The organism is Bacteriovorax sp. HI3 (assembly GCF_059738875.1).
In genome coordinates this window covers 173,015-230,685 of record NZ_AP026946.1, presented here as the reverse complement: position 1 = coordinate 230,685, position 57,671 = coordinate 173,015, and the positions used below count along the sequence as shown (strand labels likewise).

General features: G+C 40.8%; 53 protein-coding genes (2 of these 53 running past the window's edge). 19 read left to right on the top strand and 34 right to left on the bottom strand.

What is annotated here, in order from left to right; genetic code table 11:
* The 3 genes from AC6JA8_RS01065 to AC6JA8_RS01055 all read right to left on the bottom strand — a co-directional run.
* Positions 1 to 1,801, bottom strand: partial view of a hypothetical protein gene (locus AC6JA8_RS01065; RefSeq protein ID WP_497975380.1) — the 5' portion only. The gene continues 482 nt to the left of window position 1, outside the view; only the first 1,801 of its 2,283 coding nucleotides appear in the window; the start codon lies at positions 1,799 to 1,801; its stop codon lies beyond the left edge, outside the window.
* Positions 1,798 to 2,118, bottom strand: a complete 321-nt coding sequence (locus AC6JA8_RS01060; RefSeq protein WP_102242012.1) for a helix-turn-helix domain-containing protein — start codon at positions 2,116 to 2,118, stop codon at positions 1,798 to 1,800. The genes AC6JA8_RS01065 and AC6JA8_RS01060 overlap by 4 nt, the downstream gene beginning before the upstream one ends.
* 61 nt (positions 2,119 to 2,179) lie before the next feature.
* The gene (locus AC6JA8_RS01055) at positions 2,180 to 3,421 is read right to left on the bottom strand and encodes a chloride channel protein (RefSeq protein ID WP_497975379.1); all 1,242 of its coding nucleotides are present in this window, start codon (positions 3,419 to 3,421) and stop codon (positions 2,180 to 2,182) included.
* Positions 3,422 to 3,537: 116 nt separating this feature from the next.
* On the opposite strand from AC6JA8_RS01055, the gene AC6JA8_RS01050 reads away from it, so the two are divergent.
* On the top strand, positions 3,538 to 4,506 hold the full coding sequence (locus AC6JA8_RS01050; protein ID WP_497975378.1) for a lysylphosphatidylglycerol synthase transmembrane domain-containing protein: 969 nt from the start codon (positions 3,538 to 3,540) through the stop codon (positions 4,504 to 4,506).
* Here the strand turns inward: AC6JA8_RS01050 and AC6JA8_RS01045 are convergent.
* The 3 genes from AC6JA8_RS01045 to glmU all read right to left on the bottom strand — a co-directional run bounded on the left by AC6JA8_RS01045 (position 4,472) and on the right by glmU (position 10,096).
* Complete coding sequence (locus tag AC6JA8_RS01045; protein WP_497975377.1) at positions 4,472 to 6,745, bottom strand: ATP-dependent helicase; 2,274 nt, start codon at positions 6,743 to 6,745, stop codon at positions 4,472 to 4,474. The two genes, AC6JA8_RS01050 and AC6JA8_RS01045, sit on opposite strands and share 35 nt — an antisense overlap.
* A 27-nt stretch (positions 6,746 to 6,772) precedes the next feature.
* On the bottom strand, positions 6,773 to 8,599 hold the full coding sequence (glmS, locus tag AC6JA8_RS01040; protein ID WP_497975376.1) for a glutamine--fructose-6-phosphate transaminase (isomerizing): 1,827 nt from the start codon (positions 8,597 to 8,599) through the stop codon (positions 6,773 to 6,775).
* A 96-nt stretch (positions 8,600 to 8,695) separates the two neighbouring features.
* Positions 8,696 to 10,096: a bifunctional UDP-N-acetylglucosamine diphosphorylase/glucosamine-1-phosphate N-acetyltransferase GlmU gene (gene glmU / locus AC6JA8_RS01035; RefSeq protein WP_497975375.1), complete on the bottom strand. Its 1,401-nt coding sequence runs from the start codon at positions 10,094 to 10,096 to the stop codon at positions 8,696 to 8,698.
* Between the two features lie 197 nt (positions 10,097 to 10,293).
* On the opposite strand from glmU, the gene lon reads away from it, so the two are divergent.
* The 3 genes from lon (at position 10,294) to AC6JA8_RS01020 (ending at position 13,585) form a co-directional block, all read left to right on the top strand.
* Positions 10,294 to 12,708: an endopeptidase La gene (lon, locus tag AC6JA8_RS01030; RefSeq protein ID WP_497975374.1), complete on the top strand. Its 2,415-nt coding sequence runs from the start codon at positions 10,294 to 10,296 to the stop codon at positions 12,706 to 12,708.
* A gap of 121 nt (positions 12,709 to 12,829) precedes the next feature.
* On the top strand, positions 12,830 to 13,237 hold the full coding sequence (locus AC6JA8_RS01025; protein WP_497975373.1) for a response regulator: 408 nt from the start codon (positions 12,830 to 12,832) through the stop codon (positions 13,235 to 13,237).
* Positions 13,238 to 13,246: 9 nt separating this feature from the next.
* The gene (locus AC6JA8_RS01020) at positions 13,247 to 13,585 is read left to right on the top strand and encodes a hypothetical protein (protein WP_102242005.1); all 339 of its coding nucleotides are present in this window, start codon (positions 13,247 to 13,249) and stop codon (positions 13,583 to 13,585) included.
* 59 nt (positions 13,586 to 13,644) lie between these two features.
* Here the strand turns inward: AC6JA8_RS01020 and AC6JA8_RS01015 are convergent, their stop codons facing one another.
* The 14 genes from AC6JA8_RS01015 to AC6JA8_RS00950 form a co-directional block, all read right to left on the bottom strand.
* The gene (locus tag AC6JA8_RS01015; RefSeq protein WP_102242004.1) at positions 13,645 to 13,830 is read right to left on the bottom strand and encodes a hypothetical protein; all 186 of its coding nucleotides are present in this window, start codon (positions 13,828 to 13,830) and stop codon (positions 13,645 to 13,647) included.
* Between the two features lie 244 nt (positions 13,831 to 14,074).
* Complete coding sequence (locus AC6JA8_RS01010) at positions 14,075 to 14,257, bottom strand: hypothetical protein (protein ID WP_102242003.1); 183 nt, start codon at positions 14,255 to 14,257, stop codon at positions 14,075 to 14,077.
* 364 nt (positions 14,258 to 14,621) lie between these two features.
* Positions 14,622 to 14,912, bottom strand: a complete 291-nt coding sequence (locus tag AC6JA8_RS01005; RefSeq protein ID WP_102242002.1) for a hypothetical protein — start codon at positions 14,910 to 14,912, stop codon at positions 14,622 to 14,624.
* 38 nt (positions 14,913 to 14,950) lie between these two features.
* Positions 14,951 to 16,579 (bottom strand): DUF6531 domain-containing protein, encoded by a 1,629-nt coding sequence (locus AC6JA8_RS01000; protein ID WP_497975372.1) that lies wholly within the window; start codon positions 16,577 to 16,579, stop codon positions 14,951 to 14,953.
* A 62-nt stretch (positions 16,580 to 16,641) separates the two neighbouring features.
* The gene (locus AC6JA8_RS00995) at positions 16,642 to 17,532 is read right to left on the bottom strand and encodes a type II secretion system F family protein (RefSeq protein WP_497975371.1); all 891 of its coding nucleotides are present in this window, start codon (positions 17,530 to 17,532) and stop codon (positions 16,642 to 16,644) included.
* Positions 17,533 to 17,539: 7 nt separating this feature from the next.
* Entirely contained in the window at positions 17,540 to 19,786 is a 2,247-nt protein-coding gene (locus AC6JA8_RS00990; protein WP_497975370.1) for an ATPase, T2SS/T4P/T4SS family, read from the bottom strand.
* Positions 19,786 to 21,279: a secretin GspD/PilQ domain-containing protein gene (locus AC6JA8_RS00985; RefSeq protein ID WP_497975369.1), complete on the bottom strand. Its 1,494-nt coding sequence runs from the start codon at positions 21,277 to 21,279 to the stop codon at positions 19,786 to 19,788. Before AC6JA8_RS00985 ends, AC6JA8_RS00990 begins: the two co-directional genes overlap by 1 nt.
* Positions 21,269 to 22,093 carry a Flp pilus assembly protein CpaB gene (cpaB, locus tag AC6JA8_RS00980; RefSeq protein WP_497975368.1) on the bottom strand — a complete coding sequence of 275 codons (825 nt, stop codon included), beginning with the start codon at positions 22,091 to 22,093 and terminating at the stop codon, positions 21,269 to 21,271. The genes AC6JA8_RS00985 and cpaB overlap by 11 nt, the downstream gene beginning before the upstream one ends.
* Before the next feature lie 93 nt (positions 22,094 to 22,186).
* Complete coding sequence (locus AC6JA8_RS00975) at positions 22,187 to 22,714, bottom strand: hypothetical protein (protein WP_497975367.1); 528 nt, start codon at positions 22,712 to 22,714, stop codon at positions 22,187 to 22,189.
* A gap of 1 nt (position 22,715) precedes the next feature.
* Positions 22,716 to 23,252 (bottom strand): hypothetical protein, encoded by a 537-nt coding sequence (locus AC6JA8_RS00970; protein ID WP_497975366.1) that lies wholly within the window; start codon positions 23,250 to 23,252, stop codon positions 22,716 to 22,718.
* Positions 23,239 to 23,574, bottom strand: a complete 336-nt coding sequence (locus tag AC6JA8_RS00965) for a Flp family type IVb pilin (protein WP_497975365.1) — start codon at positions 23,572 to 23,574, stop codon at positions 23,239 to 23,241. Before AC6JA8_RS00965 ends, AC6JA8_RS00970 begins: the two co-directional genes overlap by 14 nt.
* The gene (locus AC6JA8_RS00960) at positions 23,544 to 24,053 is read right to left on the bottom strand and encodes an A24 family peptidase (protein WP_497975364.1); all 510 of its coding nucleotides are present in this window, start codon (positions 24,051 to 24,053) and stop codon (positions 23,544 to 23,546) included. The genes AC6JA8_RS00965 and AC6JA8_RS00960 overlap by 31 nt, the downstream gene beginning before the upstream one ends.
* Positions 24,054 to 24,055: 2 nt before the next feature.
* Positions 24,056 to 24,277 carry a hypothetical protein gene (locus tag AC6JA8_RS00955; protein WP_497975363.1) on the bottom strand — a complete coding sequence of 74 codons (222 nt, stop codon included), beginning with the start codon at positions 24,275 to 24,277 and terminating at the stop codon, positions 24,056 to 24,058.
* Between the two features lie 114 nt (positions 24,278 to 24,391).
* Positions 24,392 to 24,583: a Flp family type IVb pilin gene (locus AC6JA8_RS00950; RefSeq protein WP_497975362.1), complete on the bottom strand. Its 192-nt coding sequence runs from the start codon at positions 24,581 to 24,583 to the stop codon at positions 24,392 to 24,394.
* Between the two features lie 446 nt (positions 24,584 to 25,029).
* Between AC6JA8_RS00950 and AC6JA8_RS00945 the strand changes: the two genes are divergently transcribed.
* Positions 25,030 to 25,566: a hypothetical protein gene (locus tag AC6JA8_RS00945; protein ID WP_102241990.1), complete on the top strand. Its 537-nt coding sequence runs from the start codon at positions 25,030 to 25,032 to the stop codon at positions 25,564 to 25,566.
* Positions 25,567 to 25,577: 11 nt separating this feature from the next.
* On the opposite strand, the gene AC6JA8_RS00940 is transcribed toward AC6JA8_RS00945, so the two are convergent.
* The 3 genes from AC6JA8_RS00940 to AC6JA8_RS00930 form a co-directional block, all read right to left on the bottom strand.
* The gene (locus AC6JA8_RS00940; RefSeq protein WP_497975361.1) at positions 25,578 to 26,573 is read right to left on the bottom strand and encodes an SDR family oxidoreductase; all 996 of its coding nucleotides are present in this window, start codon (positions 26,571 to 26,573) and stop codon (positions 25,578 to 25,580) included.
* Positions 26,574 to 26,647: 74 nt separating this feature from the next.
* Positions 26,648 to 27,484 (bottom strand): flagellin N-terminal helical domain-containing protein, encoded by an 837-nt coding sequence (locus tag AC6JA8_RS00935; protein ID WP_497975360.1) that lies wholly within the window; start codon positions 27,482 to 27,484, stop codon positions 26,648 to 26,650.
* A 203-nt stretch (positions 27,485 to 27,687) separates the two neighbouring features.
* Positions 27,688 to 28,536, bottom strand: a complete 849-nt coding sequence (locus AC6JA8_RS00930) for a flagellin N-terminal helical domain-containing protein (protein WP_102241987.1) — start codon at positions 28,534 to 28,536, stop codon at positions 27,688 to 27,690.
* 248 nt (positions 28,537 to 28,784) lie between these two features.
* Between AC6JA8_RS00930 and AC6JA8_RS00925 the strand changes: the two genes are divergently transcribed.
* Positions 28,785 to 29,837: a GNAT family N-acetyltransferase gene (locus tag AC6JA8_RS00925; RefSeq protein WP_497975359.1), complete on the top strand. Its 1,053-nt coding sequence runs from the start codon at positions 28,785 to 28,787 to the stop codon at positions 29,835 to 29,837.
* On the opposite strand, the gene AC6JA8_RS00920 is transcribed toward AC6JA8_RS00925, so the two are convergent.
* From AC6JA8_RS00920 to AC6JA8_RS00900, 5 genes are all read right to left on the bottom strand, one after another.
* Positions 29,834 to 31,549 carry a spermidine synthase gene (locus tag AC6JA8_RS00920; RefSeq protein ID WP_497975358.1) on the bottom strand — a complete coding sequence of 572 codons (1,716 nt, stop codon included), beginning with the start codon at positions 31,547 to 31,549 and terminating at the stop codon, positions 29,834 to 29,836. The two genes, AC6JA8_RS00925 and AC6JA8_RS00920, sit on opposite strands and share 4 nt — an antisense overlap.
* The gene (locus AC6JA8_RS00915) at positions 31,546 to 32,616 is read right to left on the bottom strand and encodes an S-adenosylmethionine decarboxylase (protein ID WP_497975357.1); all 1,071 of its coding nucleotides are present in this window, start codon (positions 32,614 to 32,616) and stop codon (positions 31,546 to 31,548) included. Before AC6JA8_RS00915 ends, AC6JA8_RS00920 begins: the two co-directional genes overlap by 4 nt.
* Positions 32,617 to 32,624: 8 nt before the next feature.
* Positions 32,625 to 33,746 (bottom strand): hypothetical protein, encoded by a 1,122-nt coding sequence (locus AC6JA8_RS00910; RefSeq protein ID WP_497975356.1) that lies wholly within the window; start codon positions 33,744 to 33,746, stop codon positions 32,625 to 32,627.
* Positions 33,730 to 37,785 carry a hypothetical protein gene (locus AC6JA8_RS00905; protein WP_497975355.1) on the bottom strand — a complete coding sequence of 1,352 codons (4,056 nt, stop codon included), beginning with the start codon at positions 37,783 to 37,785 and terminating at the stop codon, positions 33,730 to 33,732. Before AC6JA8_RS00905 ends, AC6JA8_RS00910 begins: the two co-directional genes overlap by 17 nt.
* 171 nt (positions 37,786 to 37,956) lie before the next feature.
* On the bottom strand, positions 37,957 to 39,672 hold the full coding sequence (locus AC6JA8_RS00900) for an ABC1 kinase family protein (RefSeq protein WP_497975354.1): 1,716 nt from the start codon (positions 39,670 to 39,672) through the stop codon (positions 37,957 to 37,959).
* 64 nt (positions 39,673 to 39,736) lie between these two features.
* On the opposite strand from AC6JA8_RS00900, the gene AC6JA8_RS00895 reads away from it, so the two are divergent.
* From AC6JA8_RS00895 to AC6JA8_RS00870, 6 genes are read left to right on the top strand one after another with little or no spacing between them, the layout of a single operon-like run.
* Positions 39,737 to 40,237 carry a hypothetical protein gene (locus AC6JA8_RS00895; RefSeq protein ID WP_497975353.1) on the top strand — a complete coding sequence of 167 codons (501 nt, stop codon included), beginning with the start codon at positions 39,737 to 39,739 and terminating at the stop codon, positions 40,235 to 40,237.
* 17 nt (positions 40,238 to 40,254) lie between these two features.
* Complete coding sequence (locus AC6JA8_RS00890; protein ID WP_133566639.1) at positions 40,255 to 40,545, top strand: hypothetical protein; 291 nt, start codon at positions 40,255 to 40,257, stop codon at positions 40,543 to 40,545.
* A 10-nt stretch (positions 40,546 to 40,555) separates the two neighbouring features.
* A complete protein-coding gene (gene greA / locus AC6JA8_RS00885; protein WP_497975352.1) occupies positions 40,556 to 41,032 on the top strand; it encodes a transcription elongation factor GreA in 477 nt (158 codons plus the stop codon).
* Entirely contained in the window at positions 41,007 to 43,148 is a 2,142-nt protein-coding gene (locus tag AC6JA8_RS00880) for an ATP-dependent DNA helicase RecG (protein WP_497975351.1), read from the top strand. The genes greA and AC6JA8_RS00880 overlap by 26 nt, the downstream gene beginning before the upstream one ends.
* Positions 43,149 to 43,205: 57 nt before the next feature.
* Positions 43,206 to 44,021 (top strand): hypothetical protein, encoded by an 816-nt coding sequence (locus tag AC6JA8_RS00875; RefSeq protein ID WP_497975350.1) that lies wholly within the window; start codon positions 43,206 to 43,208, stop codon positions 44,019 to 44,021.
* Entirely contained in the window at positions 44,018 to 44,497 is a 480-nt protein-coding gene (locus tag AC6JA8_RS00870) for a hypothetical protein (RefSeq protein ID WP_497975349.1), read from the top strand. Before AC6JA8_RS00875 ends, AC6JA8_RS00870 begins: the two co-directional genes overlap by 4 nt.
* A gap of 72 nt (positions 44,498 to 44,569) precedes the next feature.
* On the opposite strand, the gene AC6JA8_RS00865 is transcribed toward AC6JA8_RS00870, so the two are convergent.
* On the bottom strand, positions 44,570 to 44,791 hold the full coding sequence (locus AC6JA8_RS00865; RefSeq protein WP_497975348.1) for a hypothetical protein: 222 nt from the start codon (positions 44,789 to 44,791) through the stop codon (positions 44,570 to 44,572).
* 234 nt (positions 44,792 to 45,025) lie between these two features.
* Between AC6JA8_RS00865 and AC6JA8_RS00860 the strand changes: the two genes are divergently transcribed.
* Together AC6JA8_RS00860 and AC6JA8_RS00855 are read left to right on the top strand one after the other, a co-directional pair.
* Entirely contained in the window at positions 45,026 to 45,466 is a 441-nt protein-coding gene (locus AC6JA8_RS00860) for an FHA domain-containing protein (protein ID WP_497975347.1), read from the top strand.
* Positions 45,459 to 46,355 carry an alpha/beta fold hydrolase gene (locus AC6JA8_RS00855; RefSeq protein ID WP_497975346.1) on the top strand — a complete coding sequence of 299 codons (897 nt, stop codon included), beginning with the start codon at positions 45,459 to 45,461 and terminating at the stop codon, positions 46,353 to 46,355. Before AC6JA8_RS00860 ends, AC6JA8_RS00855 begins: the two co-directional genes overlap by 8 nt.
* Here the strand turns inward: AC6JA8_RS00855 and AC6JA8_RS00850 are convergent.
* Positions 46,352 to 47,593, bottom strand: coding sequence for a TIGR04552 family protein (locus tag AC6JA8_RS00850; protein WP_497975345.1), 1,242 nt, complete (start codon positions 47,591 to 47,593; stop codon positions 46,352 to 46,354). The genes AC6JA8_RS00855 and AC6JA8_RS00850 overlap by 4 nt on opposite strands.
* 45 nt (positions 47,594 to 47,638) lie before the next feature.
* On the opposite strand from AC6JA8_RS00850, the gene AC6JA8_RS00845 reads away from it, so the two are divergent.
* The 3 genes from AC6JA8_RS00845 to AC6JA8_RS00835 all read left to right on the top strand — a co-directional run bounded on the left by AC6JA8_RS00845 (position 47,639) and on the right by AC6JA8_RS00835 (position 50,056).
* Positions 47,639 to 48,142, top strand: a complete 504-nt coding sequence (locus AC6JA8_RS00845; RefSeq protein WP_497975344.1) for a phosphatidylglycerophosphatase A family protein — start codon at positions 47,639 to 47,641, stop codon at positions 48,140 to 48,142.
* 230 nt (positions 48,143 to 48,372) lie between these two features.
* Positions 48,373 to 49,488: a recombinase RecA gene (gene recA, locus AC6JA8_RS00840; protein WP_497975343.1), complete on the top strand. Its 1,116-nt coding sequence runs from the start codon at positions 48,373 to 48,375 to the stop codon at positions 49,486 to 49,488.
* A 76-nt stretch (positions 49,489 to 49,564) separates the two neighbouring features.
* Complete coding sequence (locus AC6JA8_RS00835) at positions 49,565 to 50,056, top strand: regulatory protein RecX (protein WP_497975342.1); 492 nt, start codon at positions 49,565 to 49,567, stop codon at positions 50,054 to 50,056.
* On the opposite strand, the gene AC6JA8_RS00830 is transcribed toward AC6JA8_RS00835, so the two are convergent.
* From AC6JA8_RS00830 to AC6JA8_RS00820, 3 genes are all read right to left on the bottom strand, one after another.
* Complete coding sequence (locus AC6JA8_RS00830; RefSeq protein ID WP_497975341.1) at positions 50,048 to 51,031, bottom strand: hypothetical protein; 984 nt, start codon at positions 51,029 to 51,031, stop codon at positions 50,048 to 50,050. The genes AC6JA8_RS00835 and AC6JA8_RS00830 overlap by 9 nt on opposite strands.
* 10 nt (positions 51,032 to 51,041) lie before the next feature.
* A complete protein-coding gene (locus AC6JA8_RS00825; protein ID WP_497975340.1) occupies positions 51,042 to 51,890 on the bottom strand; it encodes a TIGR02147 family protein in 849 nt (282 codons plus the stop codon).
* A 63-nt stretch (positions 51,891 to 51,953) separates the two neighbouring features.
* Positions 51,954 to 52,433 carry a hypothetical protein gene (locus tag AC6JA8_RS00820; RefSeq protein WP_497975339.1) on the bottom strand — a complete coding sequence of 160 codons (480 nt, stop codon included), beginning with the start codon at positions 52,431 to 52,433 and terminating at the stop codon, positions 51,954 to 51,956.
* A gap of 276 nt (positions 52,434 to 52,709) precedes the next feature.
* Between AC6JA8_RS00820 and alaS the strand changes: the two genes are divergently transcribed.
* Both alaS and AC6JA8_RS00810 read left to right on the top strand, forming a co-directional pair.
* The gene (gene alaS, locus AC6JA8_RS00815) at positions 52,710 to 55,334 is read left to right on the top strand and encodes an alanine--tRNA ligase (RefSeq protein ID WP_497975338.1); all 2,625 of its coding nucleotides are present in this window, start codon (positions 52,710 to 52,712) and stop codon (positions 55,332 to 55,334) included.
* Between the two features lie 3 nt (positions 55,335 to 55,337).
* Positions 55,338 to 57,071, top strand: coding sequence for an ABC transporter substrate-binding protein (locus tag AC6JA8_RS00810; RefSeq protein WP_497975337.1), 1,734 nt, complete (start codon positions 55,338 to 55,340; stop codon positions 57,069 to 57,071).
* Positions 57,072 to 57,074: 3 nt separating this feature from the next.
* Here AC6JA8_RS00810 and AC6JA8_RS00805 read toward each other — a convergent pair whose 3' ends face one another.
* Positions 57,075 to 57,671 carry the 3' portion of a hypothetical protein gene (locus AC6JA8_RS00805; protein ID WP_497975336.1) on the bottom strand. 225 nt of this gene lie beyond the right edge of the window, so only the last 597 of its 822 coding nucleotides appear in the window; its start codon lies off the right edge, out of view; the stop codon is at positions 57,075 to 57,077.

The window sequence follows — 57,671 nt, the reverse complement described above, 5'->3', positions numbered from 1 at the left end:
GGTTGATGTACTCAGAGATATTAAGTTTTTTAATTTCTCCATTTCTTGCGTTTACATCAAGATTGACATCATAAGTAGGGGCCTTGGCCGCTTTATAGATCGTCGCACTTCCATTTACACTCCCACTGAAAGTTCCAGAGAAGTTTTCAATGAATGGAGGAAGGAAAGGTTTGAATGATGACAGGTTTAAATCTGTAATTCCCAGAGCAAATGTCGACTCGCTAGATTTCACTCCAAGTTTCATTGTTTGAGTAAGCTTGCCAGAACCTTTTGAGAACTTGAAAGTCATCCCATCAATAGCAATTGCTTGTGAACTTACAACGATCTTTCCTTTTCCAGAGAAATCTTCTCCTCCGACACTGATATTAGACCATGCTACGTTTACGTTAGCCGGTGGAAGTCCAGGAGCAGGTTTCCCCTCTGCCGCTGCTTTAGCGCGTGCTTTTTCTGCCTCTGCTTCAGCTTTGGCCACTTCAGCTGGATCTTTTTTACTCCACAATTTTGCCTGAATTAACTTTTCAGGAATCTTCATTCTTGAAGCCGTTACTTTAATATCAAATGGCTTTAGCGCTTTTAGATCAAACTTCTGATTAGGGTCAAACTCTCCGTTGATGATTGTTTCAACTAGACCACTTAGCACATCAGTCTTTACATTAATGGCGATGTCTTTTTGCTTGAAAGAACCGTTAACAGTTGTTGTCGCAACAATTCCTTCTTTTGAGTAACCAATTCCCGGAGAAATCTGGAATCCCAGGTCGGCATCAATCTTTTTCTCTTCTGTATAAATGACTCCGCCTTTTGCTGTTAATTTAGCCTTTGAAAGGTCGATTGCGTGATCAAGCCCCATAATAAGACCAATATCTTTTAAAATGATATCTACATTGATATTTGAAATCTCAATCTGTTTAGTCATTTTAAAATCAGCTGCGATTTTATTTTGTGTTTCAAAAGACGTTTGAATATTCCCCGAAATCTCTCCATCTTTTTTTAGAAGAAGATTTAGGTTTGTTGTAATTTCTGGAAACTTCCACTCCAGGCCGGTTTTAGCGATGTTATTCACCTTAACAAGAACCATTGAGCTCACTGAACCGTTTTTTACCAGATCAGCAATATTAATTTCTCCAATAGCGATAGTGCTGAATGAAACCACAGATTGATCTGCCATAACGAATTTTGCATCTGAAGCAATTTCAAAAGCAGTTGAAGATTCAAAGTTTAATCCTTTGACTAAAAAGCGCGAGATCCCAACTTGCCCGCTTGAATTGCTTCTTAAAGCATACTTTACGGCCACATCAGTCAACTTAACGTTGATCTTGCTCTTTCCAAAAATGCCAATCGCTTTTTCTTGTGCTGCCGCTTGCTCTTCTGGAGTTTTTTGTTCTTTTGCTTCGTCCTTCTTCTCGCCCATTGCATAAGTCCAGTTATTTCCAACCGGGAACTCTGCATAGTTCATTAAAGGTTTATCCATTTGGATCTCAATGACTCCACCGTTTGTCAGGATGGCCCAGATTGGAACTTTCACAATCAGTTCATCTACCGCCATCATTTCTACTGGCGCACCTTCAGGATTTTTAGTATTAAGAGCGAACTTGTGAAGTTCAACTTTAAAGTTTAAACCCCAACCGATCTTCACGCTTTCAAGAGAAGTCGTGGCGTTCGGGAAAACCTTCCCAGTTTGTTCGATAGCGATCTTTCTAATTTCTTCCGGGTTTAGTTTTGTCGAAGCGTAATACACGACTCCACCAACCAGAACTAAAAAGACAGCGACGATAATTCCAATAATTTTTAATTTACGGTTCACAGGTCCCTCGTTGGTCTATAATCACGTTTAATATTCTTTTTTGTTTGTTTCTTTTCGAGTTTGTAAGCGATGGCCAGAAGCTCTCTCAACGGTTCAATCATAGGGTGAGCTTCATTAAAACTATAAAGTCTCGAACGCCCCACTACACGTGAAAGCAAAAAGCCTGCTTCTTCAAATCTCTCTAATTGTTTTTTGATCGGATCAAGAGCGGTCTCATACATTTGAGCAATAGCTGATGCGTGCAACTCTTCGTTTGCATAAAGAGCAAGCATAACTTTTTCTGCAGATTTGTTACCGAGTAATCCTTCTAACATCATGCAAACGATTATCGACTAAAGAGAAGTCTATATCAACTAGATTTTAGTTGAATTAAAATGCTCAAATATTCTTCTCAACGCGTGCGCGCTGCGAATGATAAATGCCACTTTTCCCTGAGAATAAGTAACTCGCAACAACAGCTAGAGCTGCGTAGACACCAATGCCTGGACCAAAGAGTTCAAACGCAAGAATGACACCTGCAATCGGAGTATTGGCAGCACCTGCGAAGACTGAAACAAAACCAAGAGCAGCAAGAATCGGATAATCCAAAGGAAGAATATATGAAAGAGAATTTCCTAATGTCGCTCCAATATAAAAAAGAGACATGACTTCACCACCTTTAAAACCTGATCCAACTGATAGGGCCGTCATAAAGGTCTTTCCCAGAAAATCCCAAGGGTACATATGTTGAGTGAAACTTGCGCGAATCACCTCTTCACCTAAGCTGTGATAACGATCAGAGCCAATCGCAAAGTAAGCAACAACAAGCAACACTCCACCAACGACTGGATGAAATAAATTATTGGAGATTTTTTCCTTAAGAAGGTCTTTCACTGCATGAAGCATCCAGCTAAAAAATTTGGCAGCATAACCAAAAATAACACCGGCAATAACGGCACTTAAAATCCCGGGGATAGACACTTGTGGGACATCCATAAAAAAGTAATGTGGATGTGTCACCCCTAAGAGAATCGCTGTGTAATAACCAGAGATGGCCGCAATCAAACAAGGAAGTAGAGCATCGTAAATCATCGTTCCAATAAAAAGAACTTCAAATCCAAAAATGGCACCCGCGATAGGTGTTCCAAAAATTGAAGAGAAACCAGCGCTCATCCCCATCATTAAAATGAGTCTGCGATTTTTAAAAAAACGATCGAGGTATTTAGCAAACTGGTCACTGATACCACCACCCATTTGCACAGCAGCTCCTTCACGTCCAACAGAAGCTCCGAAAAGATGAGAGATAACCCCGCCCGCAAAAATCATTGGCACCATTCGAAAAGGGATGGTTTTTTTTGGCTCATGAATTTCATCGATAATAAGATTATTGCCTTTCTCAACTTCGCTGCCATATTTTTTATAAAACCAAGCAACTAAGAAACCAATCAATGGCAGGAATACGATAATCCAGGAATGAGCACGGCGAAACGAGATGGCCCAATCAATAGAGTGAAGAAAAAGTGTTGAGGACACACCGGCCAAGGCCCCAATAACAGCACCAAGCGAGCACCAAACCACCATTTTTTTAAGCATTGAAGGTTCGAAGGCATCGAGGTTTTTTAAGTGGCTTAGATCTTTCATGTCGTTGATTTCACTGGGTATAAAAGTCGTATTGTTGCCATACTAAACCCATAACTCCCTCGTGTAAAGTTTACAGCTCGAAAGCCTTTTCCTAGGTTTTTCCTTATAGTACGTCCATGAGTGAACAAACGAGAAAGCTCTATCATTCATCACTGCTTCTCTTATCGTTAGTCCTATTATTAGGGCTGGGGCTTTATATACAAAAAAACAGCTCTGTCTTTGTTTATCTCCAATCACTGCGTCCTGATTACATTTTTCTGCTTCTAGCAACTCACGCTCTGGATTTCTATTTAGTAGGAATCATCCAAAAACTTCCATTGAGCAAACACAACATCACTTTAAAATTTAAAGAGTGGTACGGTCTGTGTGTCACAGCAGAACTTTTCAACATGCTTCTTCCGGCAAAAGGTGGAACCGGTATTCGCATGCTGTATTTAAAAGATAATAAGGGACTGGCCATCAGAGAGTTTCTCTCAATGAGTTTTGCCGTTGTCATGATTGGTTTTACTTTTTTAGGATCAGTCGGGCTTTTATACTCCCACTTCTTCTTAAAAAAGAATCAGGCCATGTCAGTGCTTTTAGAATCAGTGTTTCTTGCTCTCGCGGTCTCTGGTATAGCACTTCTCTTTTTCACTGAAACAGCTGGGAAAATCTTTAAGTTTAAACGCCGTTACTCGCCTAAGCTTTACCTAAAAGACTTTAAACTTACTGCTCTGACAACTCTGGCGTGGATTGGTGTTTTTCTTCTCTACCCTATCAAAGTTTACCTGGCCTTCACGGCCATTGGAATTGAAATTAATTTCATTGATAGTTTCGAAATCAGCATGATTCTTTTAATCATCTCACTCTTTCAGGTCCTTCCCGGAAATATGGGAGTCAAAGAAATCGTGACTGCTTATATTGGGAAACAATATGGGATTGAATTTGAAGCAGCACTACTGGCAAGTCTTATCGACCGCGTGATCATGCTGCTATTTTTATTTCCAATGGGATTTTACTTTTACTGGCAGCTCTTCCTGGAAGCAAGTCTGCCGAAAGCTTTCAGAGTTATTAAGCTAAAACAATCGGCGCAAACTTCACCATAAACTTCTTGCGGTTACCATCGGTGAATTTAATCTGCACTTTCTCTTCAGCTCCAGCTCCTTCCGAACTCTCCACTAATCCCGCACCATAAAGTGAATGAACGACTTTTGATCCCTTAGGGAATTTTGGCTGGTGGTACGTTTTTGGTGGCTGTTGAGCAGCTGTTTCTTTAACCTGATAAACCACTTCATCGCTGTCGTAATAAGACTCTTGAGACTGATCATAAGGATCGTAGTTTCCGCTTGAGAATGAATTATCATAGCGGTCTTCTTGATGCCCTTTAAGTTTCTTCCAACTGTAGAGTTTTTCCGGGATCTCATCAATAAAGCGCGAAGGCCCATTGAACTTCACCTGGCCAAAAAGCATACGCCCCTGAGCAAAAGTGATATAAAGCTTAATCATCGCTCGAGTCATCGCTACGTAGAAAAGCCTGCGCTCTTCTTCCATGGCAATCTCACCGCTATCCACACTTCTATAACTTGGGAAAACGTTTTCTTCTGCTCCAACCACAAAGGCATGAGTAAACTCCAACCCCTTTGCTCCGTGGACAGTCATAAGAGAAATTTCCCCATCAATGGCCTTAGCCCCTTCATCAAACTCAGTGTTAGAATCCAAAGTAATAGTTTCTAAGAAACCAGAAAGAGTCGGCACTTCCGCCGAGTCTTCAAACTGAGTAATGGCGTTTAATAATTCGTCCAGGTTTTCCAAGCGGGCCAGGGTTTCATAATCCTTGTTGGCCTTTAAGAAAGCATAATAACCAGATTCATGAAGAGCTTTCTCATAAATCGTTGAAGGTTTGACTTTATTCTGGTCTAAAACGCGAAGCTCGTTAATTAACGTTACAAATTCTGAAAGCGAAGACTTAATCTTTGCTGAGAGTTTAATATGAGCGAACTCGCCGGCGTGATCGACGATCTTTTCGATGATATCCCAAAGTGAAGTGTTATTGTTCACAGCCTCTACTTCGAGCTTGCGTAGCGATGTTGCTCCTACTCCTCTGGCCGGAACGTTGATAATACGGCTTAGAGCGAGAGAGTCTTTTGAGTTAATGATCAAACGAAGATAAGAAAGCATATCTTTGATTTCTTTTCTTTCGTAGAACTTTACCCCACCGACAACGCGGTAGTTGATTTTAGATTTTCTAAGAGCATCTTCAATCTGGCGGGCCTGAGCATTTGAGCGGTAGAAAACCGCCATCTCTTTATAAGGCACTCCTGCGCGGTAAAGTTTTGCTGATTCATTGGCAATAAATTCAGCTTCATCTTTATCGTTAAAACACTCGACGATTTCAATGGCATCCCCTTCCGGGTTATCCGTCCACATATGCTTGCCCTTTCTCATGGTGTTTTTTTCAATTACACATGAAGCAGCTTCAATGATGGTTTTACTTGAACGATAGTTCTGCTCTAGTTTTAAAACTTTTACATCCGGCCAGACTTTTTCAAAATCCAGAATGTTTCTGATGTCAGCTCCACGCCAAGAATAGATCGACTGATCTTCATCTCCTACCACGCATATATTTCTGCGTTTTCCACAAAGCATTTTGATTAATTCAAACTGCGCGCGGTTGGTATCTTGATACTCATCTACTAAAACGTAGACAAAACGATTCTGGTAGCGGCTTAAGACTTCAGGGAATTTCTCAAAGAGCTGAATCACAGCAGTGATCAGTCCTCCGAAATCCAGAGCATTGGCACGGTGAAGTTCTGATTCGTATTCTTCAAAGTAGCCGAAGAATTCATCAGACGCATCAGCTCCGCCTCCATCCTGCATCACTCGTCCAGGGTAGTAGCCGTTATTTTTAAGCGAATCAATATAAGTCAGGATGTCGTATGGGTTGATCTCTTTAGTTGAAATCCCACGGCGCTCTAAAAGCGATTTAGCAATCGCCTTTGATTCACCTTCATCATAGATCGTAAAATTGCGGGAAAGGCCCAGGTAGTTGGCCTCTGATCTTAAAAGCTTGGCGCAGAAAGCGTGGAAAGTTGTGATCTGAAGAGCACCTACATCCATCGACACTTCATGGGCGATACGCTCGCGCATTTCGCGGGCCGCTTTATTGGAAAACGTAAGCGCTAACAACTGGTGCGCGCTTACATTTTTTTCTTCTAATAAGTATGAGATTCGGGTGACAAGGGTTTTGGTTTTTCCAGAACCTGCACCGGCCAGGATCATAACCGGGCCGTCTGTGTTTAAGACGGCCTGTTTTTGAACGGGATTTAGACTATCTAGTTTTATCATCCCATAAAAGTATCATAGGAAAATCGCTTATTCTACGGTTACTGACTTCGCTAAGTTTCTTGGCTTATCAATATCAGTCCCTTTGAATTTCGCCATGTAGTAAGCAAGAAGTTGATTCACCACGTTTACGTAAAGTGGTGATAATTCTTCCAGACCGTCGAAATCAAGAGGTATATAAAAATCGCTTAGTCCCATTAGCTCTTCGTTGCCACGAGGTCCAATTCCTACGATGATTCCTTTTCTCGCCTTAATTTCGTGAACATTCGATACTGTTTTTTCGAATAATTCAGGTCCAACAAGAGCGATGTTTACCATTTCTTCATCGATAAGCGCGATTGGTCCGTGTTTTAACTCTCCAGCTGCGTATCCTTCAGCGTGAACGTAAGCAATTTCTTTTAGCTTCAACGCACCTTCAAGAGCGATTGGGAAGTAAGCTCCGCGACCTGTGTAGAAGAATCCTTTTTTGTTATAGATTGATTCTGCTACTGCTTTAATTTCATCTGACTTTAAAAGAAGTTTATCAATTCTTTCTGCAAGAAGAGCAAACTTACCAGTAAGTTTTACTTTTTTCCCTTCGTCTTTTAAGTCCCCGGCCATTGCCGCCGACATTAATCGCCCTGTAAGAGCTTGCTGAGTGAAAGCTTTTGTTGAAGCTACACCAATTTCAACTCCTGCGCGGATAAGAAGGTTGTCATCACAATCTCTATAAAGAGTTGAACCATCAACGTTAACAATCGACATTGTTTTTACGCCGGCCTTTTTACAGATTGATTGAGCGGCAAGAGTATCTGCCGTTTCTCCAGATTGAGAAACGAAGATCCCTACGTCACCTTTTTTAAGAATTGGGTTTTTGTAACGGAATTCACTCGCTAGTTCCACAGTTGAAGGAATTCTGTTGATTCCTTCAAGGAAGTCGCGAACAACAAGGCCAGCGTAAGCTGCTGTACCACAGGCCGAAAGATAAATTCTCTCAGGATTGTATGCTGCTACTTTTTCTAGTGATTCTTTTCCTTCTCCAGCAAAGTAATACTGAGTCAGGTTTCTGATAAGACCTGGTTGCTCATGGATTTCTTTAAGCATGAAGTGTTCGTATTCACCTTTTTCAGAAACTTCAACAGACATGTCCTGTTTCTTAGAAAGGTATCTTGTCGTTTTCGTCAGGTCTAATTCATAGAAGTTTGCGATGTTTTTGTTTTCGCCTGAAAGGTGAACAAGAACTTCATCTTCCGGGAAGTATAAAGAGTGAACCATTCCAGCAAGAGCGTATGGATCTGAAGACACTAGTGCTTCAGATGTCACTTCGTTTACACCGCAAACAAGAGGAGCCCCTCTTTTTACAGCGAAGATCTCACCAGTTTTTGGGTAAAGAACGACGAAAGCAGAGTTACCAACAACTTTTTTAAAAGATGTGGCAATCGCTTCTTTAATCGGCATGTCTTGTTTTAAGTGATAAGTCACAAGCTCAAGAAACGACTCAGAGTCTGTTTCTGATTTAAACTTCACTCCGTGTGCTGCTAATTCTTTTTTAATTTCGTTCGCGTTTTCAACAATCCCGTTGTGGATGATTGAAAGGACTTCGTTATTGTGTGGATGAGCGTTTACATCCGTTACACCACCGTGAGTGGCCCAACGAGTGTGACCGATACACGCGCGAGCGATGGTATCTTTTCCAACCAGCTCAGCTTTTAAGTTATCAAGCTTTCCGGCCTTTTTATAAAACTGCATTTTATTGTTTTGATCAATGAAGCTTACACCAGCTGAATCGTATCCACGATATTCAAGGCGCTTTAATCCTTCGATAACGATCTCAACAGATTTTTGAGAAGGTCCAAAATAACCGACAATTCCACACATAGGTATACCTCTTAAGAGTGATTTTTAAGCTGGATAAGAATAGCACTAATTCATTGAATTGTGTTTAAGGTTTTTACAGTATTACCTTTTTACACACTACTTCTTTTCTTTGACTTTAATGAATCTTTTGGCCATGCCCTCTTTAGTCGTCTGCTGGCCGCGCGAAATCGCAAAAGACCCATCCGGCATATTCTTGGTGACAGTCGTCGCTGAAGCTACGAAGCATTCATCTCCAATCTCAACCGGAGCAACCGTCTGTGAATCTGATCCAATGAAGCAGTTTTTCCCGATTCTTGTTATATGTTTGTTGGCCCCATCATAGTTACAAGTAATGAAACCACATCCAATATTGGTCTCTTCCCCGATGAAGGCATCCCCGACGTAACTCAGGTGGGAAACCTTAACGCCGCGATCAAGTACTGCTTTTTTAATCTCTACGAAATTTCCGATTTTTGCTTCCGGCCCGATATCTGAGCCTGGTCTTAAGCGGGCAAACGGTCCGGCGTGTGCTTTCGTATGTAGCTTGGCATCCTCAAGGAGTGTGTAGGCCAGAACCTTGGCGTTGTCCGCCACTTCAGAGTTCCTGATTTGTGCCCCCATTTCAATCACTACGTTTTTCCCGATTTTGGTTTTACCGGTAATATATGTATTCGGGTACACCACTGTCCCAGCCCCGATTTCCACTTCGTCATCAATATAAGTGTGGTTTGAATCAATAAAGCGCACACCTCCTTCACGAAGATCAGCGATTTTTTGTTTTCTTAAGACAGTCTCAACAAACTCCAGTTGCTCCAGGTTATTTACACCTAAGAAGATATGCCCCTGAGGAAAACAAAGTGCCTTGACGTTAAAGCCGTCTTTAAAAACGTCTGTCAGGTAGAACTCACCTGACTTATTATTCGAATCTACATTTTTTAGGTGCTCAAGAACATAGGATGTCTTTAGAAGATAGAGTCCAGAGTTCACTTCTGTGATTTTTCTTTGCTCATCCGTTGCATCTTTTTCTTCTACAATATGAAAGCCTTTTGTCCCTCTGATGATACGCCCGTATCCCTTGGGATTTGACTCGGTAAAAGTAGCAGCTACGCCATCGCATCCCTCTTGCTTTAAAAGCTCTAACATTTGGGTTAATTCTTTTTCAGAAACCACTGGAGTGTCAGCGCAAATGACCAGCGTGTAATCAAATTGGTGTGTATTAGAAGAGGAATTAAAATACGCACGAAGAGCATCGGCCGTACCTAATTGTCTTTCTTGAACTGCGAATTTTACTTCTGGGTAACGAGATGAAATATAGCTTTGAACTAGCTCTTTCTGGTGACCAATCACAGCTGTCTGAGTACCAGTTAAATTATTCCGACTAAAAAACTTTTGTAATTCGCGAATGGGAAAATCCACGAGTTTTTTATCTAAACATGGCGCTAGTGGCTTTGGTGCATCTAATTTCAAACGCTTTCCTTCACCCGCTGCAAGAATAACTGCCCCTACGGTCATTTTCATTCGTATCTCCCTATGTAACCACTCAAGTATTTCGTCTATTTTTCATTTAATACAATGATAATCGCTCTCAAGTATAACCAAAAAAAATGAATAAATATTCACAAAATCTTAAAATATTTTAAAGAGTTTATTCCATATCCCGATTTGGATAACTGAATGCAAATGATTTTGCAGATAGGCCAATTTGGAGGATATGTATGGTAACTAATTATGAGGGTGACAACATCGAACTAAAAGATCATCTCCCTCTCCTGCCGATTAGAGACATCGTAGTATACCCATTTATGATACTACCGTTTTTCGTTGGAAGAGAATCTTCAATTCAGGCCGTTGACCACGCGCTGACAAAGACTGACCGATTAATTCTTCTTTCAAGTCAAAAAGACATGAAAGCGGAAGCACCTGCTCCGGATGAAATTTACGAAGTAGGAACAATCGCGATGATCATGAGAATGAGAAAGCTTCCTGACGGAAGAATCAAAATTCTAGTTCAAGGTCTTTCTAAGGCCCGCATTACAGCATTCACTCAAGAAGCTCCTTACTTCATGTGTAAATTAATGAAGGTTGAGGATGTAAAACTTGAAGAGAACAATGTTGCTGCCAACGCTCTAATGAGAAATATCCGCGAGCAACTTGAAAAAGTTATCAATATGGGGAAAGTGCTTTCTCCAGATATCCTGATGATCCTTGAAGACATCAAAGACCCAGGAAGACTTGCAGACCTTGTGGCTTCAAACCTGAATCTTCATGTGGCAGAAGCACAAACTATCCTTGAGATCCTTGATCCAATGGAAAGACTGCACAGAATCAACGATATCTTGGCGCGCGAGCTGGAAATCCTGGCAATGCAAAACAAGATCAAGTCGACAGCAAAAGAAGAAATCACAAAGAACCAAAAAGAATACTTCCTTAGAGAGCAAATCAAAGCTATCAAGTCTGAGCTTGGTGACGAAGCTCAAAAGGAAGGAGATGATGAGTTTGCTGAAATCAGAAACAAGATCGCCAAAGCGAAAATGCCTGAAGAAGCAGAAAAAGAATCGCTTAAGCAGATTGCTCGTCTGGAAAAAATGCACCCAGATTCATCAGAAGCTTCTATCCTTAGAAGCTACCTGGAGTGGATGTGCGATCTTCCATGGTCTAAGACTAGTGAAGAAAAGATTGACCTGGATGCTGCTCTAGAGATCTTAAACGAAGACCACTTCGATCTATTTAAAGTAAAAGAAAGAATTTTAGAATACCTTGCTGTTAGACAGCTAAAGGGACCAGGAATGAAAGGACCTATCCTTTGTTTCTCTGGACCTCCAGGTGTAGGTAAAACATCTCTTGGTAAATCTATCGCTAAAGCATGTGGACGCGAATTCGTTCGCATCTCTCTTGGTGGTGTAAAAGATGAAGCTGAGATCCGCGGGCACAGAAGAACGTACGTGGGAGCAATGCCAGGACGTTTCATTCAGGCCATGAAACAAGCAAAAACAAACAACCCGGTTATCCTTCTCGATGAGATCGATAAACTAGGTGGCGATTTCAAAGGTGACCCATCAGCGGCACTTCTTGAAGTTCTTGATCCGGAACAAAACATGAACTTCCGCGATCACTACCTGAACGTAGCTTTTGACCTTTCAAATGTTATGTTCATTGCCACGTCTAACTTCTTAGAGCAGATCCCTGCTCCATTAAGAGACCGTATGGAAATCATCAATCTTTCTGGATATACACAGGAAGAAAAAGTGGCGATCTCGAAAAAATACATCATTCCTAAACAAATGGATGAAAACGGAATCACTGACGAGCACATCAACTTTACAGATGAAGGTGTCGCAAGTGTTATCAAGGGTTATACGTCAGAAGCTGGTCTTCGTAACCTTGAAAGAAAAATCGGAGCGATCTGTAGAAAAGTAGCAATGAAAATTGCTAAGGGTGAAGCTGAGCAAACTCACATCATGAGCGAGACAGTTTTCAAACTTCTAGGGCCTCCTGTCTTTACAAAAGACGATGAAAAAGAAACAGATGAAATCGGAGTGTCAACAGGTCTTGCCTGGACAGCTCACGGTGGTGAAGTTCTTTACATCGAGACAACTAAGATGAAAGGAAGAGGTTTAACTCTTACGGGTCAGCTTGGTGACGTCATGAAAGAATCTGCTCAAGCTGCTATCGGATATATCAGAAGCCAGGCCTTTGAACTTGGAATTGAAGACGATATTTTCGAAAAGAATGAACTGCATATCCACCTTCCGGCAGGAGCGACTCCGAAGGATGGTCCAAGTGCAGGGATCACGCTGGCAACAGCGATCGTTTCTCTACTGACGGGTACACCGGTAAGTAAAGACGTGGCGATGACTGGTGAGATTACCCTAACAGGTAAAGTTCTTCCAATCGGTGGTCTAAAAGAAAAGGCCCTGGCCGCAATGAGAATGAACGTTAAGACGATCATCATTCCATGGAAAAACAAAAAAGACCTGGAAGACATCCCGGCCGAATACAGAGAAAAACTAAACTTCGTACCAGTGAAGTCATTTGATGAAGTTCTGGACGTTGCTCTGGTGGGATGGAAAGAAAAGAAAAAGAAGAAAGTGTATTCAAGAAAAGAAACTCTGCCGCCTGCAGCAGCCTAGTTTCCGACAAATTTAGTATGACTAAAAAGAGAAACCAACAGTATTGTTGGTTTTTCTTTTTTTAGATCACCCTTTTGCGATATCATAAACATAGAAGAAACATTTAATTTTGGATCATTCTATGAAACCACCTCGCAATCATGACAAGCTCAAAATCCTTATTGTGGACGACTCCGACTTCAATCGCAAGAATATGGTCGAGATTCTGACTTACGAAGGATTCAACGTTATCGGACAGGCAGGATCTGCGGAAGAGGCCATCCAGATTGCCCACTCTGCCAAACCGAACCTGATTTTTATCGATATCGTTATGCCAGAGATCTCTGGTCTTGAACTAACAAAACATCTTCAGGAAAAAAGCTCGGGAGAAAAATTCATTATCATGATGTCTTCTCTTAATATTGAAAGCATCGTTATTGAATCAATCTCAAACGGTGCCAGCGATTTCCTACAAAAGCCATTTGAAAGAGACGACCTGATTAAGGCCGTTGAAAAAGTTGAACGCCTGGTTGAAAAAGATAATAGATAAGGGACTATCATGTTTATCATTCGTTTTATTTTTTATTTCACTCTAAGTTTTGCCATTATGTGCATTCCGATTGGCGGAGGAAGACAAGTTTTCGACAAACTCTACAGCATGGTGACTCCTTATGCCCGAGATGCTGCCAAGGTCACAAAACAGAAGTTTTCATCTACCAAGAGATATTCAAAAAAACTTTACTCTAACTCTGAACCTTCTCTGGAAGAAGACCAGGTAAAATCTAAAATGGCCGCGGTCAAAAAGAAAAAGTCGATCATCAAAGAAAATGGACCTGCTGATGATACGTACAGTGATGAAGAACAAGAAAGATTAAGACGCGCTCTGAGCGACGAATAAGAAAAAGAAAGGCCCACTATTCAGTGGGCCCCTCTTTATATCAATAATGTCTTTTGTAATTATTTTGAAATTGTCTTGATTGCTTCTTTTTTCGCTTCTTCAGTAGAAGTGTCCACTACAACTTTTGCATCTCTCTTATTAGATTGGTTAGAGTAGATACATTCACCTTTTTTGTCTTCACCAACTTCACCTGACATTGCTCTTAAAGAAAAGAAAAGTAGAGATGAGATAATTAGTGCTTTCATATAATTCCCCTTTTTGGTTTTTAAGCTTTCTTGCTTTGGTAGTTGCACTAACAATGCCAACTTTGTGCTCTTGATCTTTTGATGAGTTAGAAGAAATTGCTCAGCTATTTACGTCCAAACTTTAGACAGGCATGGAAAATATTTACACAGTTTTTTGTTATTTCAGGGCATTAAAAAACCCCGCATTCGCGGGGTTCTTAAAAAGGAGTGTGAGAAAAATGTATGCAGAAATGAGTATTAAAATCTATTTTGAAACGGCCTTTGATTCTGGCTTCTTGTCTTCTGAAGAAGTGGCCACTACTTCTTTTGCATCTCTCTTATTTGATTGGTTAGAGTAGATACATTCACCTTTTTTATCTTCTCCAACTTCAGCTGAAAAAGCGTTAAGTGAAACTATAGTAAGAGATAGGATGATTAGTGCTTTCATAAAATTCCCCTGGTTTTGTTTGTATTTTAAGTTGCAGGCTCCATGCCAAGTTTTGGCATCTGCAATATTAAAAACTTAGGGATTTCCCTCTGAAAAAGTGTTTAAACTTTAAACAGCACTGTGTGAAAGATATACATATATTGATTTAAGACGCTATTTTGACCTTTATAGAAGTGTTGCCTCTTCATCAGCATAGTTTTAGGCAATAGTGCATACAAGCCCTATAAAAGGCCCAAGGAAGCGTCAGAAGTGATCAATTGTGGAAAGTGCCCATGAGACAGGCAGAGGTTATGAAAACCGCCTGTTAACCAGGCGGTCCATTTTTAATTATCTAAGTGTATGTCGAAGAGAGGAAAAACAGCGACTATTTTGTTGTACCAGTCGTTCCTGTAGTACCGTCTTTTCCTGAAGCAGCATCAGTTTTAGAAACATTTAGACTTGAGTTGTTGTTTTCAAGACAGTTTGTTGCTACTGAAGTTTCCTGAAGCATACATTTTACTTTGTTGCTTTCATTGAAAACAAACTTCTGTCCTTCTTTTGAAATTCCGTCGCACTCTTGTTTTGTCTTACACTCTGCCGGTGATGATGATGAACATGCACCAAAAGCTGTTCCTGTAAGTACTGTAGACATCGCGATCACTAATAAAAATTTCATACACTCTCTCCCTTCGATTGGCCTTCAGGCCTGGTCCATTACATATTTAAGTTAACACCTGCAGGTTTAACAATGCTTAGAAGTGACTGGAATGCTTGTGTCACTTGAAGAGCCATTTTTGCGCCCGCTTTTGATTCAACTTTCTTGATTTCACCGTAGTTATCGTATGCTACGTTGATGATTCCCACGTTCTCCATTTCAATCTCAACAGGTTTCCCAAGTGAGTTGTATTTGAAAGAAAGTGTTCTTCTCGTCTTAGCATCGTCCTTTTCCTGGTCGATCATTTTTGTGATCTTTCCAGAGCGATCGTAAATCAGAAGAACTGATTTGCCTGCACTGTTAACAGCTTTTGCCAGGTTTCCGATCTTGTCGTACTGGAAGTTTGTCCAGCCGTCATTGTTTACAACTCTTGTGATCTTGTTGATCTTGTCGTCATAAGCAAGTTCAACATACTCTCCACGAGTTGATGTTTTCTTTGTAAGAAGTCCTTTCGCATTGTATTCGAAAGTTGTTACGTCTTTTCCACGAGTGATTTTAAGTGGAAGAGAACAACACTCAGAGTAGATCGTCTCAGTTTTGATTCCATCTACATCAGTCGCAATTCTGTATGTGTATTGCTGACCATCTGGTTTTGTCTTAATTTCATACTCGTAACGGCTTGAAGACTCTGGTCCTTCTACTGGTTTTTTTGTTACTGTCGTCCAGTAGTGGAAATCCGGATTCTTCGGGTTGTTTTCGTACTTGTACTTAGTAGACTCCCCGTTTCTTTCGATAACTTCAGTTGCAAACGAGTTCTTGTCGTACTTCACTTGCATCTTCGTTGTATCAATATACGTGATACCTGTTAAGTTATGGTTGCTGTCATAATCATACTTATAAGTGTTACCTGCTACGTCTGTACTTGTAGAAAGGTTACCTTTTGTATCGTAAGCGTAAGTCGCTTTTTTATCTCCAGTGAAAGCTGCAGATTTAATTTTCCCATCCGGGTACCACTCGAAAAGGATTTGTTTTGCTTGCGTATCTTTAATCGCAAACAGCTGCTCTCCCTTGTATTCGAATGAAATACTATATCCGTTTTTATCCGAGATTTTTGTCAACTTACCTGCGTTGTCGAAGTAATCAACTTTTCCGTCAGATCCTGTTCTCTTGTATCCCGTCTTCTCCTTCACCATTGTCTGGATTCCACGGTCATTCGAGTAAAGCATTGTTCCGTCGGCCAGGACAGTTTCAATGTTGTATTTCTTCGAGTAGAACTGGCGAAGCTCAGAGTCGCTGTTCAAACGCTTCATCAGCGACTGAACCATAACGTCACTTACCGGCTCTTTTTTCTTCATAGCTTCGATAATTTTCTTAGAAGCAATCTCTACATTGATCGCTTCTTTCGGAACGAAACGAGTCTGTGCTCCCGATCCGTTTTCCATAACTACGACTGATCCGTCTGCAGAAACCATTAGCTTTGTTTCATAGAGAGATCCCCATCCGAAACCAAACCAGCCATTGTCTGTTGACTTAGAGTTATATGTTCTCGTCACCTCTAGGTCATGGTCTCCACCAGGAGCGATGATATCAGTGTAGGTGATATAAAAGTTTCCGTTTTTTAAGTTAACACCACCAAACGCCATCATCGGCATTAGAGAGAGTGCTATCAGCGATTTTTTTAAACTCATAATTCACAGTCCTTTGTTAGAAAAAAATACAGTTAATTATTCGGTATAATTGAACATTTTCTTTAGATCTTAATTTTTACAATTTTCATTATAACGTAAATACCTGCTATATCGAAGATTAAGGCCACAAATAAAAATACTAGACCCAGTGGAGTCGTAAATAACGGAGTCATTGACTTGGGATCTTGTAGGAAATAGACGAATCCCAGAAGGTACGGCATTGCCCCGATGGTCATTCCCTGGAACATCCCCTGTGCAGTGTAAGTGTCAACTTTTTGTTGCAGTCTTACCCTTTCGCGGATTACATCAACAATCGTATCAAAAACCTCCGAAAGATTACCCCCGGTTTCCCTTAGAATATTCACGGCAGACACGAACATATCGTTATCTTCCAAGGGCACGCGTTTAGCGAGGTTTTCAAAACACTCTTCTAACGGCATCCCGATTCTATTTTGTTGAAGAAGCACATTGAACTCTTGAGAAATCGGGGCGGGCATTTCTTCAACGATCATCCCGATCGCCTGTGGAACCGAAAGACCGGCACGAATCCCATTGGAAAGAAGTTGAAGGGCATCCACCATTTGCAGTGAATAGGCCTTAATTCTTTTTTCCACCATGTAATCAATAATCCATCTCGGGGCCTTAAAACCAATAAAGGCCATGATCCCACCGAGAATAGCTCCCAAAATCCAGCTGGCAAAAAAGCCAATGAATAAAAAGATAAAACAACCAACTCCCACCGAAGAGGCCAAAAGCAGGTACGTCAATCTGTCTTGGGGGATTTCAATAAAAAGGAATTCCAGTTTCTCTGTAATATACGTGCGCGTCCCATAGGTCTGGCGCTCGATCCAGTCGAAGATATTGATTGAGTACTTGTAACTTAGAGCGAAGACCATCATCCCCACCACAAAGATGAGTCCGTTTCGGCCAACCATATCTAAGAAAAAACTCATGCCCTACCTATTTCTTTACCGGTGGTTTTGCCGCTCCAGCTGGTGCAGCTCCTCCACTCGTTGGAGGTTTCGGCGCACCTCCAGCTGCCGGTGCCGCCGCAGGAGCCGCTGCTGCTGGCGCTGCTTGAGGTGGACGGTTGCTGAAGATCCCTCTTGGTACGTTGTAACCTTTTCTCTCCAGGACCTCGATAAACTTAGGAATGAATCCTGTGGCCTGGAACTCTCCGAGAATTTTTCCGTTCTTATCAATTTCTTTTTGAATGAATAAGAAAATATCCTGAAGGATAACAGTATCTCCCTGCATCCCCGCGATCTCGGTGATATACATAACTCGTCTCGATCCATCATCAAGACGTGACTGTTGAATAATCATGTGAACTGCATTGGCGATCATTTCTTTAATTGCACGAGGAGAAATAGATGTACCAGCGTATTGAACAAGTGTTTCCAGACGTCCAATACACTCACGTGGATTGTTCGAGTGGACAGTTGTCATTGAACCGTCGTGACCTGTACCCATCGCTTGCAACATATCCAGAGTTTCACCACCACGACACTCACCAACGACAATTCTATCTGGACGCATACGCAGAGTCTGTTTTACCAGACAGCGAATATCAATCGCCCCATCTCCTTCCAGTGAAGGTGGACGTGTTTCAAGTCGAACAATATGCTCTTGAGGGAAGTTCAATTCCGCCGAGTCCTCACATGTAATGATACGTTCATTTGATTGAATGAACCCACCAAGAACGTTGATCAATGTCGTTTTCCCGGAACCAGTACCACCAGAAACGATGATGTTTCTATGGGCCTCTACTGCAATACGAAGAAAGTCTGCCATGTTCTCTGTCATTGACCCAAACTTAACCAGGTCTTTGTATGTCAAACGTTTCTCTGGGAACTTACGAATCGTAATAGAGCATCCATCGATGGCCGAAGGAGGAATGATGGCGTGAACACGCGATCCATCCTTTAAACGGGCATCAACGTAAGGTGTTTTTTCATCAATACGACGGCCAATAGGTGCAACAATTCTTTCGATAACGTTTAGTACCTGGCGGTCGTTAGTGAAAGTGATCTCAGAGAGCTTAATCTTTCCGCCCTGCTCGTAATAAATTTTATAAGGTCCAACAACCATGACCTCAGAAATACTCTTATCGCGAAGAAGATCTTCCAGTGGCCCAAGCCCTAGAGCTTCATCGAGAATTTCTTTTACGATCTGGTTCATATCTTCGCGGGTATTTAAAATACCCTTCGTGTCTTCTTTTCCTAAGAGTTCAACAACAACTTTTTTTGTCTGCTCTTTTAAAATGATCTGAGCTTTTGGATCATTGTCGTCTGCTTTCTTTAAATCCATCTCTTCAACAAGAGCACGGTGAATGCGCGACTTTAAATCTGTCCAAGGGCTCTTCCCACCTTTAGTGGCCCCACCACCTTCAGCTCCGGCCTCACCACCCGCTGGGGCAGCTTTTTTCTGACCGACATCAGAAGGCTTGTTTAATTTTTCAAGTGCTCTAAGAATACTTTTTTCATTGAGACGTCTAACAGTATCGACGACACCTTTAGCGAAGTTACTGTTTCTCGCGACTAACATAACCGGCTTTTTCTGGTTAAGAGCGAGTGTACAGTTTTGGTCATCGCGAGGGATAATGCTAAAGGCAGGCTTTCCTAATGTCTTGGCAATTACATCGTTAGTAACCGGGTGACCTTGCTGGGCCTGGTTAATTACAAACTGGATCATGTCTTTAGGAAACATCATCGTCACCAGGTCAGAGTACAATCTCTTTGTCTGGTTAAGTGCAAGAATGTCCGGTGTCACCACCACAAATATGAGTGTTGAGAACTCCAGCGCTTTAATCGCAAGCGGAGTCAGTTCATTTCCAGCATCGATGATAGTAATAGGATAAATGTTTGTTACGGCCTTAAGAGTTCTACCTAAAGCTTCAACTTCAATTCCCTCTGCGGCCGTCGGGTCGTTAGGCATCCCGATGTAAAAAACGTTTTGATTCATATTAACGAACTGCTGGATCGAATTCGGGTCAATCGCCCCTTTGAAATCCGCCAGTTCTTTTAAATTCTTTTTCCCCTTCATCCCGGTGATGAAGTCCTGGTCTCCGCTTGCCTTTTGATCGAAATCTAAAAGAAGCGTTTTAACTTTTCCTTCAATCGCGTAAGCAAAGGCTAAGTTCGCCGCAACCTGCGACTTACCAAGTCCTCCTTTACCCCCGATGATTGAAATTATGTGTCCGGCCACTATCTGCTCCTTTTCCTGAACTTTCTTTCTACTTCCTGTGCTCCTGTAGAAGCTGACTCAATAATTTCTGGAGTCACGAAAATGACGAACTGAGAGCGGTTAGTAGAATATTTTTTAGACTTTAAGAATGAAAACAGTGCTGAACCATTTTCAATCGTTTCCTGCACAGGCGGGTCTCTGTCATAATCTGTTGTAAATTTATTTTGTACAACACCCCCGACTACGGCCGATTCCTGTGACTTCACAATGATTTGCGTATTAACAGTGTTATCCAATTCTGTCGGAACAGAATCCCCTGTTGTCGCCTTGACCGAAATAACCATTTTCAAGTTGATTTTCTCTTCTTGAAGCATGTTCGGTGTAATTCTCAATTCGAATCCTGAGACTGCAGTCCCACTCTTTAAGTTGTCGCCAGTCCCAATCGCATAAGGAATTTTTGATGTTTTATTAATCGCACCTTCGACATTGTCTTTAACAATGATAACCCCTGACTGAACAACGCGCGCGTGCCCCGCACTCTTGGCCGAGTTTAGTTTTGGGAAAAGATTTGAAATCGTTGCGGCCAGTGTTCCCTGTGATGAAGTTGCAACTCCACCGCTTCCAGTTTTCCCAACTTGAATTGACCCTCCACCATTACCGATCGTCGGCGTCCAACTAAAACCAAACGTCTTGTCATAGGCCTTTGTTAATTCCACGAACTGTGCCGTAATCTTAAAAAGTTTTGCCAGTGGCTCTGGTTTTGGTTTCGTATTGATCGTTAAGAGGTTTTCAAACGGAGGTTTTTTAGTCGTCTGAACTGCATCTGTTCTTCTTGCCAGGTTTTGAATCTGATCCGGAAGATACGCGCGGGCAATTTGCTCGGCCTTGTTACTTTCTTCCTGCGAATTAACCACTCCTTCAATCCAGAAAGTTCCGTTGACTACGCGAACAGTAACGTCGCGAAGTGTACTCTTTTGCATCTCATCCTGCATTTTTTTAGCAATAACGAGTTGAGTTTGTGGAGAAAGTTCAACTAAACGAAGAACATCAGGATATTTTTCGAGGATAACAACAACTTTACCAATATCACTTGGAACTACAATCTGACCGCCGACAAAAACGGCGTCTCCTTTAATACCAATTTCCAGACCTTCAACATCACCCAAAAGTTCTTTTAACTGAACAACAACTTTAGACTGATCAGATGCCGTTACTTTTAAAAGATAACGGGCCTTGATATCTCCGGCCAGATCGCGAACTGTAAGGGTCGTATCCCCTGCCTTAATCCCGGTTAAAAGAATCTGCTTTTTTTGCGGAACGAGCTGGTATGAAACTAAATTTTCGTTGGCGATTTTAATAACTGAATTTGGAACGAAATCAAGCGTGATGATTTTTTCTAAACCAACAATAACTTCGACTTCTTTCAAAGACTCATTAGGGTCCCCATCCTGAGAAAATACAGGAAGTGCGATTAGTATCCATGAAAAAAGAATAATAAAAAATTTATTGAGCATTTTTAGACTCTTTTAAATATTTCTCAGAGAAGAAACCTTTAGCTTCAGAAGCATCTTCTCCAAGTACATCGTAAATTTGTGTTGCTCTTAATCTCACCGGCTCTTTATCCGCATTGTTTCTCAGAGACAGCGATAATGTACCGCTACCATAGGCCTGCATGAATGCAAGTTTCTGAACATCGTACGGATCAAGTTCAAGCGTGATCGTATTGTAAGTCGTGTATGTATTTAAGTTCATCGTACGGATAACTTTCGGAGTCTCCACCCCGTACATTGGAATTGAGTTGGTCATACTCATCCCCGTAGAAAGAACAAGAACGTCCTGAAGGAATGTTCTCGTTTTTTGTAAATCTTTTCTCGCCCCTTGAGAAATATCAATCGCTGCCAGGACATCTACGCGGTCTCCTGGTTTAATCAATCTTCCTACGGCATCTTTCTCAGTGATGTTAATTGCAACGGCACGTTTACCAACTGAAACCTGGCGTGAAAGACCCGTTTTAATTCCGGGATAAGTTACACGTGGTTTTGTGATCTGTTCCCCTTTGATAATAGGAACAGTCGCGATTGTGTTTTCTAATTCTTTAATTGTTTTGAAATGTCCTGGTGCCAGGAAGTTTGCTGGAACAGTTTTAACTTCAACTTTTGAGTCATCGATCAAATCGAGTTCTTGAATATCATTTTTTGCAACAACAACAGAACTTTGAATACCGTATTCTTTAATCATCTCGCTTTTTTGATCTTCGAGATATGTCCAAACCATCATCATCGCAAAAGCTGCGATTGCAATGGCCAAAGTGAGGGCACGTGTATTCATATCTTTTCCCAACCTGTTTAAATAACTAGCTTTTTAAATAGTAACAAAATTTAGGAAAAAATTTGCGGAAGGGAAGAATTTGACTAGTAGAGCCTAGTTGGAAAGGATGCAGTTTCCGGGGTTATTTTGTTGGGCCGGATTGATATCGTAGTAATTACCAGCTCCCCCATCGGAGATCTTGGTGTAAACCGGGCCACATATTCCATAAAACGTAAACACTCGGACATAGCGGCTGATAGGTTGTCCGTCATTGTCTTCGTCTCGTTCTTTAGAATCACACTCTTCGCTCGAATCATTTTTTAGGAGTGAAGAAAATTTAAAACATGGAGCAAATGAGCGCTGCCCTCCAGAGGCCGATTTCTCTCTCCATCCCAGGGCCGAAAACCCGACTACAGAAATAGCTTTTTCTGAAAATTCATCCAAGTCAGTTGTGGTATTGATATAAGAATTTCCCCTCAGTAGTCCATAAAAGTACCCGCGCACTGCTTTTTGCTGGTTGATTGAACCATTAATCGCATTTCCAGTCGTCGAATAAATCGTGTAGAGAAAAATAAGGAACGGCAAAAAGATGATGAGTTCAAAGATTGCCTGACCTTTCTGGTTTTTTAAAACATTCTTCATATCATCCCCCATTATCTTCCAGGGTGACATGAACGTCACAACGGCTCAGCCCCAGTGATTTGATCGCTGCGCAGACTTGTTGTTTTGATTCAGACCTGCTTGGCTCTCTTCCTAAAAAAGCTTCCGACCTGAAATTAACATTGGATTTTCCACCGACAAAACCAATTGAAAATCTTTGGGCGTATTCAATGTAAAGCCCAACAAAAGCACGATACTTGGTGATTGTCGGGTTTGGACTGTTTTCTTTTAAATCACCGCCGGTAACTCCCTTTATCAGTCCATCAGGAAGATAGGAGTTAAACACTCTCTCCGCTGTTGTTTTGGCCAGGCGGTCGCCTTCGTCAATATCATCGCGGTCAGCATCTGTGACCAGATAACTGCGAGCTGCAAGAAAAGTAGCATGATGAACCATGTACCCATCAGTATAATTCAGGGCCATTTTTAAAAAGACGAAAATAAATCCCACGGCCGCTGTAAACGTCATAAGAAATTCTATCGTCGACTGCCCAGAATTCTGACGGAACTTATTTTTTACCATAAGGCTCCGCCCCACCAAAAAAACGTGAAGTGTTTTCTTTGGTATTAAAATAAGTGTCGTGTTTATTAGACTGGTAATTAAAGCTCATCGCTGCATCGTAATCTGCATCTGCATTGAGCTCTCTTCCGTAGCGGTATGAGTACTCCATGCTTTTTCTGATAGCAACGAAAAGACCGGTTTCTCCGCCGACAAATTCTTTGAATTTTTTATTATTAAGCACAGTGATCGTAAGTGCACTAACGACGACCAGTAACAGGATGTACTCGACAACGGATTGCCCTTTCTCGTCTTTTAGAAAGAAAGAATTTTGTAATTTTGCCATCCGAACCACATCCAAGCGATAAAGATTACTGGTGCATAAGTAAACTTCTTACCAAAGATCCTCTTGATCCCGGCGATATCTCTCATTTTAAAATGAACTATGATTATATCAAGGTGTTTAAGCACATTAAATAAAAGTAGTGAGCTTCCTACTAAAACCGTTGCATATAGCAGATAAGTAAAAGTCGTTTCCTGGAACTGCACTGGCACTAAAAGATACAGCGAAGAAAGATACTTTGAATCTCCTCCCCCCATAATGTTCATGATGAAGAGCATGAAACCCACCAGTAAAAAAATCAGCGGGAAAATAAATGTATGAATAGACCAGACGTAAATGTGAGGGAAGATGAGGGTCAGGAGGCAGAAAAATAAAAAATTAATCAGCATCCACATATTGGAAATTTTCTTGGATTTAAAATCGATGTAAGCAACAAAGAGCAGCTGGATGGAAATAAAAATATAGACCACAATTGGCAGCATGCTTACTCTTCCTGATTAACATAGCCTTTAAAGAAGCAAAGCTCCTTACAGACCCCCACTGTCAGTTGCTCCGTTAATTCATAGCCAATGGCCCCTACAGAGGCAAACATGGTCTTACTCAGCCCTTTTACCATGCTGATAGAAATAAACGTCATAAAGCAAAATATGAGCAGATATTCGATGAGGGCCTGACCAGAGGCCCTCATGCGGATTTTAGATTTCATAATTTAAGGATCAAAGATTGAGGAGAAAGAGACAACAGCAGGCATATGTTGCCGACTGCTACACGGTAGTAGAAAAGTAAGGCAAAAGAGAATCAAAACGGCGAAAGTCTTCGACTAGTTACCTACGTCGATACCGTCAACCATACTTGATGCTTTACCAAATACTTTAGTCGTTAGACCATCAAGGGCATCTCCCCCGGTCTTCTTGAATTTAAAGATGATCATCGCAACAACAGCTACGAGTAGGATGTACTCTGTAGATGTTTGTCCGCTCTCATCCTTCAAATATGCAATTAACTTCTTCATACTAGTGTCTCCTGCACTTACGAAATTCACGCAAGATACTCCTCGGTTTCTTCACACGGGATCTTTAGCTCTTTGCTCTATTATTTTACCATTAGAGTCGGATTTCTTTACCGAATCCCCGACATTTCGGCTTTTTTTTAGTTAACCTATTAAAAACACTTACATGGAAAAAACTTTCCTAGAGGGTCAATTGCCAAAGGTGTATACTGAAAGTGGGTCTAGGAGTTGGCATTTAAGCTGGTTCCTCTATAAAGATTTATTCGGGAGCGGTCCCTGGTCACGGTGAGCAAGCTCATATTAATCCCTCGGGATTTTTCAGTGAGAAGCCTAAAGAGACTACTAACTGCAGCCACCTATTCAAAAATGGGCGGAACCTGATAAGTAAGTCCACCACTAGGCCCCTTTAAATTCTTGACAGCTAGCCCCTATACACCGATCATTTTTCTATGATCGAAAATAATCAAACATACCAGCCACTTAACTACTCTTGGATTGAAAACTTAGCCATGGATGAAATCAACATGGATGAGTCAGGTATTGTTAACATCAACGGGCATCTAAACCCTGCTCTGTTACTTGAAGAATCTTCAATTGCACTGATGAATGATATTCGCGATCGCTTCGAAGCTTACATGACAAAATTTAATGAGTATCGTGGACGCAGCAATTCAAGTGCGGCCATCAAGCTTTTTAAAATTTCAAATACTGTTAATGACTTCATGCTGTTTAGAAATTCACTTCGCTTAATTTTCGCTAGAAAAGCTAACGATTGTATCTCTATTGGATTTTTAGCAAACGGCAAAGACATCTACGGTGCACGCCTTTCTTTCAACGACCAATTCGGCTCAACAACGATTCATGAAATCAGAGCGCACATGGGACCTTTTAACAAGATCACATGGCGATTTAACAATGAAGTTGTCGACCTGGATGCGATGGTTCGCCACTACTTAACAGAGTTCATTGTTAACTCTGCTCGCTAGCTAGAACGGCATTAAATAAACGATAGACCTTCGCCCTTGTTCACGACACCTTTAGCGGGTGTGCGATTTCCATTTAAGCGCTTAAGTGTAAACTCCAGCGACTCGCGGATTGTCGGCATTTTGATTTTTAAAAGACCCTCAATGTTCAAAACATCAAGTTTGTAGTGAAGGTGCTCATCCACTCTCTCAACAGATGTGCTTTTTAAGATTGGCAGATGCCACTTACCTTTGTTGATTAAGCTTTCTGATTCGTGAAATATTTCACAATAGGTTTTAGCAAACTCATAATAAGTCATGTTGTCTTGAGAGGCGAAGTGGATCAACCTATTGGCCACATTCTTATCAATACACATTTTTAAAACCATTCCCAGGTAATAAACATCAACAAAACCCTGGTGAACAAAGTCATCGTAAATCGCCGATTGATTGGCCTTCAGGTTTCTTTGTAGTTTTTCAAACCAAGACTCGCGAAGCGGGCTGACTCCTCTTCCATAAACTTTAGAGCAACGGACAATGAGATAGTTCAGTGATGACTTTTGCAGATAGAATTCTGAAGATGCCTGAGACTTCCCGTATTGAGTTATAACATCGGCGTTGTCCATTTCATTGTAGTTTTTATTGGCCCCGGAAAATACAAACTGCGAAGAAAGATAAATGACTCTTGCTCCATAACGGGGAGCGATTTCGGCAACGTTAAAAAGCCCTGCCGAATTGAGTGCATCTGAGGCATTTGGCATATCAGCGCATTCTTTAAGCCCTGTTAAGCCTACACAGTAAATAACAATATCCGGCTTAAAAGCATAAAGAACTAATTGCACTTCATCTTTATTTAAAACATCACAAGGAAGAGCAAGGACACCTGGAATTGGCTGGCCTTTGCGGTGATAAGTTCCTACGACTCTATAATCTTTGCGGAAAAATTCACATAAGTTTGATCCAACAAAAGAAGTGATTCCCATAATGAGAACTGTTTTTCTTTTATCCATGGAGCTGTTTAAATCAAACATGACTTTTTTCCTCTTTAATTTAGTATAAACGAAAATAAGGAAAGTTGCTCCATTCGGAGCAACTTTCCTAAGAATTATCCATTGAGTAGTTTTAAAGCGGTGTTTGGAGCTTGGTTCGCTTGCGATAGCACCGAAATACCTGCTGACAGAAGAATGTTATTCTTTGTCATATCGGCAGTTTCAGAAGCTACATCAACATCTCTAATTCTTGAGTTGGCAGCTGATAAGTTCTCATCGCTGATCTCAAGGTTGTTTTGAGTTGACTGCAACCTGTTCTGAAGGGCACCAAAGTTTGCACGAGTCCCGTTGATTTGCACCAACGCATCGTCAAGCTTCTTAAGCACACTTTGTGCTCCTTCTTTCGTCGACACCCCATCAATCTCCAAACCAAGTGATTTGAGGGTTGCGTCCGCTCCAGATCCATCGTAGTGAAGTCTATCGAGGACTGGATCATTTTTAGTACCAACTTGGAATTCGAGTTTTCCGCCTGAACCATCGAGAAGTTTGATTCCGTTGAATTCTGTAGACTTTGCAATTCTGTCGATCTCTTCTTTGAGATTTTGGAATTCAATGTCTGAGAAACCTCTCTCTGTAGGTCCCACTGTATCAGAAGCGGCTTGGACTGAAAGTTCTCTAAGTCTGATAATGATGTTAGAAATCTCATTCATCCCACCTTCTGCCACTTGTAACAGTGAAACAGCGTCGCCAGCGTTACGCTTAGCTTGTCTCATTCCTCGTATCTGTGCTTTTAAGTTTTCACTAATTGCTAAACCTGCTGCATCGTCACCTGAGCGAGTAATACGCTCCCCTGAAGATAACTTTCTAAGGTTATCGTTTAGGTTTCTTGTATTGATCCCTAGAGATCTTTGTGCTGATAACGAAGGCACGTTCGTATTAATTCTTAATCCCATTGTTATTCTCCTGTCACGCAAACCCTCCTGGTAATACTCCGAACATCTTGTTCAGAAAATTTGTTATTATTTGTTTTTAAATTTTAAAGTACACACGTATCCATTAACTAAACTTAGCAACTACTCAAAAGTTTAATTCTCATCCTTAAAACTGTTGTGCATTCAACTCACACTTGCAGGCGTGGAAGATGCCTCAGCGTTTATTAACGCTGAGATGCAGCCTGGATCAAGCTCAATGCATTGTTTGTACTTGAGTTCGCTTGCGCTAAAACCGATGTACCAGCAGTCATTAAGATGTTCTGTTTTGTTAATTCTGCAGTTTCTGCAGCGATGTCTGTGTCTCTTACACGAGAGTTTGCAGCAGCCAGGTTTTCAACACTTGTTTGAATGTTGTTTACTGTCGACTGAAGTCTGTTTTGAAGAGCACCGAAGTCCGCTCTAATCCCTGATACTGAAATGATCGCTTGATCAATTGACGTCAGAGAGTTTTGAGCTGAAATTTTGTCAGATACTGAAGCAAGGTTTAGACCTAGAGCTGCTACGTTAACGTCAGCTGATGAAGCATCAAACGTTAAACGGTCAGAGATAGGATCGTTTCTTGTTCCGATTTGAATATCAAACACAGCACCAGTACCGTTAAGAAGTGGTACGCGGTTAAATTCTGTCGAGTTTGCGATACGGTCAACTTCCGAAGTTAACTGTTCAAATTCCACGTTAAGGAACTTTCTTTCAGTTGCTCCGATAGTATCAGAAGCAGCTTGTACTCCTAGTTCTCTAAGTCTGATTAGGATGTTTGAAACTTCCCCTAATGCACCTTCCGCAATTTGAACTAGAGAGATACCGTCTTCAGCGTTTCTTTCCGCTTGTCCTAGACCTTTAATTTGTGCTTTTAAGTTTTCTGAGATTGCGAGACCGGCAGCATCGTCACCAGCTCTGTTGATTCTTTGCCCTGAAGAAAGTTTCTCCAAAGACTTGTTCATAGAAATTCTAGTTGAACCTAGATTCCTTTGTGCGTTTAACGACGCAACGTTCGTGTTAATTCGAAGTCCCATACATCCTCCTTGATTTCTGGTGTGAGAAACATCATGTCTCTCGGTGGGAATCATCCCACGGCTTCATGTTTAACTATTCGTCGACATCTCAAAAGAACTTTAGAAAAAAATGACTATTTTTTAGACATTTTTTCACCCACAAGTCATTGTTTTTATTACAAAACTGGTACTTGATAAAAAACCTCACCCAAAAAAGATGAAAGAAAATTGGTCATTTTTGAAGTTAATTGCCTTTAAAATAGACATATATGAATGATTCATCATTTTCCCTTACTACGTTGTCTGCTAATCCCGAATATTTTGAGAGTGTGATCGCTCTCATAGAGAAGGAATTCCACTACTCTAGTGAATTTTCCTTCGCGCGCGACTTCGCTCTGCTTATGGACCCACTTAATTTTGAAAATTGTTATCTTTATGTGGATACAGCAACCAATCAAGTGGTTTCACATTTAGCAGTCTGCCCTCGAGTGATGACAAAAAATAATCACCAAATCAAAGTCGCTTTCATTGGTGGTATCGCCACAGTGAAAGAGTATAGAGGAAGAGATCTTTTTAAGGGACTCATGAATCACGCTTTAAATGAACACTCTAAAGAGTGTGCTCTTTTTATTCTATGGAGTGAAATCACCGGCCTCTATGAGAAATTTGGTTTTCATCTAAGTGGAGGGCTAATTGAAACAGGACACGCTGTCTTCACTAACAATGACCGCCCGGTGGGATTTCAAAAAACAACATTTAAAGATCTCTCTCCTAAAGATTTCGACTCTCTAAGAAGTGTGTATTCACAGTTTAATGAAAAATATTTTTTTACTGTTATCAGAGAAGAAAAAGAATGGTCCATCATTAAAGAAATGACTTCTATTGATCTTTATATCAGGAAAAATCCAGATGGTGTTTTAGAGCAATACTTCTGTGTAAACAAAGGAAGAGACCTTTCAAACATTATCCATGAAATTGGCTGCCTTCCCGATCAATACCTTTCTCTTATGAAAACTCTTCAGCGTTTTAAAACCTGGCTTCCTGAAAGCGAGCTTTCTCTATCAAGCAACAAAGACATCTTCTTTACTGCTTTTATGCGCCTTGGAAACTATCAGGTCTTAAAAGAATTCCTGCAAAAAACCAGTGAAGGCTCTTTAGAGCTTTATGATATGACCGGCGATCAGATCAAATTTAAATTTGAACAAAAAGAATATCAGGCCACTCATCAGGATTTCCTGCAGTACTTATTTGGACCTCGTCCATCTGTGGAGTTTGAAAAATTCCTGCTGTCCCCATATATTACAGGGACAGACAGTATTTAGAATTCGTTTCTCTTCACCACGGCCGGCTTAAAAATCGAATTGATGTGCTTTAAAGAGATCTCATAAGGGAAGTTCTGATTTTTGATATTGTTCATTTCAATAATCGTCTCTTTACTTAAACGCGACAGATCCGACTTCTCCATGAAGTCATAATCAATGGCCCCCGCATCCTGTTTTACAAATAAAAAAGACTCATCAGCAATGCGGTAAGGGAAGAATGTCTTAAACCCAGCGTAATAGAATGTGCTCGCCAGAACACTGTTATTGAGAAGGTTTCTTTCATTAAAGATCGTCGTCACCATGACTCGTCCACGAATGTTATCTTTGATCTCGTTTTCTTTATCGAAGAAAGGAGCATCTAAAATAGCAAATCCATCCGGGTTCAAGGCCTTTCTAACATACGTGTAGAACTCCACGCTATAAAGCCTCGCCAGGTCGTATGAGTTTGGGTAAGGGAAATCGATAAAAATAGCATCAAACTTCTCATTAGTGTTTCTTAAAAAGTAAAAACCATCATTGATATGGACTTTAACTTTAGGGTTAGAAACAGAGTGCTGGTTAAGTTCAGCAAAACGCCCTTTGGCCAATTCGAGCATCTTTTCATCTAATTCGATGAAGTCGATTGACTCAATTTCGTCGTATTTTAAAAGTTCGCGTAAAAGAAGACCATCTCCCCCACCTAAAAGCAGAACTTTTTTAGGCACTTTCTTATTCACTGCAATTGAAACGTGAGCAAAGGCCTGGTGATAAAGAAACTCTGTGGCCGTATTGAACTGGAAGTTTGTATCTAGGGTTAAAATCGTCGAGTCCTTCACCTCGCCGTTATAGACAAATGGGTAACTAAAAATATCCAGGTATTGGTAAAGCGATTTTGAGCGCTCAACTTCTGGCAAGCGATCGAGTTTATGATAGAGATTTTCAACTTCCTGCTTACTCTCACCTAGAATTTTAGGCATATAGTAGAAAATTTTTAAGTAAGTCTGAGTGATCTTGTGCTCACTACTACTAATGAGAATACCCAACACTAAAATGGCACATGAAAAGGCATAATAAATTTTCTTACTAACTTTTAAATATCTCACAATGAAGTAAACGCAAACGGCAAGGTTTAACAAGGCCACTGCCACTGACGTTTTAATAACATCTAATTTAGGCAGAAGAAGGTATGCAAAAAACGTTGTCCCCACCAGGGTTCCAATGTAGTTAATACCAAAAATCTGGTACTCGTTATCATTTTCTTCACCTAGTTTTTCTTCTGCAATTCTTACCATTAGTGGAATTTCAAACCCAGAGAGTAAACCAATCAAAAATGTCAGGGCCTGAACCATGACAAAAAAGACAATCTTTAATGCAAAGAGATTTTGTAGATAAATACTCGAGTGATAATTTCCTGTATAGAAGAACAAGTTATCAATGTATTTATACCCTCCATGAAGCATGTAGACATACACAACACTGATCATCCCAAAGAATGAAAGAACGATTTCAGTGTTAACAATGCTCTTATAAGTATCGCGCAGACGATCTGAATAATAGGCGCCAAGCCCCAGACCTCCGATATAAATACCGATGGTCATCGACTGCCACCAAATATAATTACCAGTCACGATGGCCAGTGTGTTGGCCAGAAGCAATTCGTAGACGATACTACAGAAGGCCAGGATAATGGTAATGGCCAGGATTTCAATTTTTACAGCTTGTCTATTATTCATGGCTGACCACCAAAGTAAAATTTCTGGATAATCATTTCATTGACCGTGTCTGAATTGAAAATCAAGAGTACCCATCCAATAAGCATTATAGCAATAAAGAGTTTGTACTTATTATTGTCAATTTTAAGTTTAATCATCACAAATAACGCCACCAGGATATTCATCGCTGAAACGACATAACCAATGGTGAAGATATGCAACTGAGGAAGAATCATAATAGGAAAAAGAATCGCTCCAATAAGCGTTCCAAAATAATCGTAGGCTAAAACGTAACTTCCCTTTCTCTTATCAAATTTTTTTCCCATATCAATCAGAAGCGGAAGCTCCAGACCTGACAAGAAACCAATCACCACAATTAAAACGTGATTTAGAGTAAAGAGTGGCATTTGAATCCAGTTTGAAAAATACGGGACTCCACTACTTTTAGCGATATTGTTAAAAGCATAATCGAAAACCAAGGCCAGGACAGGGGCCGATCCACCGACTAGAGAAAGAAGAAGCTCATACTTAACAAACTCTTCCAGGACATCTCGTTTTACAAACTTTTTATAGAGAAGGGCACCAAATCCCATGGCTGCGATATAAAGACCGATCGTTGTGTTGTAGCGAAGGGCCGTATTCCCCATTGTCGTTGAAAGAGCTTGAGCTAAAAGAAGTTCATAAAGAATACTGCAGCAAGCAGTTATGACCGTTACAAGATAAATCAAGTTTAAATTGTTGGAAGTAACAGGTGTCCCGATTTTCCCACGAGAAAGAAAACGCTGGTCTACTTTCTCAAAAGGCACAACCTTAGAGATTTCGTTAACGATCTTCTTTAAGTCCGTTTCCATGTTACAGACATAAATATCCAGCGAGATAAAACGATTTTCCGGGTAAGTGTGCAATGAAAAATGCGACTCTGCCAGGATGAAAACAATCGTTTCTCCATGCGGAGTAAACTTATGTTCAATTTTACTCACCACCGTCAGATTTTTTTCAATGACATCTTTTATGTGTTCGATATCCGCTGCTGTGAAATCGCGCTCACAGACGGCATCAAATAACAAATGCTGGGACCTCGTGTCCATACTGTTACCTATCTTCTTTTTTGCAGAATAATGTCACTTAATGGCGACACTCTAACAAAATAACAAAGGGCCAATGTAATAAAAATGTAGATATAAACTTCGAATGTTGAAGCAGTTAAAACTCTCCCAAACAAGCTGCCAAACATAACGCTCGTTGGTGCTATGACCTTCACAAAAAGAATGCGGTGAAGAGCAAAGATCATCAAAGAATAAATTCCCATCCAGTTAAGTAGTGGGACGTTGAAAATAATCTTTCTTCTCTCTAGCCACAAAAAGGCCGAAATCACGATTGCCTGAACACCTAGGACATAAGCTGTTCCTGAAAAAGTGCGGGCAAGGTCGTGCTCAGTCCTGAAAAAGTCATCGCGGTACATGACAAACTTATCACCGATAAGAACATAAATTAAAACTAAAAGAAGCCCCATTCCGGCAAACAAAAAATCTTTTTTATGTTTATACATCGGGAGATGGTAATGGACATAGCCCATAATAAAACCTAAGCATCCTGACAGGATGAAATACTCCAGGCGCGCATCGTATTCATATCCTGGATGGATCGTGCTTCTTACCATTGATTCAAAAAAATCAGAAATAAGCTCTACCGGGATAATAAAACGTAGGCAAGAAAGCAGGGTCAAAACTAACACTCCCCTGATTCCCAGGAATTTATAAACTAAGGATAGCGCCCCAAGGACCACCATCCACAACATAATTGGATAAAATGAAATCGCCTGCCCGAAATTAGGGGCCACAATAAAGTTCTCAAACACGAAGTAAAGAAAGATAAGACCGAAGACTTTAAACCTTGAACCCAGGCTTTCTCCAAAAGAGAGCTGATCTTTTCTGGCCAGGTTAAAAGCTGCCATAGTCAGATAGACCTGGCTTACCCATGGAGTAAAAACCATAGCAAACCAATAGTTCAATGTATCGCTGGAAATTTGTTTGCCGATCATGGGAAAATGCACACTGTAGGTGCTGGTCAAGGCCATGGTGTCTCTAAAATAATCCACGTACCACATGTTAATGTAGTACGTGAAATGTTGTTGTAATGCCAGGAGAATGAAAAAGCCGCGTAAGAAATCTAAGTTAACAATTCTCGAGCTTAATTCATTATTATCGTTTGTCTTCAATGACATCCTTGTCTTTCTTTCTGATCAATACTTTATCGTAGTTTCTGATATAAGCATTGGTTACTTGTTCAAATAAACTCTGACCATCTTTGGACTGATATTTATCTTTGTTTTTATTTCTTGCATCGATTGCGTCTGCTAGTCTATCTTGGTCTGCGCTCGATGCTGCACTTGATCCCGATCCTGAGCCCGATCCAGAGTCTGCAGTGTTGTTGTTTGAACTGCTTGATGAAGATGATCCTGATCCACCACCAAACAGAGCGCCTGTTCCAGATGTTCCATAACCAGAGTTCGATCCAGCACCGTAAATGTTCTTAGCATCTTTTTTCGCAGCATTTGAATCAGAATTAGATCCTGAAGAGTTGCCGCCAGCAAACAATGAGCTTCCACTTCCAAATGAAGAGTTTCCTGTTGCAAAACTCTTACTGAACTTCTTAGAAGTCGCTGCCATTTTAGCAGTACGCTCTTTATCTCCGTTAGATGCCATCGCCTTATTATAAGTATCAAGTGCCTTTAGCTGCTCTTTTCTTGATGCTCTCAAGTTACCAACCGCTTTTAAGAAGTTCGCCTGGTCTGTTGAAAAATTAGCTGACCCGTTAGCACCGGCCAGTTTTGATTGCTCGGCAACTGTCGTTGAGCTTAAATTCGATAACTGGCCATCAAGGGCAGAGTTATCAATAAGAGCATTCATTGTCAGAAGGTTATCCAGGGCCTTTTGCGTTTTATCAATCTCTTTAGCCAGAAGTGCTTTTTTAACTGCATCTAACTGGTTTGTTGGTTTATCCGCATAAAGCTTTAAGTTATTCAAGTAATCTTTCAGGTACTGAGCGTTCAGTTTATTTAAACTAATTGTCTCTTTTGCCAGACCAGTTGTCAGAGTCCCTGAGATATCAACTGCCATATAACGAAGGTAATCTAGAAGACCGATCGTTGGGTAACTGATTTCTTCTGGATTCGATTTCTTCGGCCATAGGAAGTGGTACTCGTAAGCATAGTTAGCAAAAGCTTCAAGGTTTGCTGTTTCAGTTTCTTTTAAGAATCCTTCACTGATGGCGAAAGCTTTTGCAGCATCTTTAATTAGCTTCACTTTATCGCGATTCATGAAATAAGTTTTTTCTAAATCCTGTCCAAGTCTTGGAAGATAACTTCCAAGGATGTTGGCGTCGATGAATACTTCAGACAGGTAAAGCTCCGATACGAAGTTACCGCCACCTTTTTTACCACCACCACCAGTTGCACCTGGGTTTTTCATGATCATGGCATTTTTAGCGGCCTGGAATCCTTCTTCAATCTTTTCAGCATAAACTGGCTGATTAGAAAGGATCGCATTTCTAGAAACTCCAGCTGGAATCCATGGGTCAACGATGTAACGAGATTCTTTATCTTCACTAATAACTGTGAAAGCTTTTAAACACGCGCTCGCTGAAGCGTGGATCTTACAGATATCGTTGTATGGCTGAACCAGAGTTCTCGTATACTCCATACATGTTTCTTTCTTACCGCAAGAATAACTTCTTGGAGGGATGTCATAGTCATTGATCTGTGGTCCAACCTGGATCCATGCACCTTTAAGGGAAGCAATCATCCACAATCCTCCGGCACCCGTTGCGGCCGAAGCTGTGATAATACCAGCAGTCATCCATGTCGAAAGAATTGAAGTTGTAGCAAATCCACCAAGGATAGCAATAACCCCGGCAGCTAATAAAGCACCAATGAGGGCCCCTAGACCGGCCACACTTCCACTAGGATTTTTAATGTTGAACTTAAATAGTTCATATTTTCTTGTTTTTGTATCTCTCCATTTAGCTTCTGAACTTGCCCAGCCAGAAACTTTATTAAGAGCTGTATAAGCTTCATTGTTATCGATTGTCAGTGAAGCATAAAAAGATGAAAGGTTTGATGTCCACACTGTTAGAAGACGTTTTGCTTTAATACCTGAAGCATCACCGTCCAGCTCATCGAAGTTTGTTGATGGGTCTGTGTACTTAGCGTACTCTTCACAGTTCTCTCTAAAGAATGTCTTTTTCGATTCGTCAGTCTGCTTGTTGTAACCTTGAACATCAATACACATACAAGTTAGTTTTTTATTGATGTTTTCGATTTTCTTATTTGTATCCGCACGAACTAGCTTGTGGTTTGCAGCTACCTTTTTTAAACGTGCATAAATTGAAGTGTCAGCATTCCCATTTGTCGTCCAATAGTCCGCATCAGCTTCCCCTGACATAACAAAGTCAAAGGCCAGCATCGCAATCTCGCGGTCCATTGTTCCGTTTTCTTTTAGACCATTATAAAAGTCATCTCTGAAACGGATATCACATGTAACGAAGTTAGACTTTTTATCAAAGACTAATTTCGCTTTGTTTTCATCCATGTTCAGAGCTTTTCCTTGCTTAGATTCTGCACGAAAGTTTTTATATTTTTCTGTATCTGACATGATCCCTGACTTCAGGTCTAGTCCGTCATTTTTAGCACCGTTATTAAGGAACTTTTCTTCGTCTTCCAGTTCTTCTGCTGCCGTTTTAGCTCCAGTAGAACTTTGAGCTGTTTTTGTCGCAGCTTCAAGCTCTTCTGCCAGGTACTTATAGTCATCAGCATTCAGCTTACTACCAGTCATCGCTGCATACTCATTACTAGCAAAGAATTCACTCGCTGGTGAATATGTTTTTCCACTGGCCGTAGTGATAGAAGAAGGTATCGTCGTCTGGTTGTCTCCTGAGCCTTCAGTTCTTGAATTTGTCAGAGTGACATTACCAAAACCCGAAACATTGACCGATGTCGATGCACCGTTATTAAGCGATTGAGCTTCGGCTTTCTTTAATGTTTCAAGAGTAGAAGCATTCGCTGCATTTGATGAACTTGTCCCCAATGGGTCAACACCATAAGTTTGAATGATGTTTTGTCTTAGCTCAGCTGACTTATTAGCAACTTTGATAATATTACTTTTTTCACTTAGTTCAACGCTCGTGCCTCCACCGACAGGAGTATAAAGAACGTTACCAGTTGGAAGAACTTTTAGAGTTCCAGATCCCCACGTGAAAGTAGAACCAACAGGTGCATCTTCATGTTGGGCCATTAGCTGGTCAAATGAATTCTGAATTTTTTCAATTTCCCCTGCATCTGCCGTTGAGATGAAGAAGCTCGCGAAAGCAACAAAGATTGACTTGATTGGTGAAACGCGAACTTGCGGGATAACTGAAGGTGGAACGTCTGGAACACATACGCCTTTACCATTCATATAAAGCCCCTCGCAACATTTCTGTCCTCTTTGAGGTTTACCACCTGTGCTTACACAGTCTTTACAGATAAAGTTTGCCTTACATACACCACCATTACATGAATTTGAACAGCAGTCAGAATTTTTCTTACAAGATTTACCTTGAACTTCACACTCTCCAATTCCAGAAGTTTGTGAGTTATAAGGAAGACAAATACCAACACCACAAACAGGGTTGGCCATACATGACTGACCAAGGGCCAGTGGTCTATAACAACGGAAGACTTCTTCACATACTTTTACTTTTGAGCCTGCTTTTTCTTCAACACACTCGCCAGAAGCACACTCTGCGTTTTCAGCACATTTATCTCCGGCCTTCTTTCCTCTACCAATCGCCACTTGAACTGGATCTGGTGCACACTTAAGACCGTCTTCACAGCTCCAAGTATTACAAACATTTCCTTCTGCTACTTTGGCCAGTGCTTTCTTATTAATGTCATCTAATTCTCTTTCGATGAAAGCATAAAAAGCTTCTTCTACTCTATCTGGTGAGACGCCTGGATTTTTTGAGAATGCTTCATAGTTCTGTTTAATTTTAAGCATCTCATCACGAGTGAATTTCTCTTGTTTTAAGTACTCTTCAAGTTCAGCATAAAGACCTGGCTTAATGATCTGAAGATCAACGCGTCCTTTATTCTCAACTTTATGTTCTGCAATTTCTTGCTTCACTTCATCTAAAAATTTTTTTCTGTCGTCACTTGAAAATCGATCCTTTGCAAAGGCGATATTCAAAGTCAGGGTAAACAAAATTAAGATTTTTAGCATACGTACCTCGTTATCAATATTTATAACTATATTTTAAGGGCTTATGTGATTGGGGTAAACAACATCCATGTTTTTCCTACCTAAGCGGTTGAAACGATGAATGCCCGATGGAATTTGACCGATTTTTAGACGACTCTTTTTCTTGGCAATAGAGATTTTGGCCAGCTTTCCCTAGCGGCGAAGGCTGGCAATACCTGAAGAGAACAATAGGATACCCATACTCCACATGATCCAGCTTCCTGTAGGAATCTGGCTCCAGTGAGAGATATCTTTTGCTCCTATTATAAAGATACCTGAAAAGAACATGACTGAAGCCACCAGTGCAAATCCCATAAAAGTGATCGCCCCAACAGCAGCATTAAACTCTCTTTCATACCCGGTATTTTTAACTTCAATGGCGTAGCCCTTTTTAGCGAAGTCGCGCAGGAACCACTTTATATGGCGTGGAAGAACACGCATGGTAGATGTTAGGTCTCTTGCGGCCCAGGCCGCTTCTTCTAGAAGTTCGTCTTTACTAAAAGTGCTCTCGATGATTTCTTCGATATCTCCTTCAAGGATCCCGAAAATGTTTAGGTCAATACCCAATTGCTTTCCTACACCATCAAGAGTGATCAGAGCTCTAAAGATGATGTACCACTCACGCGGAAGATATATTTGGTGTTTTTTAAGCGTGCTTAAAACAACAGCTAAAAGATCAGAAAAATTTGTCTGTTTTACTGATAGCCCAACAAATGGGCTTAATGATTCGCGCACATCGCGGATAAGAGCGTCTGTATCTGGAATTGTCTCGTATTCAGCGACATCTAAAAATTCATAAACCAGGTTTTCGTAATTGTATGAAAGAATGGCATAAATAATAGCAATAAAATGATGGCGTCCACTCTTACTTAAACTTCCCATCAACCCAAAATCGATAAGACCGATTTTTCCATCTTCAAGATAAAAGAAATTCCCACCATGAAGATCAGCGTGGAAGAAGCCATCTTTTAAAAACGTCTTTAAGAAAAGTCTTACTCCGTATTCCATCTTTGGGATCACTTCGCTCTTTCTTGAAAGAATCGCTTCGTTATCTGAGAAAGGAATACCAATGAGCTCTTCGATCACCAGGACGTCTTCTGTCGAATACTCTTTGAAAACCTTTGGGATGTAATACATCTTCTGGTCATCATGCTTTTCAATGTTCTTTCTTAAGCGCTCACAGTTCAGGGCTTCAACATGAAAGTTTAGTTCGCGGTGAAGTGTCAGGGCAAAGTCATTTACAACGCGAGAGATCCCCAGGTACTTAAGTTCTTTACTGACTCTCTCTGCTTGAATGGCAAGAAACATCAGGATAGAAAAATCTGTTTCGATTTCTTTTTCAATTCCTGGACGTCTGACTTTAATAACAACCGGAGTGCCATCGTGTAAAACAGCTTTGTACACAACTCCAATTGAAGCCGTGCCGATGGCCTCTTTTTGAAATGAGCTAAATGCGTCTTCAACTTTTTTCCCAACAGCTCTTTCGATGCTGGATCTTACATCTTCAAATTCAACTGGCTTAACTTTGTCTCTAAGCATCCTCATTTCTTCAAGGAAAGATGGATGGAAAAGATCATCGCGAGAACTTAGTAACTGACCGAACTTAATAAAGGCCGGCCCTAATTCTTCAAAACATTTACGCAGGCGAAATCCCAACACCTGGTTCCAATCTTTTTCCGACTTATCCGCAAGTTCTTGAGTGATCGTTTTCTTAGATTTAGGTAAAACAAAATTTGGTATTTTATTAGTAGTATTTTTTGTAATGAATTCATCAAAACCGTGTCTGGCAAAAACCATGACGATTTCCTGAAGTCGACCGACGTTCCTGATTGTTTTTGAAATTCCAATACCAGCTTTAATCAAATCCATGAAAAAACCTTTTGAATGAGATGTGCCTATATTATAATCGAAAATAATAACAATTGAGGTGATTTTGCGCGTTTTTTTGATTTTCTTGCTTATTTTTAGTTCGATCAGTGCTCACGCTGTTGAAACATGCTCGCGCGTGGCCATTATCAACTACCAGGAAGTCCTGATCGATTCAAACACTTCTGAAAAAGGTGAAGGACTGCGCTACCACCTGGAAAAAGATCCAATCGCTTTACAATACCTCAACACTTACCAAAAAAATTCAGGCATCCGCTGGCCTTCAGCCGTGCTAGGAACTGCAGGAACAGGGCTTTTGCTCTACGGATTTTTTAATTCTAATTCTGAAGACCGCAGGCTTTTTATCATTGCCGGGACCACAACCATCCTGGTGAACTTTCTTGTAGCGAGAACACTGGAAGTTTCTAACGAAACCAACCTGAACAAAGCCATCGAAGAGTACAATAAGCGCAATCTTCCAAAGATTTATTTCAGCCCGGAAGCATCGCAAAGTCAGATCAATTTTTCTAATATTAAATTAGGTCTTGTGCAGCAATGGACCTTTTAATCATAATGGTTGAGTAAATGAATAATATTACCTGTTATCACTGCCATAAAACCATTCCCATTTTAGGAGCCTTCAAGATCGTTAGAACTGAGGAGTGCCCCTATTGCTCTACGAGCCTGCATTGTTGTAGAATGTGTACTTTCTATGACCCGAAGGTTTACAACGAGTGCCGAGAATCGAACGCCGATAGAATCGTCGATAAAGAAAAGGCCAACTTTTGTGACTACTTCAATCTTTCAGATGGATCTCAAGCTGGGACATCAAAGGAAGACTTAATTAACCACGCAGCTTCACTTTTTAAAAAATAGGATTACGACCATGGATGAATTGCCAATCACATTAGCTGGTAAAAACAAGCTAGAAGCTGAGCTTAACCAACTTGTAAAAGTTGAACGCGAAGAGCTTAAAGTGGCGATTGCCGAAGCCCGTGAACTGGGTGACTTAAAAGAAAACGCTGAATACCATGCAGCTAAAGAAAAACAAGGAATCGTTGAAGGGCGTATCGCTCAACTTCAAGGTATCCTGGCGCGCTCGCGCGTTGTTGAAGTCAGCAAAATCAAAAGTACAAAAGTTGTTTTTGGTGCAACTGTCTCTCTTTTAGACGTGGAAAAGAACGTTAATATTACTTATAAAATTGTTGGCGAAGATGAATCTGATATCCGCGACAATAAAATTTCCTACAATAGCCCATTAGGTAAAGCGCTTATCGGAAAAGAAGAAGGCGATACAGTTATCGTGAAAGCACCAAAAGGTGACATTGAATACGAGATTGAATCATTTGAATTCGTTGACTGAGAAAAAAACATCAAAGAAAGAACTGGCATGGTCTTCAAGTCTTGAAGACCTGCTGGGTAAAGCTTCCAAAAAATCCTACGAAAAACTCGTTCTCGCTGGCATCACTGAAATCTCTGACTTTCTTTGGGTTTTTCCTCTGAGAGTTGTTGAACTCCCTCCCCTTCGCAGTTTTGAATACATCGAAGAGGGACGCATTTTCATTGGGCGCGCCAAAGTTTTAAACGTTCAAGCTAAACCCAATTTCCGCATCCGCGGTCGCGGGAAGGCCATGCTTTATAATATCATGGTGCACGTTCAAGATTTACTCTCAGATAAAATCCTGACCCTCAAGTGGTTTAACTCATACGGCTCAGTCACTTCAAAAATTTCTAAATGCACCTATATCGAATTCATGGGTGAAGCCTCTGTTTTTAACGGTCAACACCAATTCGCTAACCCGGATTTTTTCCCGTTGGAAACTCCGGATGATCCTTCCCCTTTTGTCACTGTTTCCAATGAACTAAAAATCCAGTACCCAACAGTGAACACTGTCCCGGGTGTGCAGATTAAAAAGTTCATTGATAAGATCCCTAAAAATCTTTGGGACAATATCCCTGAAACTCTGCCAAAGAGTTTAATGACTAAAAACAATTTCCTTTCTCTTGGCGATTCTTTCAAAGTGATTCACGCCAAAATTAAGCCCAATGCTGATTTAGAAAAACGTGCCGAGAGCCGTTTGATCTACGAAGAATTTTTTGAAGACCAATTAAAAATTTATCTCAGAAGAAAATACTTTAAAAAACCTAAAGCTAAAAAATACGAAGTGAGTGAAGAAGTCTATTCATCATTTGCGAAACTCTACCCTTATGATTTGACTGTCGATCAGGCCAAAACCCTTCAGGACATCCGCCGCGATTTAAAGAGTGAGCACCCGATGATGAGGTTGGTTCAAGGTGATGTCGGTTGTGGGAAGACAACTGTCGCTATGATCGCTGCTATGATCGTTATCGAAAATGGCGGTCAAACTGCACTCATGTGTCCAACCGAGGCCCTGGCCATGCAGCACTTCGCTTCGGCCCGCGAACTTTTTGGCGACGACACCGTGAAATTCCGCCTGATCCTTGGTTCCACTCCTGCAAAAGAGAAAAAACAAATCCAGGCCGATTTATTAAGCGGAGATATTGATTTTATCATTGGGACGCACTCACTGATTCAAGAAACTATTCAGTTTAAAGAGCTAGGCCTGGCCATCATTGATGAACAACATAAGTTTGGTGTCGATCAAAGAATTAAATTAACCAGTAAGGGTCAGGGCACTCACTGCCTGATTATGTCAGCGACTCCGATTCCAAGATCGTTGAGTCTAACTCAGTATGGAGACCTTGATATTTCTTCTATTAAAACGATGCCAAGCGGACGCAAAGGCCACAAAACCAGAATCGTGACAGAAGAGACTTATCAACAGTATTTAAACTTTCTCATGACCAGACTCTCTCTTGATGAACAGGTTTATGTCGTTGTTCCGGCCATTAATGAAAGTGCCGAACAGGACTTCCACAACCTGACTGACACATTGGAAAGATACCGCAAGTATTTCCCCAAATTTCGCGTTGAAGGACTTCATGGCCAGATGAAGCCCGATGAAAAAGCAAAAATGTTCACCGACTTTAAGGCCCACAATATTGATATTCTAGTTTCAACCAGTGTTATTGAAGTTGGGATCAACGTTTTAAACGCTACGATCATGGCGATTATTAACCCTGAGCGCTTCGGCCTTTCTTCCCTGCACCAGTTGCGTGGACGTGTTGGTCGCGGAGATAAACCGGGCTTTTGTTTTTTAGTTAACGATAAAAAGATTTCTGCTCTTTCAATGGAAAGACTAAAAGTCATAGAAAACAACACGGATGGGTTTAAAATCGCTGAAGAGGACTTAAAACTTCGTGGCGAAGGTGACCTTTTTGGGACAGACCAGTCTGGTAGTTTATCGCAAAAACGCCTGGCCAATATCGTTTTACACGCCGACATTCTTTATCAGGCGCGCGAAGACGCCTTTGAATTAATCAAGGCTCAGGACCCGGATATCAGCAGGCTTCTGGAGAAGTTTTCATCTGATTCGCGAATTTTTACGACCGTTTAATAAGTAATTTTTATAAGACCCACCTTTGAATTGTAAAAATCTGCTATACCCACTGCCATGGAAATAGTGATTGAAACATCTCTTGGGGCCAAGCCTCTTCCAACTCTCTCAAAAAAAGACCCCGTCGTCTCGCAAGTTGCTGCCGACTTAAAAGACCTTCTGGCCCAGTTCAAAGACCCTAAAAAAGGTCTCAAAATCATCTCGGTCAAAACATCTATCCACGAAAAAACACTCAATAGACTTCTCAATGAAGAAAATCGTGCCAGCTACATGACAATCTTCAAACTTTACCGCTACATTCTGGATGAGAATGACGATGCAAAAATCCTGGATCTCGCACCTGAAGTTATTAAAAATTATCTCGTGCAATCCAATCCTCAACTCCTGACAGAGCAAATTACATTCAGCTCTGGCATTGATCAGGAGCTGGCAAAAAATCCGGTCTTTGGGGAAATCTATATCCTCTGCGGAACAGGTCCACTTAGTAAAAATGAACTTCTCACTCGCTTTGGCCATTACGGTTTAAGCATTTTAGAAAAAATGCTCAAACAACAGGTCTTAAAAGAAAGTGGCTTTGAGGTCTATGAATTAGGTAAAAACCAGGCCAATTTTGGACCCGAAAGCATTATCAATCTTGGGACTCATCTTGCCTTAAATCACGTCAAAAAAATCAATGGCGATCTGCTCGATCAAAACTTTATGGGTTTGTATGCCGAAGGCCTTTCGGATGAAGCTTATAAACAATGGCTCAAAATTGATCAGGAAGCCTTTAGAAAAAAAGTTGCACTCTCTTCAAATAAAAATAATCTTGGTTCTATTAGGGCATTCACCTTTATGACCACAGACTCTCTCAATATTGAGGTCGAAAAATGAAAACATCATTAATTCTTATGGTACTTACATTAGGTTTTACTTCTTCTGCCTTTCCAGGCGTAGGAGGAAGTCATGGTGGTAGCACACTTAGTGCTTCATGGAGCGAAATCAAACGCTCGCCAAGACTGGAAATAGCCTCTCCTCAAATTCACTTTGTTTCACAAGAGAAAATTACGGTTGCCGTAGATGTCATGGAAGTTTGTGTGAGTGGAGACACTCTTCGAACAATCAATGCCCGCAGTATCTATACTGGCGATGATAAAAAAGACAGTTATGAAATTCTTGAAAGGAGCCGCACCTACATGGCAAAAGTTCCTTCAAGGAAAAGAAATGCAGAAGAAATTAGTGTAAAAGCGGAAATCCCTCTTAGATATGAAATTGATATTATGGCGAAATTAAAAGACCGCAGCTATAAACTCTTCTCAAAAGATTACATTATTCCTGAATGTAACAGAGAAGGCGAAGCTCTGGAGTAAAAACAGCAAAAGGCAGAGATAGAAACAATCTATCTCTGCCGGCAACTAGTTAATTCGCAAGGGGGGAATTAATTAGTTCTTGTGGTCGATAACTTTTACGCATTTGTATCCTGCGAATACGAACTTACGAAGCTCTTTGCTCCAAACGTAGTATGGTTGAGATTCGTAGTTAGCTGGACAGTCAACAGCTAGAGTTTCTGCAGCTTCGAAAGCTACGTCATTAACGTCTGCTTCGTTAGCGAAAGATAGAGTTGAACCAAGAACTAGAGTAGCAAGTAATACAGCTTTTAACATGTGTGTCTCCTGTGACAAGTTATTAATGAGGCGCTATCTAATCGCTTCTGTTTTTTATCGTCAATCAAACATAATCCTCACCCTTCACTCTTATGGACATCTTTAGACACGACGGTTTTTGTGTCCCGGTTTGCCTGGACAAGTAGTGTTTTTGTCCAAAAATACCCGAGTGATATACACGAACAAATAAAAATGCCGGCTGTAAAAATCCTGCGATTTGCTATAATGAATGTCATGTTACACTTGGAAATTTTATCTTCCAGCGATCCTCTAGCCGTCGGACTCTACGAGTTTGAATTCAATCACGTTCATATTGGCCGCTCGAAGAAAAATGATCTTATTTTTTTAGACCGCGAACTTCCACTTCAGTACATGACGATTCAAATTATCCAGGATAAACATGGACCTGGACTAATAGTGAAGAGCTTAACCCGCGCTCCTTTTTTCTTCGTCAATGGAAAGAAGATAAGCGGTGTTTTAAAGATACGTCCCAATGATGTAATTGCCTTTGGTGAAAACAAAATAAAAATCCACGCTTTTGCTCCTACGTCTGATGAAACAGACTTAAGCGAAGCTTTCAAAGGATTTGCCGCCAACGCCAGCGAGCTGAGATTTGTCCTGGACTTCATTGAAGAAGTATTGATTGAAGTAGAAGAGAAAAACCAAAATGTTTAAGAAAAATCACCCGAGCTATTTTTATACCAGTGATGGCATTCGTCTTTTTTACAACACGAATTTCCCTCTTCAAGAGCTCAATCCGGAAAAACCGGTTGTGGTGTTTATTTACGGCCTTCTTTGCAGCAACAATCACTTCAAATACCAGATTCCGTTTTTTGAAGAGCAAGGCTATCAGATTCTTTTGCATGACTACCGCTTCCACTTTGCTTCGTCTGGTGACGGCGATCTGGAGACGTGTAACTTTCCCAACATCGCTAAAGATCTTCACGAGCTGCTAACAGAATTAAATATCAAAAAAACTCTTTTTGTTGGCCACAGTATGGGAGTCAATATTTGCCTTGAGCACGCCCGCCGCTATCCGGAAGACGTGAGTGCACAAGTTCTTATCTCCGGCACAGTTGTTCCTCCACAGGACATCATGTTCGATTCAAATATTGTCGACATCACTATGCCTTACATTGAAGCTTTTACAAAAAAATACCCGGAACTTTATAAGTCTGTCTGGAAACACTCTTTTAAAAACCCGATTGCTCAGTATGCGATCTTTGATGGTGGATTTAATAAGAAACAAGTTGAGATGGAGTTCGTTCAGCTCTATATGAAAAAAATCAGCGAGCTTCCTGAGACATTATTCTTTCACCTTTTAAAGCTAATGCACGATCACGATGTCATCAATCACCTGGAGTCTATCCAGACGCCAACCTTAGTGATTGGTGGTGATAAAGATAAAATCATTCCAAATTATCTTCAGCAGATCCTCACCAAACATCTGCCAAAAAGCCAGCTCTACATCGTAAAAAATGGCTCGCATGTACCACAGGCAGATTTTCCCGATATGATTAACTATAGGATCAATCAGTTCACTAAAAAAACATTGAAAGCTTAGATTTCGATTTGTTTGTATTCGATAATCGATTTAAAAACGCGCTTCATCGCCGATCTCACCTGCTGACGCTTATACTCCTGATGAGAAGCCTCTCCTTGTGAGTTCGCCTTAAAAGCTTCCTGATCGACAACTTGAATTTCGTATGGGTAGAAGAAACGAATATCTCTGGCCACCAGTGAGATGTCCATATTGAGAACTCTGCGGGCAAGTTCATTTTCTTCCGGGTTAGAATTTTTAGCAATCCTTCTTAAGTCGTTAAACTCCTGAAGAAATGGATTTTTATACTCAATCAGCTGACGACAAGTGAATTGAATCGACTGATAAGCTTTAGATGTATGCTTGTTTCTTTCATTCTCTGAAGGCTCAAGATGTGCTTCAGCGGCCGCTCTTTCCATCGCCGATAAAAAACGCTCTTCTGAAAGATTATTTCTAATGGCCATCTTTAAAAGCGATTGATGAGACTCTTTAAACTTCGCCATATCAATCATCGTGTTGATCGCGCGGCTTGGTTTATTATTATGAGGAATAACGATATTCTTTTCCATTAGGAAACGAATCAATCTTAAAGAATCAAAACGCGTATGAGTAATAAAACGCACTCCAACTCTATCAAAAAGCTCTTCGGCCACGTTTTCAGCTTTATGTAAAAGCTTAATGATAACACTCTCGCGGGTCTTTTTAGATTTCGTCTCAAAATCAACTAAAGGCACGCGGTCGTCAGTTCCCCTGACTCCAATAAAGAGTTTGTCGTCATCACTTCTAAATACATATTTATAAAAACGATCAAAGATCTGAGTCTGAACAATATTGAAGTAATTCGAACGAAGGTCTTTATCAGCGTGCATAATTGTATGCATAACTTTTAAAACAACTTCCGCCCAAAGCTTATCTTCTTTCTTGACGATGTTGTCGTCAGTCGCCATTAAAAAGAGCTGGCTGATATCCGAAATCATCAAAAGAGAATTGGGAACTTTAAGATCCAGTCCGTCCGGGTTTCCTTCTTTTAAGAAGTACCTGCGAATAAACTGCATGGCCTCCTGGAAATTTCCAAAGAGTTCTGATTTAGCTACGCGGTCGTTGGGATCAAGGCCATAGCCTTTAAGAAACTGGTTAACTTCATCAATGCTGGACATAGGCCCGAGAAAGTTCTTTGTATCGAGGGCCGACTTTCCGCCGATAACGACGTCGAAGATTTCCCAATCGAACATATATTTTTGAAGATAACTCGGTCTTTCCATTTAAAGCCTTTTTAAGATCCAATAATCAAGCTAGACTATTATGTAATGAATGATGCTAATCGACCAGAACGAACAAGACCAGATATTCTTTTCCTCTCTTTCTTTGGTGTAGGTTTTTTGCCTAAAGCACCTGGAACGTGGGGAACTCTTGCTACGCTTCCATTTCTCTACTTCATCGGAAGATTTAATCCTCCGTTTTTTTTATTCATTCCATTCATTGTTATCGTGACTCTGATTTCATCATTTGTCACAGATAGCGTGCAAAAAAAATTCAATCTGCACGATCCACAGTTTATCGTGATCGACGAAGTTTTAGGAATGACCACTGCGTGGTTATTCATCCAACAACACAATCTCGCTCACCTCTTTGTCCTCTTTATTCTCTTTCGCGCATTCGATATTAAGAAGATCTGGCCAGCGTCGTATTTCGATCAAGAAGTGCATCATGGTGCGGGAACTATTCTCGATGATATCGTCAGCGGCGTGTATGCCGGAGTCGTCTACTTGGGCATTAACTACCTTTTCGGCCAATATTTAAATTTTATCTAACTTACGCTAAAATTACGCTTGACTTGCGCAAAGTTTACGCACAAACTGAATATAAGAAAAAAATTGATTCTTTAGCCGTCAATTTGTGATGTTTTGACCCCGTTAGTCTAATAATTACAAACACTTGATTCTGTTATAAGTTGATCAATTTGCATAAGTTTTAAGTTATCGAATAACCACAAGAGTGTTAGCGTTAAAGCACACACATATTGAGATCCTCCGGAGGAATAATGTCACTACAGAAAACATCTGCTGCTCCATCACCAGAAAAATTAAAAGCTCTTGATCTAGCTCTATCTGCAATTGAAAAACAATTCGGAAAAGGCGCGATCATGAAACTAGATAACAAAACTGCGACTGAAAAATTAGCAGTCATCCCAACAGGATGTTTAAGTCTAGACCTAGCACTTGGAGTTGGTGGTATTCCTCAAGGTAGAATCATTGAAATCTACGGACCAGAATCTTCTGGTAAAACAACTCTTACTCTTCACATTGCGGCTGAATGCCAAAAGCAAGGTGGAACAGTTGCTTTCGTAGATGCTGAGCACGCTCTTGATACAACATACGCTGCAAAACTTGGCGTAGATATTCCAAACACTCTTATCTCTCAACCAGACTCTGGAGAACAAGCTCTAGAAATCGCCGATATGCTAGTTCGCTCTGGCGCTGTTAACCTTCTTATCGTTGACTCGGTAGCTGCTCTTACTCCAAAAGCAGAACTTGAAGGTGAAATGGGTGATTCACACATGGGTCTTCAAGCAAGACTTATGTCACAAGCTCTAAGAAAACTTACGGGATCAATCTCTCGTTCAAACTGTACAGTTATCTTCATCAACCAACTTCGTATGAAAATTGGTGTTATGTTCGGTAACCCAGAAACAACAACTGGTGGTAACGCTCTTAAGTTCTACGCTTCAGTTCGTCTGGATATCAGAAGAACAGCTGCGATTAAAGATGGTGAATCTCATATCGGTAACAGAACAAAAGTTAAAATCGTTAAGAACAAAGTTGCTCCTCCATTTAAAGAAGCTGAATTCGACATTATGTACGGACAAGGTATTTCTAAGGTTGGAGACATCCTTGACCTAGCTTCAAACAACGGTATCGTAGAAAAAGCTGGAGCATGGTTCTCATACAACAACTCTAAGATCGGTCAAGGAAGAGAAAACTCTAAGACTTTCCTAGAGCAAAACCCAGAAATGCTAGAAGAAATTAAGCAAAAAATTCTAGTGAAATTTGGTCTAGCTGATGGTTTCCCGGCTCCACAAGTTGACACAACAACTGGTGAGATCCTTGAAGAAGAAACTGAAAAAGCTCCAAAGAAATCTAAAAAGAACATCCAATAATTAAATACTGACTTTAGAGTCCCACTCTCCTCGAGAATTTGAGGCCCTGGGACTCCAAAGTTTTTAGACCAAACAAATGTCAAAACAAGCGTACAGCTACCTCGTAAAACTTCTTTCATCGAGAGATTATTCTGAGCATAAGCTTCGCGAAAAGCTCCGTGAAAAAAAGTTTCCTGCAAACGAAATTGAAGATGCGCTTAACGAGATCAAGGAACGCGGTTTTCTACGTGAAGAAGCTTATTCTGAAGCCCGTATCAAAGGCTTTATGAGTAAAGGATACTCGGCCAATTATATCAAACAAAAACTTCAGCAAGAAAAGCTCGATGTGTCTGAAGAACATATTTATGAAATCTTTGATGAACATAGAGTCAGTGAAGCTGAGCAGATTAAAAAGTTATTAGCTAAAAAGTTAAAAGGTCTTTCGGAAGATAAAGAAGAGGCCCACAAGGAACGACAAAAAGCGATTCGTTTTGCTTTAAGTAAAGGGCACAATCCCGGAGCTGTCTTTAAAATCCTAAAAAGCAATTTCAACAGCGCCGGAATCGAAATAGAACCTGAATTATTTTAAAGAAATTCCCATTTCATTTAGAAGGAAAACATATTTTTCACCTGGAAGTCTCTCCAATGTGAAGTCCCATGTTAATCGGACATTGATCTGCTCAAAATAAACTGTTTTGTTTTTTCTTTCGCAGGCAAACTCCCCCCAACCATTAAGAGAGAGAATGTAGTGATAGTTGGCCGTTCTTCCTTTTTCCCAATAAAGGTTTTCAAGATTTGCTCCAACTAGCTTGTCACCGTTAGTGCATTTATAAGCGGTCATCAATGAAGGAACTTCATATTTTTCGCCGTTATACTCTAGTACATACTGAGCAAAATCGTATTGATTGCTGCTAGCAAAAAGAGTGAAGACAAATTGGCTGCCCAGAACATCATAAGTGAGTTCCTTAGTATTAGCTTCCATCATAGTGCGCACACTTAAGGCCAGATCATCCAGAAAAGAATGAGAAGCGACACCAACCTGGTGCCCAATTTCATGAACAAGCAGGGCCACCATCGAAGAGTACAGCGCATCTTTAGGATAATTATGAGCTTCAGTCAGGTTGATGAAGATTGGGAACTCATCGCTAAAGCCTGTTTTGGCCACACGGATTTCCGGGTCCAATTCATCCTGCATATATTTTTCGAAGTTTTCCCCAGAAAGGAACACTAAACGATTTTTTTCTTCTCTATTTTTAAGAACAACTTCTCTGATCTTTTTTAGAACTTCACGTCTTTCAGATTCCTGGTAACAGTCTTTGCTGTTAAGGCATTGAGAGATGTAACGATCCAGGCTGCGGTAGATATAAAGTGAAGCCTGCTCAACAGCGCCACCCCCATTCCCCACAATGTCTGCTCCACCTGAAGCTTTCATGGCCTGAAGGCTAATCGTTAAAAATTTTTGGTTAAGCAGAGCTCTATCCTCGTCTGGAAGATAAACACTCGCGCTTAAGTTTTTAGAAACAAAAAGTGCAATCAGTAACAAGGCCGATTTAATATTTTTCATATTCACTTCCCTAATGCTTCAACTGTTTTGTTAGTTCAAAAAACTGCACGTTCATCTGGTAGACATCTTCTGCCTCTAACTCTGAAAAACGGCTCGAAAACTCCTTAATAAAATCAAAGATAAATTTCTTTGCTTCAGGAAGGTTTTCTTTTTTAATTCTCATTGTCGTACTATTAATCTGTCTCTGCTCCACTTCCTGCTCCATGAGAGCTTCCTGAGCCAGCTCCATCATCCCGTAGTGGTGCTTTTTAATCGCTGATGAAGGAATGTCATTTGAAGTGATGAGACCTGGTTTCACTACGCGCAGACGATTTGTTTCATCGCGCTTGATGATTTCAAGATCTTCAAGGTCTTTAAGGGCCTTTTTGATTTGTCCGACACTGACTTTTTTTCTTAAACGTTTATGAATCCAGTTTTCATCTTCAATGAAAGAGTCGGTAGAAATGAGCTGCTTAAGCGCAATGTAATACCATTCACTGATGGCCGAAAACTGTTGAAGGTCGATTGAGTAAGAGTTTTTCTCTGTACTTAATTTCTGAATTTGCTTGAGGTGCTCGTTAACGTCCTGGTTTTTTGTCTTTTTTCTTTCCAGGTCCACGAGAAGTTTAAAGTAGCGCTCTTCTCTTCCGCTCATCTTAAAGTCTTTAACTAAGCGCTCGATCATATCTTCAGAGGGAAGGCGCTCTCCAGTAAGAACCATCGAAAGGGAACTGGCCGACTTATAGCCCAAGCGCTTCGACCAATTCTGTAGATTGTGATGGTCGTGCGAATACATCCCGGAAGGCAGACCTTTCTTTAACATGAAGGCCTTAAAATCCGAAAAATCAAATAGACTAAGTGGCAGTTCTGTCGTTTCCATTCTTACCCTTAAATTTTAAAAGAAGTGCCCACGAGGGGCGCGGGCACTTCAGTATTTAAACGATTACTCGCAAGCTGTGATTGAGTATTCTTTTGTGAAAAGGTGACGAGTTGTTCCTTCTTTTGGAGAAACGATTTTTAGAACGTCTACGTCAAAAGAAGTTGGTTGAGCGTATGAGTAGTCTTCGTACTTAACACAAACGTCTTGCTCTTTTGAGTGTCTGTACTCAACACATCTTGTTCCAGTCACTTCATTGTTTACGATTCCGAAAGCTTTTGAAGTAGCTGCACAGTAAATTCCACCGTTTTGACCTGGTTTAACTGCGTATTTTGTACATTTTTCGATAACTTTTTTAGTTCTGATTGTGTTTCCATCAAGACATAGGAAATCAACACCAGTCCAAACTCCGTGAGTCATTTGAGCAGATGGCCACTCGATTTGAAGAGAGCGGTCTTTGTTAAGAGATGACCAAGAGTCATTTACAGAAGCTGCAAATACGTTTGAAAGGCTAAGAAGAGAGATTGCAAGTACGATAGTTTTCATTTTTTTCTCCAGTTGTAATTAATAAGTTCACTGTTAATTCGATGAGTGAGTTTTATTAACTACGGAACCCTTTCACAATTATTTTTCACGAAACCAATACATTTGTTTTCACCGGCCGTGAAGTCCTTTGTAAAAAAGTCGTGAAAAAACAATGCGCCGAGCCTTCAAGCTATTGAAAACATGGTCCTATCATTGGAGAATCCATTCCCGTTTTATAAAGTTCTATGGTACTCTTAAGTCTTCAATTTAGTGTACTTTTGACAGGATATTAGGCACATGGAAACAAAACTGACCGGACAACAAATTAGAGAAAAATTTGCAACCTACTTTGCGAAAAAATCGCATGAGAAGGTGGCCTCGAGTTCTTTAATCCCTCATAACGATAAAACTCTTCTCTTCTGTAATGCCGGAATGAACCAGTTCAAAGATTATTTTACTGGTAAAGCAGTTGCGACTAACAAGCGTGCTGTGAGCATTCAGAAATGTGTACGCGCTGGTGGTAAACACAACGATCTTGAAAACGTAGGACATACAGCTCGTCACCACACATTCTTTGAAATGCTTGGTAACTTTTCTTTTGGTGATTACTTTAAAGAAGACGCTATTAAGTTTGCCTGGGAATTTTTAACTGAAGAATTAAAAATTCCAAAAGAAAAACTCTATGTCACAGTTCACTACTCTGATGATGAAGCCCGTGCTCTTTGGAAAAAAGTTGCTGGCCTTACAGACGATCGCATTTTCAACAAAGGCGACAAAGACAACTTCTGGGAGATGGGAGAATACGGGCCGTGCGGTCCTTGTTCTGAAATCTTCTTTGATCATGGTGAAGAACACACAGATGTAGGTTTAGTAAGAAAAGATCCAAACGACCTACTTGAAGATGAAAAAAGATATGTTGAAATCTGGAACCTGGTTTTCATGCAATTTGAAAAAACTCCAGAAGGAAAATTCTCTCTTCCAAAACCATCTATTGATACTGGTGCTGGTCTTGAGCGCGTAGCTGCTGCTCTTCAAGGTGTTTATAACAACTACAACACTGATATCTTTGCTCCCATCATGAGAAAGATTGAAGAAGTTTCTGGCAAAAAATACGAGCCAAACTCAAAAGACGAAAAAACAAAAGCAGCTTTCCGTGTTGTGGCCGATCACATTCGCTCAGCAACGATGTTAATTACTGACGGGGCTATTCCTTCTAATGAAGGACGTGGATACGTTCTAAGAAGAATCATCCGCCGTGCTGTTAAATACTTAAACGAGCTTGGAGTTAAAGAAGTTTCTTTCTACAAACTTATCCCTGCAGTTTTTGAATCTCTTGGAACTGAGTACCCGCAAAACGCAGCTAACGCTGAACTTGCTGTTAAACTTCTTGAGCTTGAAGAAAGAAAATTCAGAGAGACACTGGAAAATGGTCTTAAGTATCTGCACGAAGCTCTGGCAAAAGAAGTTACAAATAAAATCTTCTCTGGAAAAGCAGCTTTCAGATTATACGACACATTTGGATTCCCGGTCGACTTAACAGAAATGTATCTGGCCGACCAAGGGATCGCTCTCGACCATGAAGGCTTTGAAAAGGCCATGAAAGAGCAAAAAGAACTTTCTAAGAAATCTTGGAAGGGTGGTCTTGATAACTCTGATAAAGTTTTCCACGCAGTTAAAGAAAAAACTGGTGCAACGAATTTCGTAGGCTACGACAAATTAGAAGTTGAAGCAAAACTTGTGGACGTTATCGACATGGGTGAAGCGAAAGGACTTGTTTTTGATACAACCAGCTTCTACGGCGAGTCTGGAGGACAGGTTGGTGATATCGGTGTTGTGAAGTCTGGAAAAAACACTCTTGCTCACATTGATGACACTCAAAAGCCAGTTGATGGACTTCACGTTCACATTTCAAAAGATGCTGACGCTCTTGAAGTTGGAAAATCATATACTCTTTCTGTTGATGCTCACACCAGAGCTTTAACAATGAGAAACCACTCTGCGACTCACTTACTTCAGTCTGCTTTAATCAAAGTTTTAGGTGCACACGTAAAACAGGCCGGGTCTGTTGTAACAAGTGAGAAGCTACGTTTTGACTTCACTCACCTTCAAGCGATGACTAAAGAAGAAATTCAAAAGGTAGAAGACTTAGTTAACCAGGAAATCCAAAAAGCTCACGGTGTAAGCGCTGATCATATGAGCATGGATGAAGCTCAGAAAAAAGGTGCCATGGCCCTTTTCGGTGAGAAATACGGAAATGTTGTCCGCGTTTTAACAATGGGTGATTTCTCAACAGAACTTTGTGGAGGAACGCACGTAAGAAACACTGGTGACATCGGATTAATCACAATCCTAAGTGAATCATCTCTGGCGACAGGGGTTCGTCGTATTGAGGCGACAACATCTGAGACAGCGGTTAACTACTTAAGCCACAGATCAAACCTTCTTAAGAAAGTTGAAGGGATGTTCATGGATAAGGAAGAGCGCGCGCTGGCAAAACTTGAAAACCTATTTAAAGATTTAAAAGACAAACAAAAAGAAATCGAAGCTCTTAAAGACAAAATCATGGCGAGTGAATCTAAAGACCTCTTCAGCAACGTTGAAAATATCGGCGGTGTAGATGTGGCCATTGTTGAAGCTCCAGCTGATAGCGATTTAAGAAAGCTTTCGGATATGTTTGTGAGCAAGTTCCAAAACGGAGCCGTTGTTCTTTACAATACTAGTGGTGACAAAGCGACAGTTCTCGTACGCGCGACAAAAGGCGTAACTAAACTAAACGCTGGAGACGCTCTGAAGGAAATTCTTTCAGTCGTTAACGGTCGCGGCGGTGGAAAGCCAGACATGGCCCAGGGATCTGGGGATGCTAGCCTTCTTGCGAAGATCGCTCCACAAGCAAAAACGGTGCTTAAATCTAAACTAGGGTAATAGATGAAAAAATCACTGGCAGTCTGTAGTCTCTTTCTCGTTCTGGCCTTTTTCTACGGTTGTAATAAAAAAGAAGCCGTTAAGAATGACAAGATTTTGAATATGGCACTGACCAGTGAGATCTCAACTCTCGATCCGGTCAACTCATACGACAACGTTTCGGGAATGGTTATCTACAACATCTGTGAGCAGTTATACGACTACCACTACTTAAACCGCCCTTATGAATTAAAACCTCTTCTTGCTGAAGGAATGCCGGTCATTGAAAACAATGGCCAGCGCTACGTCATCAAGATCAAGAAAAATATCCGCTACCACGATCACCCGGCCTTTAAAGGTCAGCCTCGTTTCGTGACAGCTCAGGACTTCATTACTCAGTTTAAACGCCTTTCTTATAATCCACTCAACTCTACTGGATGGTGGGTTGTCGATGGTGCTATTAAAGGAGTCAATGAATTTAAAAAGACTGTTGGTGATGACTTCGAGAAGTTTAAGTCGACATCAATCTCTGGTATCAAAGCTCCAGATGATCACACATTAATTATTGAGCTTACTCAGCCCTCTCCTCAGTTTATTTATAAGTTGTCGATGAGTTTCATTTCTCCAGTGCCACTGGAAGTTATCGAGCATGATAAAAATGATTTAAGCCACAACCCGATCGGAACTGGGCCTTTTTATCTGACAAAGATGGATGCAGCTAAAGAAATCACGCTGGCAAAATTCCCGCACTACCACGAAAGCTTTTACCCTTCTGAGGGAGATCGCTATGCTAACAGCCGCGGGCTTCTCAAAGACAGTGGTGAGAAAATTCCATTTATCGATGGAATTAAGTTTGTTGTGGTTAACGATAATAAAACTCGCTGGGAGCTATTCAATCAGTACAAGTTAGACTTCATCGTTCTTCCTCAAGATTTCTACACTCAAGTTTTTGATGATGTCGGGAACTTAAGAGAAGACATTAAAGCAAAAAACATCCGCCTGCAAACCATGCCAACTCTGACTTACTGGTGGCTGGCCTTCAACATGAAGGACCCTTTATTAGGAAAGAACCTGAACCTAAGAAAGGCGATTGCTTATGCTGCTGACATGGATAAGTATATCCAGCTTTTCACTAACAACACTGGGCAAAGAGCAAACTCCATTCTTCCTCCGGGAATTTTAGGTTACGACACTTCGGCCACTCTCCCTTACGAGTACAACCTGGAAAAGGCTAAGGAATACCTGGCAAAAGCTGGATACCCTGGTGGAAAAGGTCTTCCTGAATTGATTTACGATACAAGAGCTGAGTCAAAAATCAGTAACGCCCAGGCCGAGTATTACAAAACTCAGCTGGCACTGATTGGAATTAAAATTAAGATTGTTCAAAACAACTTTAAGCAGTACTTGGAAAAATCGCGCACCGGTCACCTGCAATTCTTCCAGGATGGCTGGACGCTTGATTACCCGGATGCTGAAAACATTTTCCAGCTTCTGACTTCATCGAATCACCCTCCGGGGCCGAACGCTTCTTTCTACTCTAACCCGCAAGTGGATGCGATGTATGAGAAGATGAGCAAGCTTCCTGATGGTGAAGAGAAAAAAGCACTCATTGAAAAAATGGAAAAAACCGTCAATGACGATCTTCCATGGATCATGCAGTACTACTCGAGAAACTTCATTCTTTACCATGACTACGTAAAGAACTACCGCCCTTCAGACTTGATCTGGAGCTACCCAAAGTACTTACGAGTGAAGTAATTTCTATTCTGGATAAATTGATTTCATAAATTCATAAACGGCCGGAAGCTTCTCTTTGATGGAGCTACGGTCGACTAATTCTGGCGAAATCGAAGGACTCTTCGGATTATGCACACCAAACCAAGCAGCACTTAAACACGCAAAAAACTCTTGTTCATTGGCCATCATATAAGTTGGCTCATTATCAGCATTCTTTTCAAAGATGCTTTTGCTTTTTGCTTCTTCATATAACTTTGTTAACTTCTTTTGATCACCTTCATCCATTCCCATAACGTGCATAGTATGAGCGAATTCGTGCGTAAGGATATCTTCTGTTCCATGATAAGGATCGTTTGGGGTTTTAAGCAGATTGTCTTCACACACCGTTGTGATCGGCCTTCCAATCACACCACCGCCTCCGCAAATATCACAAAAGCTTCTGCCATCAAAAGTGCGCTTATCTTTTAAGTCGCGTGCTTCTGGCATATCACAATAGTTCTCGCTTTTAGCGATCACTACTACTTCTGCATTTAGTTCAATTAATCTCTTTCTAATATCTGGTCTCTTGGAAATCATTTTTTCAATAATGGTCGCCGCTTTATCTAGCGATTCGTCTTCGAT

Bases quoted from the DNA above. Each gene is read 5' to 3' on its own strand.
- AC6JA8_RS00970 (WP_497975366.1), bottom strand. From the start codon at position 23,252: ATGGTAAAAAATAAGTTCCGTCAGAATTCTGGGCAGTCGACGATAGAA.
- AC6JA8_RS00935 (WP_497975360.1), bottom strand. From the start codon at position 27,484: ATGGGATTAAGAATTAATACGAACGTGCCTTCGTTATCAGCACAAAGA.
- AC6JA8_RS00920 (WP_497975358.1), bottom strand. From the start codon at position 31,549: ATGAATAATAGACAAGCTGTAAAAATTGAAATCCTGGCCATTACCATT.
- AC6JA8_RS01055 (WP_497975379.1), bottom strand. From the start codon at position 3,421: ATGAAAGATCTAAGCCACTTAAAAAACCTCGATGCCTTCGAACCTTCA.
- AC6JA8_RS00890 (WP_133566639.1), top strand. From the start codon at position 40,255: ATGAATAATATTACCTGTTATCACTGCCATAAAACCATTCCCATTTTA.
- AC6JA8_RS00995 (WP_497975371.1), bottom strand. From the start codon at position 17,532: ATGAGTTTTTTCTTAGATATGGTTGGCCGAAACGGACTCATCTTTGTG.
- AC6JA8_RS00960 (WP_497975364.1), bottom strand. From the start codon at position 24,053: ATGCTGCCAATTGTGGTCTATATTTTTATTTCCATCCAGCTGCTCTTT.
- AC6JA8_RS00830 (WP_497975341.1), bottom strand. From the start codon at position 51,031: ATGAAAAATATTAAATCGGCCTTGTTACTGATTGCACTTTTTGTTTCT.
- AC6JA8_RS00940 (WP_497975361.1), bottom strand. From the start codon at position 26,573: ATGTTTGATTTAAACAGCTCCATGGATAAAAGAAAAACAGTTCTCATT.
- lon (WP_497975374.1), top strand. From the start codon at position 10,294: ATGGTAACTAATTATGAGGGTGACAACATCGAACTAAAAGATCATCTC.
- AC6JA8_RS00930 (WP_102241987.1), bottom strand. From the start codon at position 28,536: ATGGGACTTCGAATTAACACGAACGTTGCGTCGTTAAACGCACAAAGG.
- cpaB (WP_497975368.1), bottom strand. From the start codon at position 22,093: ATGAATACACGTGCCCTCACTTTGGCCATTGCAATCGCAGCTTTTGCG.
- AC6JA8_RS00855 (WP_497975346.1), top strand. From the start codon at position 45,459: ATGTTTAAGAAAAATCACCCGAGCTATTTTTATACCAGTGATGGCATT.
- AC6JA8_RS01060 (WP_102242012.1), bottom strand. From the start codon at position 2,118: ATGATGTTAGAAGGATTACTCGGTAACAAATCTGCAGAAAAAGTTATG.
- greA (WP_497975352.1), top strand. From the start codon at position 40,556: ATGGATGAATTGCCAATCACATTAGCTGGTAAAAACAAGCTAGAAGCT.
- glmS (WP_497975376.1), bottom strand. From the start codon at position 8,599: ATGTGTGGAATTGTCGGTTATTTTGGACCTTCTCAAAAATCTGTTGAG.
- AC6JA8_RS00820 (WP_497975339.1), bottom strand. From the start codon at position 52,433: ATGAAAACTATCGTACTTGCAATCTCTCTTCTTAGCCTTTCAAACGTA.
- AC6JA8_RS01015 (WP_102242004.1), bottom strand. From the start codon at position 13,830: ATGAAAGCACTAATTATCTCATCTCTACTTTTCTTTTCTTTAAGAGCA.
- AC6JA8_RS00850 (WP_497975345.1), bottom strand. From the start codon at position 47,593: ATGGAAAGACCGAGTTATCTTCAAAAATATATGTTCGATTGGGAAATC.
- AC6JA8_RS00865 (WP_497975348.1), bottom strand. From the start codon at position 44,791: ATGTTAAAAGCTGTATTACTTGCTACTCTAGTTCTTGGTTCAACTCTA.
- AC6JA8_RS00925 (WP_497975359.1), top strand. From the start codon at position 28,785: ATGAATGATTCATCATTTTCCCTTACTACGTTGTCTGCTAATCCCGAA.
- AC6JA8_RS00905 (WP_497975355.1), bottom strand. From the start codon at position 37,785: ATGCTAAAAATCTTAATTTTGTTTACCCTGACTTTGAATATCGCCTTT.
- AC6JA8_RS00975 (WP_497975367.1), bottom strand. From the start codon at position 22,714: ATGAAGAATGTTTTAAAAAACCAGAAAGGTCAGGCAATCTTTGAACTC.
- AC6JA8_RS00950 (WP_497975362.1), bottom strand. From the start codon at position 24,583: ATGAAGAAGTTAATTGCATATTTGAAGGATGAGAGCGGACAAACATCT.
- AC6JA8_RS01010 (WP_102242003.1), bottom strand. From the start codon at position 14,257: ATGAAAGCACTAATCATCCTATCTCTTACTATAGTTTCACTTAACGCT.
- AC6JA8_RS01005 (WP_102242002.1), bottom strand. From the start codon at position 14,912: ATGAAATTTTTATTAGTGATCGCGATGTCTACAGTACTTACAGGAACA.
- AC6JA8_RS00810 (WP_497975337.1), top strand. From the start codon at position 55,338: ATGAAAAAATCACTGGCAGTCTGTAGTCTCTTTCTCGTTCTGGCCTTT.
- AC6JA8_RS01025 (WP_497975373.1), top strand. From the start codon at position 12,830: ATGAAACCACCTCGCAATCATGACAAGCTCAAAATCCTTATTGTGGAC.
- AC6JA8_RS01020 (WP_102242005.1), top strand. From the start codon at position 13,247: ATGTTTATCATTCGTTTTATTTTTTATTTCACTCTAAGTTTTGCCATT.
- AC6JA8_RS00870 (WP_497975349.1), top strand. From the start codon at position 44,018: ATGAAAACATCATTAATTCTTATGGTACTTACATTAGGTTTTACTTCT.
- AC6JA8_RS00835 (WP_497975342.1), top strand. From the start codon at position 49,565: ATGTCAAAACAAGCGTACAGCTACCTCGTAAAACTTCTTTCATCGAGA.
- AC6JA8_RS00900 (WP_497975354.1), bottom strand. From the start codon at position 39,672: ATGGATTTGATTAAAGCTGGTATTGGAATTTCAAAAACAATCAGGAAC.
- AC6JA8_RS00825 (WP_497975340.1), bottom strand. From the start codon at position 51,890: ATGGAAACGACAGAACTGCCACTTAGTCTATTTGATTTTTCGGATTTT.
- AC6JA8_RS00875 (WP_497975350.1), top strand. From the start codon at position 43,206: ATGGAAATAGTGATTGAAACATCTCTTGGGGCCAAGCCTCTTCCAACT.
- AC6JA8_RS01000 (WP_497975372.1), bottom strand. From the start codon at position 16,579: ATGAGTTTAAAAAAATCGCTGATAGCACTCTCTCTAATGCCGATGATG.
- AC6JA8_RS00985 (WP_497975369.1), bottom strand. From the start codon at position 21,279: ATGCTCAATAAATTTTTTATTATTCTTTTTTCATGGATACTAATCGCA.
- AC6JA8_RS00915 (WP_497975357.1), bottom strand. From the start codon at position 32,616: ATGGACACGAGGTCCCAGCATTTGTTATTTGATGCCGTCTGTGAGCGC.
- glmU (WP_497975375.1), bottom strand. From the start codon at position 10,096: ATGAAAATGACCGTAGGGGCAGTTATTCTTGCAGCGGGTGAAGGAAAG.
- AC6JA8_RS00945 (WP_102241990.1), top strand. From the start codon at position 25,030: ATGATCGAAAATAATCAAACATACCAGCCACTTAACTACTCTTGGATT.
- AC6JA8_RS00860 (WP_497975347.1), top strand. From the start codon at position 45,026: ATGTTACACTTGGAAATTTTATCTTCCAGCGATCCTCTAGCCGTCGGA.
- AC6JA8_RS00965 (WP_497975365.1), bottom strand. From the start codon at position 23,574: ATGGCAAAATTACAAAATTCTTTCTTTCTAAAAGACGAGAAAGGGCAA.
- AC6JA8_RS01045 (WP_497975377.1), bottom strand. From the start codon at position 6,745: ATGATAAAACTAGATAGTCTAAATCCCGTTCAAAAACAGGCCGTCTTA.
- alaS (WP_497975338.1), top strand. From the start codon at position 52,710: ATGGAAACAAAACTGACCGGACAACAAATTAGAGAAAAATTTGCAACC.
- AC6JA8_RS00845 (WP_497975344.1), top strand. From the start codon at position 47,639: ATGAATGATGCTAATCGACCAGAACGAACAAGACCAGATATTCTTTTC.
- AC6JA8_RS01050 (WP_497975378.1), top strand. From the start codon at position 3,538: ATGAGTGAACAAACGAGAAAGCTCTATCATTCATCACTGCTTCTCTTA.
- recA (WP_497975343.1), top strand. From the start codon at position 48,373: ATGTCACTACAGAAAACATCTGCTGCTCCATCACCAGAAAAATTAAAA.
- AC6JA8_RS00955 (WP_497975363.1), bottom strand. From the start codon at position 24,277: ATGAAATCTAAAATCCGCATGAGGGCCTCTGGTCAGGCCCTCATCGAA.